Source organism: Enterobacter cloacae (genome assembly GCF_013375935.1).
GTDB lineage: Bacteria > Pseudomonadota > Gammaproteobacteria > Enterobacterales > Enterobacteriaceae > Enterobacter > Enterobacter pasteurii.
On sequence record NZ_CP056117.1, the window covers coordinates 3,385,498 to 3,443,168 of the forward strand.

50 protein-coding genes and 2 pseudogenes (2 of these 52 only partly in view) are annotated in these 57,671 nt (G+C 57.6%); 24 read left to right on the forward strand and 28 right to left on the reverse strand.

Annotated features, from left to right (window positions below):
* The 6 genes and pseudogenes from HWQ14_RS15920 to HWQ14_RS15945 all read left to right on the forward strand — a co-directional run.
* Positions 1-293: the 3' end of an amino acid ABC transporter ATP-binding protein gene (locus tag HWQ14_RS15920; protein ID WP_176610255.1), read on the forward strand. It extends 481 nt beyond the left edge of the window; the window shows 293 of its 774 coding nt (coding positions 482-774); its start codon lies beyond the left edge, outside the window; it ends in the stop codon at positions 291-293.
* A gap of 9 nt (positions 294-302) precedes the next feature.
* Positions 303-1,190, forward strand: a complete 888-nt coding sequence (locus HWQ14_RS15925; protein WP_176610256.1) for a transporter substrate-binding domain-containing protein — start codon at positions 303-305, stop codon at positions 1,188-1,190.
* 166 nt (positions 1,191-1,356) lie between these two features.
* Positions 1,357-1,974, forward strand: a complete 618-nt coding sequence (locus tag HWQ14_RS15930; protein WP_176610257.1) for a glutathione S-transferase family protein — start codon at positions 1,357-1,359, stop codon at positions 1,972-1,974.
* Between the two features lie 38 nt (positions 1,975-2,012).
* Complete coding sequence (gene pptA, locus HWQ14_RS15935; RefSeq protein WP_148419782.1) at positions 2,013-2,243, forward strand: tautomerase PptA; 231 nt, start codon at positions 2,013-2,015, stop codon at positions 2,241-2,243.
* 183 nt (positions 2,244-2,426) lie between these two features.
* Positions 2,427-3,426, forward strand: a pseudogene (locus HWQ14_RS15940) (Kdo(2)-lipid IV(A) acyltransferase).
* A gap of 90 nt (positions 3,427-3,516) precedes the next feature.
* On the forward strand, positions 3,517-4,152 hold the full coding sequence (locus tag HWQ14_RS15945; RefSeq protein ID WP_176610258.1) for a helix-turn-helix domain-containing protein: 636 nt from the start codon (positions 3,517-3,519) through the stop codon (positions 4,150-4,152).
* Positions 4,153-4,288: 136 nt separating this feature from the next.
* Here the strand turns inward: HWQ14_RS15945 and HWQ14_RS15950 are convergent, their stop codons facing one another.
* Positions 4,289-4,765, reverse strand: coding sequence for a GNAT family N-acetyltransferase (locus HWQ14_RS15950; protein ID WP_176610259.1), 477 nt, complete (start codon positions 4,763-4,765; stop codon positions 4,289-4,291).
* 85 nt (positions 4,766-4,850) lie between these two features.
* Between HWQ14_RS15950 and HWQ14_RS15955 the strand changes: the two genes are divergently transcribed.
* A complete protein-coding gene (locus HWQ14_RS15955) occupies positions 4,851-5,783 on the forward strand; it encodes a LysR family transcriptional regulator (RefSeq protein ID WP_176610260.1) in 933 nt (310 codons plus the stop codon).
* Here the strand turns inward: HWQ14_RS15955 and HWQ14_RS15960 are convergent.
* Positions 5,772-6,083 (reverse strand): ArsR/SmtB family transcription factor, encoded by a 312-nt coding sequence (locus HWQ14_RS15960; protein ID WP_148419787.1) that lies wholly within the window; start codon positions 6,081-6,083, stop codon positions 5,772-5,774. The two genes, HWQ14_RS15955 and HWQ14_RS15960, sit on opposite strands and share 12 nt — an antisense overlap.
* A gap of 161 nt (positions 6,084-6,244) precedes the next feature.
* Here HWQ14_RS15960 and fusA point away from each other — a divergent pair, with 161 nt between their 5' ends.
* Positions 6,245-8,344 carry an elongation factor G gene (gene fusA / locus HWQ14_RS15965; protein WP_176610261.1) on the forward strand — a complete coding sequence of 700 codons (2,100 nt, stop codon included), beginning with the start codon at positions 6,245-6,247 and terminating at the stop codon, positions 8,342-8,344.
* A 51-nt stretch (positions 8,345-8,395) separates the two neighbouring features.
* Here the strand turns inward: fusA and HWQ14_RS15970 are convergent, their stop codons facing one another.
* Positions 8,396-8,968, reverse strand: coding sequence for a flavin reductase family protein (locus HWQ14_RS15970; protein WP_176610262.1), 573 nt, complete (start codon positions 8,966-8,968; stop codon positions 8,396-8,398).
* A gap of 108 nt (positions 8,969-9,076) precedes the next feature.
* Here HWQ14_RS15970 and nhoA point away from each other — a divergent pair, with 108 nt between their 5' ends.
* A complete protein-coding gene (gene nhoA, locus HWQ14_RS15975) occupies positions 9,077-9,922 on the forward strand; it encodes an N-hydroxyarylamine O-acetyltransferase (protein ID WP_176610263.1) in 846 nt (281 codons plus the stop codon).
* An 87-nt stretch (positions 9,923-10,009) separates the two neighbouring features.
* On the opposite strand, the gene narI is transcribed toward nhoA, so the two are convergent.
* From narI to HWQ14_RS16005, 6 genes are all read right to left on the reverse strand, one after another.
* The gene (gene narI, locus HWQ14_RS15980) at positions 10,010-10,690 is read right to left on the reverse strand and encodes a respiratory nitrate reductase subunit gamma (RefSeq protein WP_148419791.1); all 681 of its coding nucleotides are present in this window, start codon (positions 10,688-10,690) and stop codon (positions 10,010-10,012) included.
* A complete protein-coding gene (narW, locus tag HWQ14_RS15985; RefSeq protein WP_176610264.1) occupies positions 10,687-11,382 on the reverse strand; it encodes a nitrate reductase molybdenum cofactor assembly chaperone in 696 nt (231 codons plus the stop codon). The genes narI and narW overlap by 4 nt, the downstream gene beginning before the upstream one ends.
* Positions 11,382-12,926 (reverse strand): nitrate reductase subunit beta, encoded by a 1,545-nt coding sequence (narH, locus tag HWQ14_RS15990; protein ID WP_176610265.1) that lies wholly within the window; start codon positions 12,924-12,926, stop codon positions 11,382-11,384. Before narH ends, narW begins: the two co-directional genes overlap by 1 nt.
* Entirely contained in the window at positions 12,923-16,663 is a 3,741-nt protein-coding gene (locus HWQ14_RS15995; RefSeq protein ID WP_176610266.1) for a nitrate reductase subunit alpha, read from the reverse strand. Before HWQ14_RS15995 ends, narH begins: the two co-directional genes overlap by 4 nt.
* A gap of 66 nt (positions 16,664-16,729) precedes the next feature.
* Positions 16,730-18,115, reverse strand: coding sequence for a NarK family nitrate/nitrite MFS transporter (locus HWQ14_RS16000; RefSeq protein WP_148419795.1), 1,386 nt, complete (start codon positions 18,113-18,115; stop codon positions 16,730-16,732).
* A gap of 210 nt (positions 18,116-18,325) precedes the next feature.
* Entirely contained in the window at positions 18,326-18,901 is a 576-nt protein-coding gene (locus HWQ14_RS16005; protein WP_176610267.1) for a TetR family transcriptional regulator, read from the reverse strand.
* A 116-nt stretch (positions 18,902-19,017) separates the two neighbouring features.
* On the opposite strand from HWQ14_RS16005, the gene HWQ14_RS16010 reads away from it, so the two are divergent.
* Positions 19,018-20,505: an MFS transporter gene (locus tag HWQ14_RS16010; RefSeq protein ID WP_176610268.1), complete on the forward strand. Its 1,488-nt coding sequence runs from the start codon at positions 19,018-19,020 to the stop codon at positions 20,503-20,505.
* A 46-nt stretch (positions 20,506-20,551) separates the two neighbouring features.
* Here the strand turns inward: HWQ14_RS16010 and ompC are convergent, their stop codons facing one another.
* Together ompC and yddG are read right to left on the reverse strand one after the other, a co-directional pair.
* Positions 20,552-21,625, reverse strand: a complete 1,074-nt coding sequence (gene ompC / locus HWQ14_RS16015; protein ID WP_176610269.1) for a porin OmpC — start codon at positions 21,623-21,625, stop codon at positions 20,552-20,554.
* A gap of 626 nt (positions 21,626-22,251) precedes the next feature.
* A complete protein-coding gene (gene yddG / locus HWQ14_RS16020; RefSeq protein ID WP_176610270.1) occupies positions 22,252-23,130 on the reverse strand; it encodes an aromatic amino acid DMT transporter YddG in 879 nt (292 codons plus the stop codon).
* A 220-nt stretch (positions 23,131-23,350) separates the two neighbouring features.
* On the opposite strand from yddG, the gene fdnG reads away from it, so the two are divergent.
* From fdnG to araJ, 4 genes are all read left to right on the forward strand, one after another.
* The gene (gene fdnG, locus HWQ14_RS16025) at positions 23,351-26,398 is read left to right on the forward strand and encodes a formate dehydrogenase-N subunit alpha (protein WP_176610271.1); all 3,048 of its coding nucleotides are present in this window, start codon (positions 23,351-23,353) and stop codon (positions 26,396-26,398) included.
* 11 nt (positions 26,399-26,409) lie between these two features.
* A complete protein-coding gene (fdxH, locus tag HWQ14_RS16030; protein ID WP_148419801.1) occupies positions 26,410-27,294 on the forward strand; it encodes a formate dehydrogenase subunit beta in 885 nt (294 codons plus the stop codon).
* Complete coding sequence (fdnI, locus tag HWQ14_RS16035; RefSeq protein ID WP_176610272.1) at positions 27,287-27,943, forward strand: formate dehydrogenase-N subunit gamma; 657 nt, start codon at positions 27,287-27,289, stop codon at positions 27,941-27,943. Before fdxH ends, fdnI begins: the two co-directional genes overlap by 8 nt.
* A gap of 659 nt (positions 27,944-28,602) precedes the next feature.
* Positions 28,603-29,778 (forward strand): MFS transporter AraJ, encoded by a 1,176-nt coding sequence (araJ, locus tag HWQ14_RS16040; protein ID WP_176610273.1) that lies wholly within the window; start codon positions 28,603-28,605, stop codon positions 29,776-29,778.
* 51 nt (positions 29,779-29,829) lie between these two features.
* Here the strand turns inward: araJ and adhP are convergent, their stop codons facing one another.
* The 10 genes from adhP to HWQ14_RS16085 form a co-directional block, all read right to left on the reverse strand.
* On the reverse strand, positions 29,830-30,840 hold the full coding sequence (gene adhP, locus HWQ14_RS16045; RefSeq protein ID WP_176610274.1) for an alcohol dehydrogenase AdhP: 1,011 nt from the start codon (positions 30,838-30,840) through the stop codon (positions 29,830-29,832).
* 216 nt (positions 30,841-31,056) lie between these two features.
* The gene (locus HWQ14_RS16050; RefSeq protein ID WP_176610275.1) at positions 31,057-32,766 is read right to left on the reverse strand and encodes an ABC-F family ATP-binding cassette domain-containing protein; all 1,710 of its coding nucleotides are present in this window, start codon (positions 32,764-32,766) and stop codon (positions 31,057-31,059) included.
* Positions 32,767-33,173: 407 nt separating this feature from the next.
* Positions 33,174-33,653, reverse strand: coding sequence for an Hcp family type VI secretion system effector (locus HWQ14_RS16055; RefSeq protein ID WP_176610276.1), 480 nt, complete (start codon positions 33,651-33,653; stop codon positions 33,174-33,176).
* A gap of 34 nt (positions 33,654-33,687) precedes the next feature.
* A complete protein-coding gene (locus HWQ14_RS23345; protein WP_245166467.1) occupies positions 33,688-33,876 on the reverse strand; it encodes a hypothetical protein in 189 nt (62 codons plus the stop codon).
* Between the two features lie 5 nt (positions 33,877-33,881).
* Positions 33,882-34,571, reverse strand: coding sequence for a hypothetical protein (locus tag HWQ14_RS16060; RefSeq protein ID WP_176610277.1), 690 nt, complete (start codon positions 34,569-34,571; stop codon positions 33,882-33,884).
* A 338-nt stretch (positions 34,572-34,909) separates the two neighbouring features.
* Complete coding sequence (locus HWQ14_RS16065) at positions 34,910-36,607, reverse strand: NAD-dependent malic enzyme (protein ID WP_148419806.1); 1,698 nt, start codon at positions 36,605-36,607, stop codon at positions 34,910-34,912.
* Between the two features lie 176 nt (positions 36,608-36,783).
* Positions 36,784-36,921, reverse strand: a complete 138-nt coding sequence (gene sra, locus HWQ14_RS16070; protein WP_176610278.1) for a stationary-phase-induced ribosome-associated protein — start codon at positions 36,919-36,921, stop codon at positions 36,784-36,786.
* Positions 36,922-37,016: 95 nt separating this feature from the next.
* On the reverse strand, positions 37,017-37,232 hold the full coding sequence (gene bdm / locus HWQ14_RS16075; RefSeq protein ID WP_148419808.1) for a biofilm-dependent modulation protein: 216 nt from the start codon (positions 37,230-37,232) through the stop codon (positions 37,017-37,019).
* A 141-nt stretch (positions 37,233-37,373) separates the two neighbouring features.
* Positions 37,374-37,895 (reverse strand): VOC family protein, encoded by a 522-nt coding sequence (locus HWQ14_RS16080; protein WP_176610279.1) that lies wholly within the window; start codon positions 37,893-37,895, stop codon positions 37,374-37,376.
* A gap of 50 nt (positions 37,896-37,945) precedes the next feature.
* On the reverse strand, positions 37,946-38,797 hold the full coding sequence (locus HWQ14_RS16085) for a Vmh family MBL fold metallo-hydrolase (RefSeq protein ID WP_176610280.1): 852 nt from the start codon (positions 38,795-38,797) through the stop codon (positions 37,946-37,948).
* Positions 38,798-38,908: 111 nt separating this feature from the next.
* Here HWQ14_RS16085 and HWQ14_RS16090 point away from each other — a divergent pair, with 111 nt between their 5' ends.
* Positions 38,909-39,796 (forward strand): LysR family transcriptional regulator, encoded by an 888-nt coding sequence (locus HWQ14_RS16090; RefSeq protein ID WP_245166410.1) that lies wholly within the window; start codon positions 38,909-38,911, stop codon positions 39,794-39,796.
* A 69-nt stretch (positions 39,797-39,865) separates the two neighbouring features.
* The gene (locus tag HWQ14_RS16095) at positions 39,866-40,294 is read left to right on the forward strand and encodes an OsmC family protein (RefSeq protein WP_176610282.1); all 429 of its coding nucleotides are present in this window, start codon (positions 39,866-39,868) and stop codon (positions 40,292-40,294) included.
* A 29-nt stretch (positions 40,295-40,323) separates the two neighbouring features.
* Here HWQ14_RS16095 and HWQ14_RS16100 read toward each other — a convergent pair whose 3' ends face one another.
* The 7 genes from HWQ14_RS16100 to HWQ14_RS16130 are packed head-to-tail and all read right to left on the reverse strand — an operon-like array spanning position 40,324 to position 47,152.
* Positions 40,324-41,250, reverse strand: a complete 927-nt coding sequence (locus tag HWQ14_RS16100; RefSeq protein WP_176610283.1) for an oligopeptide/dipeptide ABC transporter ATP-binding protein — start codon at positions 41,248-41,250, stop codon at positions 40,324-40,326.
* Complete coding sequence (locus HWQ14_RS16105; protein ID WP_176610284.1) at positions 41,243-42,229, reverse strand: ABC transporter ATP-binding protein; 987 nt, start codon at positions 42,227-42,229, stop codon at positions 41,243-41,245. Before HWQ14_RS16105 ends, HWQ14_RS16100 begins: the two co-directional genes overlap by 8 nt.
* Positions 42,226-43,122 carry a D,D-dipeptide ABC transporter permease gene (gene ddpC, locus HWQ14_RS16110; protein WP_176610285.1) on the reverse strand — a complete coding sequence of 299 codons (897 nt, stop codon included), beginning with the start codon at positions 43,120-43,122 and terminating at the stop codon, positions 42,226-42,228. Before ddpC ends, HWQ14_RS16105 begins: the two co-directional genes overlap by 4 nt.
* Positions 43,119-44,141: an ABC transporter permease gene (locus tag HWQ14_RS16115; RefSeq protein WP_176610286.1), complete on the reverse strand. Its 1,023-nt coding sequence runs from the start codon at positions 44,139-44,141 to the stop codon at positions 43,119-43,121. The genes ddpC and HWQ14_RS16115 overlap by 4 nt, the downstream gene beginning before the upstream one ends.
* Before the next feature lie 23 nt (positions 44,142-44,164).
* Positions 44,165-45,697 carry an ABC transporter substrate-binding protein gene (locus HWQ14_RS16120; protein WP_176610287.1) on the reverse strand — a complete coding sequence of 511 codons (1,533 nt, stop codon included), beginning with the start codon at positions 45,695-45,697 and terminating at the stop codon, positions 44,165-44,167.
* A 15-nt stretch (positions 45,698-45,712) separates the two neighbouring features.
* Positions 45,713-46,285 (reverse strand): D-alanyl-D-alanine dipeptidase, encoded by a 573-nt coding sequence (gene ddpX / locus HWQ14_RS16125; protein WP_148419817.1) that lies wholly within the window; start codon positions 46,283-46,285, stop codon positions 45,713-45,715.
* Between the two features lie 12 nt (positions 46,286-46,297).
* Complete coding sequence (locus HWQ14_RS16130) at positions 46,298-47,152, reverse strand: MurR/RpiR family transcriptional regulator (protein WP_176610288.1); 855 nt, start codon at positions 47,150-47,152, stop codon at positions 46,298-46,300.
* Positions 47,153-47,419: 267 nt separating this feature from the next.
* On the opposite strand from HWQ14_RS16130, the pseudogene HWQ14_RS16135 reads away from it, so the two are divergent.
* The 8 genes and pseudogenes from HWQ14_RS16135 to HWQ14_RS16170 all read left to right on the forward strand — a co-directional run.
* Positions 47,420-48,893, forward strand: a pseudogene (locus HWQ14_RS16135) (alpha/beta hydrolase).
* A 90-nt stretch (positions 48,894-48,983) separates the two neighbouring features.
* Positions 48,984-50,195 carry a diguanylate phosphodiesterase gene (locus tag HWQ14_RS16140; RefSeq protein WP_176610290.1) on the forward strand — a complete coding sequence of 404 codons (1,212 nt, stop codon included), beginning with the start codon at positions 48,984-48,986 and terminating at the stop codon, positions 50,193-50,195.
* Positions 50,196-50,283: 88 nt separating this feature from the next.
* Positions 50,284-51,180, forward strand: coding sequence for an aminoimidazole riboside kinase (locus tag HWQ14_RS16145; protein ID WP_176610291.1), 897 nt, complete (start codon positions 50,284-50,286; stop codon positions 51,178-51,180).
* A 169-nt stretch (positions 51,181-51,349) separates the two neighbouring features.
* Positions 51,350-52,867: a carbohydrate porin gene (locus HWQ14_RS16150; protein ID WP_176610292.1), complete on the forward strand. Its 1,518-nt coding sequence runs from the start codon at positions 51,350-51,352 to the stop codon at positions 52,865-52,867.
* A 66-nt stretch (positions 52,868-52,933) separates the two neighbouring features.
* Positions 52,934-54,304, forward strand: coding sequence for a sucrose-specific PTS transporter subunit IIBC (locus HWQ14_RS16155; RefSeq protein WP_176610293.1), 1,371 nt, complete (start codon positions 52,934-52,936; stop codon positions 54,302-54,304).
* Positions 54,304-55,710, forward strand: a complete 1,407-nt coding sequence (locus HWQ14_RS16160; RefSeq protein ID WP_176610294.1) for a sucrose-6-phosphate hydrolase — start codon at positions 54,304-54,306, stop codon at positions 55,708-55,710. Before HWQ14_RS16155 ends, HWQ14_RS16160 begins: the two co-directional genes overlap by 1 nt.
* A gap of 28 nt (positions 55,711-55,738) precedes the next feature.
* Positions 55,739-56,755, forward strand: a complete 1,017-nt coding sequence (locus tag HWQ14_RS16165; protein ID WP_176610295.1) for a LacI family DNA-binding transcriptional regulator — start codon at positions 55,739-55,741, stop codon at positions 56,753-56,755.
* A 90-nt stretch (positions 56,756-56,845) separates the two neighbouring features.
* Positions 56,846-57,671 carry the 5' portion of a methyl-accepting chemotaxis protein gene (locus HWQ14_RS16170; RefSeq protein ID WP_176610296.1) on the forward strand. It continues 725 nt past the right edge of the window, so the window shows 826 of its 1,551 coding nt (coding positions 1-826); the start codon lies at positions 56,846-56,848; the stop codon falls past the right edge of the window.

Consider the following 57,671-nt stretch of genomic DNA (forward strand, 5'->3'; position numbering starts at 1 on the left):
GCATTGCCATTGCCCGCGCGCTGGCGTTACGCCCCCGCGTGATGCTGTTTGATGAGCCCACCTCGGCGCTTGACCCGGAACTGGTTGGCGAAGTGCTGGACGTGATTAAAAAGCTGGCCCGTTCCGGCACTACGCTGGTGGTGGTCACCCATGAGATCGGCTTCGCCCGGGAAGTGGCGGACCAGGTGGTATTTATGGTCGACGGAAAAATTGTGGAGCAGGGCAGCAGCGACGACGTCCTAAACCGACCGTCGCATCCGCGAACGCGCCAGTTTCTCTCAAAAGTGCTGTAAGGAGCGCAGATGAAATATAGACTTCTGGCGGGGCTGATCTTTACGACGGCGAGCCATGCCAGCATTGATGTAAAAGCCAATGAACAACCGCTGCCGGTGGCGGTTGATCCGCAGGCGGTGGCGAAAATTCCGGCGAACTATAAATTTGTTGAGCCAGGTACCCTCACGGTGGCAATTTCCGCCCTGAATTCACCGCCGCTGGCGCTGTTGGCCAGCGATAACCGCACCCGGATTGGCAGCGACCCGGATATCGCCCGGTTGCTGGCGGGCAGCCTGGGGCTGAAACTGAAGCTGGTGCCAACGGCGTGGGAAGACTGGCCGCTGGGGATCGCCTCCGGGCGCTATGACGTGGCGTTGGTGAATATCGCCGTCACCGAACAGCGCAAGGAGAAGTTCGATTTTGCGACCTATCGCGTCGATTCGCTGGCTTTTTCGGTGAAATCCACCAGTAACGTACGGTCGATTTCCAGTGCGAAAGATCTGGCCGGTAAAAAGGTGATTGTCGGATCGGGCACCAATCAGGAACGTATTCTGCTCGGCTGGAACGAGGAGAATAAAAAGGCCGGACGCGAGCCTGCATTACCGGTTTATCTGACCGACGATGCCTCAGGCAATCTCTATATTCAGTCCGGCAGGGCGGACGTGTTCTTTGGACCGCAATCCGTATCGGCCTACAAGGCGGCGTTAACCGGCAAAACCCGCGTCGTGGGATTAGGGCCGAAGAAAGCCTACGTCGCCACCACCACCAAAAAAGGGACCGGGCTGGTGTACGCGCTGCAGGCTGCGCTGGACGGTGCGATTAAGCGCGGGGACTATCAAAACGCGCTGGCGCGCTGGGGGGAGGCGGGCGAAGCGGTGACCAGCTCGGAGGTTAACCCGCACGGGATAACCTACTAATGGTGCTCTATACCCTAAATAATTCGAGTTGCAGGAAGGCGGCAAGGGAACCAATCCCCGGGAGCGTACATAAGTACGTGACTGGGGTGAGTGAATGCAGCCAACGCACCTGCAACTTGAAGTATGACGGGTATACACTTAGGGTTTTCATCCCTGAGGAGGCAACATGATTAAACTCTATGGCGTACCCGGCTGGGGCTCGGCAATCAGTGAAGTGATGCTGACCCTGGCAGACATCCCTTATCAGTTTATCAACGTGGACGGGTTTGACCGGCCAGGCCCGCAGCGCGAGCTGCTGATAAAACTCAACCCGCTGTGCCAGGTGCCGACGCTGGAGCTGGAAAACGGTACGATCGTGACGGAAACCGCGGCGATCGCTCTGATGGTGCTCGATCGATGCCCCGACCTGGCGCCGCCCGTGGGGCAGGCCGAGCGCCAGCAGTTTCAGCGCCTGCTTATCTGGTTTGTTGCCAACGTCTATCCCACGTTTACCTACGCAGATTATCCGGAGCGCTGGGTGCCTGACGCGCCGGAACAGCTGAAGAAAAACTGCATCGAGTACCGCAAATCTCTCTATCTGTGGTTCGACGCTCAGCTCAGCGCCTCGCCCTTTGCCCTTGGCGAACGGTTGACGCTGCTTGACGCGTATATTGCCGTCGCGCGCACCTGGGGGCCGCGTCATGAGTGGTTCGCTGCCAACACGCCCGCTATCACGTCAGTTGCGGATGCGGTCTGTGCGTTACCTCAACTGCACAAGGTGCTAAAAGCTAACGACATTATCTGATAACGTTGAAAGCTCACATCATATAAGGAAGCCTGCACATGCCACACGTTGATATCAAATGTTTTCCACGCGATCTGAATGACGAACAAAAAACGGCGCTGGCGGCGGATATCGCCGAAGCGATCGCCCGTCATCTGAACAGTAAAGATCGCTCAATCTCCGTGGCGCTTCAGGAGGTTCAGGAAGCTGACTGGAAGGCGCAGGTCTGGGATACCGAGATCGGCCCGAAACTGGATCAACTGATTAAGAAGCCCGGCTATTCTATGTAACTTGCTTGCCGGGCGGTGCAATATCACCCGGCGATACCCGCCTTAATTTCCTATCGCAAAAATCGATAATAAAAACCATAACGATTCCGCTACAATCCCCCACCCGAACAATATCCGTTAAATCAGCAGGTAAGCACTGCAACAGCACTACGATAAGTACATTAGTAAAAGGATAATTTTCTCATGACAAAATTACCTGAGTTTTCACTCGCCTTTTTGCATCCTCGTTACTGGCTCAGCTGGGCCGGCATTGCAGCGCTCTGGTGCACGGTACAGCTACCGTATCCGCTACTGTTAAAAACGGGTCACGGACTTGGCCGGCTGGCCATGCGCCTGCTTCCACGCCGCGTGGAGATAGCCAGACGTAATCTGGAGCTTTGCTTTCCGGACATGAACGACGAGGCGCGCGCGTTTACTTGAGCGTAATTTTGAATCGGTCGGGATGGGCGTCATCGAAACGGGTATCGCCTGGTTCTGGCCAGACCGGCGCGTGCGCAAATACTTTAGCGTGACCGGCTACGAGCACATGGAACAGGCGAGGGCGCAAGGCAGGGGCGTGGTGCTTATTGGCATGCATTTTCTGACGCTTGAGCTGGGCGCGCGCATCTTTGGCATGCTTAATGCGGGAATTGGTGTATATCGTCCCAACAATAATGCGCTGCTCGACTGGCTACAGACGCGCGGTCGTCTGCGCTCCAATAAAACCATGCTCGACCGCTACGATCTGAAGGGCATGATCCGCGCGCTTAAGCAAAATGAGATCCTGTGGTATGCCCCGGATCACGACTACGGCAAAACCAACAGCGTGTTCGTGCCGTTTTTTGCCGTCCCGGATGCCGCGACCACCGCCGGTAGCTATATGCTGGTCAAAAGCGCGAGACCGGCCGTGATCCCGTTCGTACCGCGCAGAAAAGCAGACGGCAAAGGGTACGAGCTGATTATTCTGGACGATATCAGCGATGACCTACAGGGAGGCGATAAAGCATCAGTGGCTACGCAGATGAACAGGGCGATTGAGCGTGCGGTAATGATGGCGCCCGAGCAATATATGTGGCTGCACCGTCGCTTCAAAACGCGTCCAGAGGGGCAACCGGACCGGTATGCGCGAAAAAAACAGGTCCAATCCTCAGCCAGAACCTTCTCTGCCAGCGATATGTCGGATCGGTCGAGTATCCAGCAGTAGCAAAGGGGGCGGATGCCGTCGCGCTCCGCCCTTTATAAAACCGGCGGCGCTGGATAGAATTACCGCATCCACCTTGTCGGGATGCAAAATATGACCGGAAGAGTCGACTATCACCTTGAAAAATATCTCCTCACCGAAGCGGCAGAGCCGGAGCGTCTGACCCGCCAGTGGGCGGAAGTGATGCGCGAGTGTCGCGAGCAGAAGTCCGGTGCGGAAGAGCGTTTGCGTCTCGCGCTGCTGAATGTGGATTATGTAACCAGCTTTGAGCTTCCCTTCCGGTTACTCCTCACCCGCGCCCCGCAGCTGATTGACGGGATAAGAAATGAGTTTCAGCTCAGCCAAAAAAATGTCCTGTTCAACGGCAGGCGGTTTGGCTGCGTCTACAGCCTTAAAAAAGACCTTGAAGGCGTTCCTGACGAATTTACCTATCACCTGAAAACGCGGATCCAGCGAAGCGATAGCGCAGGCGGAAGTGAAGTACCTTACCGGCAAATCGCCCAGCAGGTGAAAGCCCCCAGGGAACGACTCAGGCTGGCACTCGAAAATGGGCTATCCGTAACGGCGCTCGACGGGCTTTTCTGGTTTGGCATTCAGCGCATCGCGGCCGACGTGCAGAGGCTAAGGAAAACGGGCGTGAGGATAGTGACGTCGGAGACGGAGGTGTTTGATACGCTGACGATGACAACCCGGCGGATCCCGGTCTATAGTCTGAGTCCTGCGGAATGAGCCTCAGTCTATGACCTGTCGCGGTCCTATGAGAAGGCAAAAATAGCGGCAATCTTTTTCTCAGATATACCGTGCTTCAGTAACGCTTTCAGTGACATTAAGCCCCTAAAAAGAGGGGCGTTTTCATGCGACGACGCTATTCAGCAAATGCCCGCAACGCGTCGCCATCAAGACGATAGCGTACCCATTCGGACTGCGGTACAGCGCCGATGCTCAGATAAAAATCAATGGCAGACTGGTTCCAGTCAAGCACGCTCCACTCCAGGCGGCCGCAGTGACGTTCCACCGCGCATTGCGCGATCTTTTTCAGCAGTGCTTTCCCCGCGCCCCTGCTGCGGTATTCCGGAGAGACGTACAAATCTTCCATATAGATGCCGTTACGGCCAAGCCAGGTGGAATAGCTGGTGAAGAAAACGGCATACCCGACGGCGTGGCCTGCGTATTCGGCGATCAGCGCTTCGGTTTTACCGTCCGCGCCAAACAGCGTTTTGCGGATCTCGTCCGGCGTGGTGACCACTTCTTCCGGCGCTTTTTCATAGACCGCGAGTTCGTAAATCATATCGTAAATTGCCGCTGCATCTTCAGGCCGCGCCTGACGGATCGTGATGCTCATTGGTGTCCCTTTATCTTTGTATGTGGTTGATGAGGCTAAGCATAAAGGGTAATGTCAGAAGAATTAAGTGCAATGAAATCAACGAATGATGAATATTATGCATCCGGCCTTACGTCGCCTTGATTTAAACCTCCTGCCGGTTTTTGACGCAATTTATCGCCACAGCTCCGTTCGTCTGGCGGCAGACGAGCTGGCGATGAGCACCTCGGCGCTCAGCCATGCCCTGTCACGGCTGCGCGTTTCGCTCAACGATCCGCTGTTCTACCGGGAGGGGCATCGGATGTGTCCCAGCGTCTATGCCACGCAGCTTGCGCCCGTTATTGCATCGGCCCTGAAATATCTCGACCAGGAGCTGTCGCCGCAGCCGGAGTTTGATCCTGCCGTGAGTACGGCGTGTTTACAGATCGCGATAACGGACTTTACCGCGTTCTGCATCTTCCCTGCGCTTATGAATACGCTTCAGCATGCGGCGCCTGGCCTGCGTCTGGAATTACGTTATCTGCCGCACAGCCCGGCGTTGACGGAATTACTGGCAGGAGAGGTGGATCTGGCCCTGGGATTCAGCACCACCGGAGATCTCCGGTATCCGGAGCTGGAAGAGATTAGCTGGTTCGCGGATGAGTATGTCGTGATTAGCAACGCGAGCCGGAGCGCGCTGACGCTGGAGGATTATCTCGCCGCACGGCATCTTGTGGTCACGCCGTGGAACGAGAAGCAGGGGGTGCTGGATTTGCAGCTTGAACGCATGGGCTATACCCGACACATTGCGATCAAAACCCCGTCCATGCTCAGCGCCCCGTTTGTGATTGCAGAAAGCGATCTGCTGATGGCATTGCCTCGATTCGCCGCTGAAAAGCTGCTGCCAGCGACAAACATCAAGATTTTTCCTTTGCCGTTCCACATCAGCCCGTTTGAAGTGAAGATTTATTCGCACAAGCGCAGCGGTAAGCGAGGCGTCACGAACTGGCTAAAAGCCACGCTGCGCGCGCTGGGCGAAGGGCTTCGGTCAGCGCGCTGATGATTCCGACTGTAACAGGATTGCCATCAGCCCCGGAAAGCGGGCATCCAGATCTTCTCTTCGCAGTGAAATCATATTTTCGCGCCCCTGCGGGCGCTGCCAGATCACGCCGCTGTCGCGCAGCACGCGCCAGTGGTGGGTCATGGTGGATTTCACCACATCTTCCGGCCGCAGGGCGTTGCAGCTCAGTTCGCGGCCGTCGGCCAGCCGACGGATAATCGCCAGCCGCAGCGGATTGCCGAGGGCAAACAGCACATTTTCCAGCAGTATTTGTTCAGGTTCGGGGTGGTTTGGAATCATCGTTTTCCTGCGTCTCACGTCAGATTGAGCTATATCAACAATAGGTCAACCGTTAAAAAATAGTTCGATAATACTCGTACAATAGGACTATTATAACAAACGAACGAACACGCGACCATCCCGGTCGTCACACATCAGTCATTATGACTTAAGGAAATATCATGCCCCGACCCATCCCCCTCGAACGTTATCGCAACATCGGTATCTCCGCGCATATCGATGCCGGTAAAACAACCACCACCGAGCGCATCCTGTTTTATACCGGGATGAGCCACAAGCTGGGTGAAGTACACGATGGCGCGGCAACTACCGACTGGATGGCGCAGGAGCAGGAGCGCGGGATCACCATTACGTCGGCAGCGGTGAGCTGTTTCTGGCCCGGCATGGACCGGAGCTTTGAGCCGCACCGGATCAACATCATCGACACCCCGGGCCACGTGGATTTCACCATTGAGGTGGAACGTTCCATGCGCGTGCTCGACGGTGCCGTAATGGTGTATGACTCCGTCGGCGGCGTACAGCCGCAGTCGGAAACCGTCTGGCGCCAGGCGAACAAATACCACGTCCCGCGGCTGGCGTTCGTCAATAAAATGGACCGCCCGGGCGCGGATTTCTTCCGCGTGGTGCGGATGATGCAGGAGCGTCTGAAGGCTAACCCGGTCCCGATAGTGATCCCGGTTGGCGCAGAAGAGCATTTCACCGGCGTGGTGGATCTCATCAAGATGCGCACCATCCTCTGGGACGATGCGACGCAGGGGATGGCGTTTAGCTACGCGCCGGTACCTGACGACCTGCTGAGTACCGCTCAGGAGTGGCGTGAAAAGATGGTTTCTGCCGCAGCGGAAGCGAGCGACGCGCTGATGGACAAGTACCTTGAGAAGGGCGATCTGGACGAGGCTGAAATCATCCAGGGGCTGCGTAGCCGTACCATCTCCGGTGAAATTCAGCCGATGCTGTGCGGCAGCGCCTTTAAGAACAAGGGCGTGCAGCGCATGCTCGACGCGGTTATCGAGCTGATGCCGTCCCCGCTGGACGTGCCCGCCATTGATGGCGTTGATGAAAACGGTCAGCACGCTGAGCGTCACCCCAGCGATGATGAACCGTTCTCGGCGCTGGCCTTCAAGTTGATGAGCGATCCGTACGTCGGGCAGCTGACCTTTATCCGCGTCTATTCCGGCATACTGCGCAAAGGCGACGCGGTCTATAACCCGGTGAAGGGCAAGAAAGAGCGTATCGGGCGCATCGTGCTGATGCATGCCAACGATCGCCACGAGGTGGACGAGCTGCGTGCGGGCGATATCGCGGCCTGCGTCGGGCTGAAAGACGTTACCACCGGCGATACGCTCACCGATCCGAATGCGGTAATCACGCTTGAACGCATGGAGTTCCCGGATCCGGTTATTTCGCTGGCGATCGAGCCAAAAACCAAGGCCGACCAGGAGAAAATGGGGATCGCGCTGCAGCGCCTGGCGGCGGAGGATCCGTCGTTCCGCCTGCACACGGACGAGGAGTCCGGCCAGACGATTATCTCCGGCATGGGCGAACTGCACCTGGAAATCATCGTCGACCGCATGAAGCGGGAGTTTGGCGTGGAGGCAAATATTGGTCGTCCACAGGTAACGTACCGTGAAACCCTGCGTAAGGCGGTGAAGGATATCGAAGGCAAATTTGTCCGGCAGTCCGGCGGTAAAGGGCAATACGGCCACGTAGTCCTGAGCCTGGAGCCGCTGGACCCCGGAAGCGGTTTTGTTTTTGAAGATGCCACCAAAGGCGGCGTGGTGCCGCGCGAGTATATTCCCTCCGTGGAAAAAGGGCTGCGCGAGGCCATGAATACCGGGGTGCTGGCGGGTTATCCGGTGGTCGACGTGAAGGCGACCCTGACGTTCGGTTCGTACCATGACGTCGACTCGTCGGAAATGGCCTTCCGCATGGCGGCGATCCTCGGCTTTAAGGAGGGCGCACGGCGCGCGGACCCGGTTATTCTTGAGCCGGTCATGCACGTCGAGGTAGAAACGCCGGAAGAGTATGCCGGTAATATTATGGGCGATCTCTCCTCCCGTCGCGGCATGGTGCAGGGGATGGCAGAGCAGTACGGCAGCCAGATTATCCGTGCTGACGTGCCGCTGGCCGAAATGTTTGGCTACGCCACCACGCTGCGCTCGATGTCCCAGGGGCGCGCGACGTATACGATGGAGTTCCATCATTTCGCAGAAGCACCGCGGAACGTAGCGGATGAGATCATTGCGAAGCGTGTGAGGTAACAAAAAAGCCCTCTTCCTCAGGAAGGGGGCTTTTTCTCTTTCGTGGTTGCGCTACTCCAGCGCCTTAACCATTTTCCCGCTGGCGACAAACGTTCCGGCGCCAAGATGATGCAGCGTATTCAGCCTATCCCCGTCAAACTGCCAGCGTCCGGCAACGAACGCGCGTTCGTCCGCGGCGGCGGAAACGACCTCACCAAACAGGGTGTCATATTTCTCTGCCGCAGAGGTCGCGGGCAATAGCCGGCATTCCATCCACGCCAGACATTTCTCTTCAATTACCGGCAGGCCAAGCTCGGGGCCATGAATAACCGGGATCCCGTAGCAGTTAAACTTATCCTCATCGCGCCCGCTGACGCTGCCGACGGCGTAGGTCCAGTTCGCTGCCGCCACGCCGGGTATCACAATGCCGAATTTTCCGCTGCGCTCGATCAGCTCCCGTGACCACGCGCTTTTGTCCACCACTATCGCGATACGCGGGGGTTCAAACTCTACCGGCATAGACCACGCGGCGGCCATGACGTTGCGACGATCGATGACGTCATCCCGGCTGGTGATGAGCACGGTCGGACCGTGATTCAAAAGGCGGCTGGCATGACGTAGTTCAACAGGGCGAAAGTGGCTCATGGTGGCTCCTTGTTTTTAGTGATGAGTATGGCGAAAAAGCACGGAAATCAAAGTGGGTGCGCGAAATTAGTTTATAAACTCAACATCACTCTCAAAGGAAACTGAAGCATGTCCCCATTTCTGACTGCCTACTTCGCCCGCATCGGCTGGACCCTGCCGACGTCTGTTGATATCGACACCCTGCGCGCGCTGCATTTACACCACAACTGCGCGATCCCTTTCGAGAATATCGACGTCGTTTTGCCGCGGGAGATCCATCTGGACGACGGGTGTCTGGTGGACAAATTGGTTACCGCCCGGCGCGGGGGATACTGCTTCGAGCAAAACGGCCTGTTCGAGCGAGTATTACGTGAAGTCGGATTTACGGTACGCAGCGTGCTGGGCCGGGTCGTGCTGGCAAATCCGTCCCAGATGCCGCCGCGCACGCACCGGCTGCTGCTGGTGGAGCTGAACGGCGAGCGCTGGATCGCCGACGTGGGGTTTGGCGGACAAACGCTGACGGCGCCGATTCGGTTACTCGCCAACGAGGAGCAGGAGACGCCGCACGGGCTGTATCGTCTGCTGAGCGAGGGCAACGACTGGGTGCTGCAGTTCCGCCATCACGAGCACTGGCAGTCGATGTACCACTTTGACCTGACGACCCAGTATTTCAGTGATTACGTGATGGGAAACTTCTGGTCCGCGCACTGGCCGCAGTCCCATTTCCGCCATCATTTGCTCATGTGCCGCCACCTGCCGGACGGGGGCAAGCTCACGCTGACCAACTTTAACTTTACCCACTGGCAGAACGGCCGCGTGGAGGAGCAGATTGCGCTGCCGGAGGCACAAGCGCTGTATCAGCTTATGCAGGAGCGCTTTGGGCTGGGCGTTGACGATCCGAAGCACGGTTTTTCCCTGGCAGAGTTGACGGCGGTGATGGCAGGGTTTGATACGCATCCGCAGGCCGGGAAATAGGGATTAGCGTACCGCGCGCTGAGGGCGAAAGCATAAAAAACGGCAACCAGGGTTGCCGTTCTGCTTTTATCTCGCCAGCCGAAGCACTCAGCGGCGCGATCTCACCACCTGATACCGGCGGGTAAAATACTCAAACGGCGCGCTCCACACGTGTACCAGACGGGTGAACGGGAAGAGCAGGAAGATCGTCATTCCCAGCACCAGGTGAACGCGGAAGATAAAGTCCACCCCGTTCAGCATCTCCGAAGAGCCGCCGCGGAAGGTGACGATACCCTGCGCCCAGCCAACCAGCTTCATCATCTCGCTGCCGTCCGGGTAGCGGGCAGAGAAGGGGATCGTGCTCAGGCCAAGGATGCACTGGAACAGCAGGATGCTCATAATAATGATATCCGGCGTGGTCGAGGTGGCGCGCACCCGCTGGTTAAACAGTCGTCGATAGAGCAGCATCGCGCCGCCTACCAGCGTCAATATTCCGCAAACGCCACCGAGCACCATCGCCAGCTGCTGCTTAACGGCGATCGGTAAAAACCAGGCGTACATCCAGTGCGGGGTTAACATGCCGAACAGGTGCCCGAAAAAGATCCCCAGAATCCCGACGTGAAACAGGTTTGAGGCCCAGTTCATTCCGCGCTTGCTGAGCATCTGGCTCGATGAGGCGCGCCATGTGTATTGCCCGTAGTCGTAGCGCAGCCAACTGCCGAGGAAAAACACGGTGGCGCAGATGTACGGATAAATGTCGTAGAAAAACACGTTCAGGTAATGTGTCATTTTGGGCCTCCGGCGCTGACGTCTACGTACTGCGGCGCAACGTCTTGGCTAAAGCGTCGTTGATATTGCTGCATCGGCGAGCTGTCGCACGATGTCGCGTTGTCTTCGATAAACTTCACCTGTTCCTCTTCCCACACGGCGTCCAGCGCCTGACGGGTATCATCCCGTTTTTCACCGGACACCTGTTTTGCCACGCTGTCGCTGGAAAGTCGCGTTCCCGCCAGCGCCAGCAGGGCGTCAAACAGCTGGTAATGCGCGACGTCGCGCTGCTTGAGGCGCCCACCAATCAGCGCCAGGATCGGCGCGACGTTTTGCAGCCCTTCACGCGCCTCGTCGTCGCTGACCAGGCTGAGATACTCCAGGTAGAGGGGCAGGTAGTCCGGCAGCTCACGGCAGTCCAGCTCCAGCCCGGCTTTCTCATACTGCCCCATGAGATCGACCATTGCCTGACCGCGATCGCGGGATTCGGCGTGAACATGCTCGAACAGCAGCAGCGAGGTCGCGCGGCCGCGTTCAAACACTTCACACCACTCGGCCTGCTTATCCAGCAGCGGGGCGCTCAGGTGCTGCTGCGCAAACGGCAGCAGCATGGGCGCGTCCTGCGCTATCAGGGATAGCGCTTCTTCGCGGTTTTCCCACAGCAGCTCATCGGGATACTCAATCAGCAGCGCGATGATTTTGAGGATCTGCATTACTCTCCCTCCCCATGTTCGCGCACCTCGGTGATGTTGATCGCGTCGATGCGGCTGCTGTTGAAGAGGTTAAATTTGGTGTCGGAGCCGTGGCAGCCGTCGCCAAAGGTGAAGCCGCAGCCGTTTTTCTCCGGGAAGGCGTCGCGCGCCATCTCACGGTGGCTGGTCGGGATCACGAAGCGGTCTTCGTAATTGGCAATGGCCAGATAGCGGTACATCTCCTCGACCTGCGCTTCGGTCAGGCCCACCTCTTCGATGGCGCGGGTATCGGTCACGCCTTCCACGGTCTGGGAGCGCTTGTAGTGGCGCATCGCCATCATGCGCTTCAGGGCGCGCAGCACCGGGCCGGTATCGCCGGCGCTGAGCATGTTCGCCAGGTACTGCACCGGAATGCGCAGGCTTTCAACCGCAGGCAGGACGCCGTCACTCTGCGGCAGGCCGCCCGCGTCCGCGTAAGACTGAATCGCCGACAGCGGCGGCACGTACCAGACCATCGGCAGGGTGCGGTATTCCGGGTGCAGCGGCAGGGCGAGCTTCCAGTCCATCGCCATCTTGTAGACCGGAGATCGCTGGGCGGCGTCGATTACGTTTTGCGGAATGCCCTGCTTCAGCGCTTCTTCAATCACCGCCGGATCGTTCGGGTTGAGGAACACGTCGCACTGGCGCTCGTACAGATCGGTTTCATGCTCGGTGCTGGCCGCTTCTTCTATACGGTCAGCGTCATACAAAAGCACGCCGAGATAGCGGATGCGCCCGACGCAGGTTTCCGAGCAGACGGTCGGCTGGCCGGACTCGATGCGCGGATAGCAGAAGATGCATTTTTCTGACTTGCCGCTTTTCCAGTTGAAGTAGATTTTCTTGTACGGGCAGCCGCTGATGCACAGACGCCAGCCGCGGCATTTGTCCTGGTCAATCAGCACAATGCCGTCCTCTTCGCGCTTGTATATCGCACCGCTCGGGCAGGTGGCGACGCAGCTTGGGTTCAGGCAGTGCTCGCACAGGCGCGGCAGGTACATCATGAAGGTGTTTTCGAACTGGCCGTACATCTCTTTCTGGATCTTCTGGAAGTTGCGGTCGCGGGCGCGTTTTTCGAACTCGCCGCCCAGCAGCTCCTCCCAGTTTGGTCCCCAGACGATCTTGTCCATCCGCTTGCCGTCAATCAGCGAGCGGGGGCGGGCGGTAGGGAGGTGATCCCCCTCCGGCGCGCGGTGCAGATCCTGATAATCAAAGGTAAAAGGTTCATAATAATCATCAATCTGCGGCAGGACCGGGTTAGAAAATATTTTCGACAGCACCCCCATTTTGCCGCCGAGGCGCGGCGTCAGCTTGCCGTGAATGCCGCGGATCCAGCCGCCTTGCCACTCCTCCTGATCTTCCCAGTTTTTGGGATAACCGATGCCCGGTTTGGTCTCCACGTTGTTAAACCACGCATATTCCATCCCTTCGCGCCCGGTCCAGACGTTCTTGCAGGTGACCGAGCAGGTGTGGCAGCCGATGCATTTATCGAGATTCAGTACCATGCCAACCTGTGAGCGTATTTTCATTTTTTCGCCTCCTGTACCTGATCCCGACCTTCGCCGTCCAGCCAGTTAATGTTTTTCATTTTGCGGATCATGATGAACTCGTCGCGGTTCGAGCCGACGGTGCCGTAATAGTTGAAGCCGTACGCCAGCTGCGCGTAGCCGCCAATCATGTGGGTCGGTTTCGGGCAGACGCGGGTTACCGAGTTGTGGATCCCGCCGCGCCGTCCGGTCACTTCCGAGCCCGGAATGTTCAGAATGCGCTCCTGGGCGTGGTACATCATGGTCATACCCGGCGGCACGCGCTGGCTGACCACCGCGCGGGCGGTGAGGGCGCCGTTGGCGTTGAAGGCTTCGATCCAGTCGTTGTCTTCAATGCCCAGCTCGCGGGCATCGGTTTCGCTGATCCAGACGATTGGCCCTCCGCGCGACAGGGTCTGCATCAGCAGGTTTTCGCTGTAGGTGGAGTGAATGCCCCATTTCTGGTGCGGCGTAAGGAAGTTCAGCGCTTTTTCCGGGAAGCCGTTCGGCGGGATCTCGCGCATATGGGTGACGCTGCGGGTGTCAATCGGCGGACGATAGGCCACCAGGCTCTCCCCGAAGGCGCGCATCCAGGCGTGATCCTGATACAGCTGCTGGCGGCCCGAAATCGTGCGCCACGGGATCAGCTCGTGAACGTTGGTATAGCCCGCGTTATACGACACGTGCTCGCTCTCAAGGCCGGACCACGTCGGGCTGGAGATAATTTTACGCGGCTGCGCCTGGATGTCGCGGAAGCGAATTTTCTCGTCTTCCTTGTTCAGCGCAAGATGGGTGTGATCGCGCCCGGTCATTTCGCCCAGCGCTTCCCACGCTTTTACCGCTACCTGACCGTTGGTTTCCGGCGCGAGGGCGAGGATCACCTCAGAAGCGTCAATGGCGGTTTCAATGCGCGGACGGCCTTTCGCCGGGCCGTCGAGCTTGACGTAATTGAGCTTGCCGAGGAAATCGACCTCCTTCTGGGTGTTCCAGGAAATGCCTTTCCCGCCGTTGCCGAGCTTGTCCAGCAGCGGCCCAAGCGCCGTAAAGCGCTCGTAGGTTTCCGGGTAGTTGCGCTCGACGACCGCAATGGTTGGCGCGGTTTTGCCGGGGATCAAATCGCATTCGCCTTTGCGCCAGTCGAGAATATCGAACGGCTGCGACAGTTCCCCCGGCGAGTCGTGCTGTAGCGGCTGTAGCACCACGTCGGTTTCGGTCCCCAGGTGGCCGACGCAGACCTCGGAGAAGACTTTGGCGATGCCCTTGTAGATCTCCCAGTCGCTGCGGGACTCCCACGCCGGATCAACGGCGGCGGAAAGCGGATGAATAAACGGATGCATGTCCGAGGTGTTCATGTCGTCTTTTTCATACCAGGTGGCGGTCGGCAGCACGATGTCGGAGAACAGGCAGGTGCTGGACATGCGGAAATCGAGCGTCACCAGCAGGTCGAGCTTGCCCTCGATGGCGGCGGTCTGCCACTCCACTTCCTCAGGCTTCACGTCGTCCGTTGAGCCTAAATCTTCACCCTGAATACCGCTTTCGGTGCCGAGCAGATATTTCAGCATGTACTCATGGCCTTTACCGGACGAGCCGAGCAGGTTAGAGCGCCAGACGAACAGGTTGCGCGGGTGGTTCTTGCCGTTGTCGGGCTGTTCGCAGGCGAAGCGGATATCGCCCGATTTTAACGCCTGAACGGTGTAATCCTGCGGCGACATCCCGGCGGCGTCGGCGCGCGCCTTCACGTGCAGCGGGTTAAGGTTGAGCTGAGGCGCGGACGGCAGCCAGCCCATGCGCTCGGCGCGAACGTTAAAATCAATCAGGTGGCCGGTAAATTTCGACGCGTCCGCCAGCGGTGAGAGCAGCTCCTGGGCGGTCAGCTTCTCATAGCGCCACTGGCTGGCGTGATTATAAAAGTACGAGGTGCTGTTCATCTGGCGCGGCGGGCGGTTCCAGTCCAGCGCGAAGGCCAGCGGCAGCCAGCCGGTTTGCGGGCGCAGCTTTTCCTGCCCGACATAGTGCGACCAGCCGCCGCCGCTCTGCCCGACGCAGCCGCAGAAGACCAGCATGTTGATCATCCCGCGGTAGTTCATGTCCATGTGGTACCAGTGGTTCACACCGGCACCGAGGATGATCATCGAACGGCCGTGGGTTTTATGCGCGGTGTCGGCAAACTCGCGGGCGATTTTTTCGATGAGGTACGCGGGTACGCCGGTGATTTGCTCGCCCCAGGCTGGAGTGTAGGCTTTAACCTCGGCGTAGCTCGTTGCCGCGTTGCCGTCTTCGAGACCGCGATCGAGGCCGTAGTTCGCCAGCACCAGATCGTAAACGCTGACCACGCGTTTCTCGCTGCCGTCGGCGAGCGTGAGGGTTTTACTCGGCACGCGGCGCGTCAGCACCGGTTCCTGCTTCACGCTGCGGAAATGCGGGTTCTCGTTGCCGCCAAAGTACGGGAAGGCGACGTCGGCCACGCTGTCGTGGGTGATGAGCAGCGAAAGGGTCAGTTCGGTTTCCTGACCCGCGGCAAGCGATTCCAGGTTCCATTTGCCTTTTTCGCCCCAGCGGAAGCCAATGGAGCCGTTCGGCACCACCAGATTCCCGGCGACGTCAAAGGCAACGGTTTTCCACTCCGGATTGTTGGCTTCTCCCAGCCCCTCGGCCAGATCCGACGCGCGCAGCATGCGGCCCGGCACCACGCGACCGTCTGCCTGCTCGTCGAGCAGCACCAGCATTGGCATATCGGTATAGCGGCGGCAGTAGTTGAGAAAGTAGTCGCTTGGGTTATCGAGGTGGAACTCTTTGAGGATCACATGGCCCATCGCCATGGCGAGCGCGCTGTCGGTACCCTGTTTTGGTGCCAGCCACTGGTCGCTCAGCTTTGCCACCTCCGAGAAGTCCGGGGTGATGGCGACGGTCTTGGTGCCTTTGTAACGCACCTCGGTGAAGAAGTGGGCATCCGGGGTACGCGTCTGCGGCACATTTGAGCCCCAGGCGATGATGTAGCTTGAGTTATACCAGTCGGCGGATTCCGGCACGTCGGTCTGTTCGCCCCAGGTCATCGGCGACGCGGGCGGCAGGTCACAGTACCAGTCGTAGAAGCTGAGGCAGGTGCCGCCGATCAGGGAGAGGTAGCGCGTGCCGGCGGCGTAAGAGACCATCGACATCGCCGGGATAGGCGAGAAGCCGGCCACGCGGTCCGGGCCATAGTGCTTGATGGTCCAGACGTTGGCGGCGGCGATCAGCTGGTTCAGCTCTTTCCAGTTCGAGCGGATAAACCCCCCGCGTCCACGCGCCTGCCTGTAGCTCTGCGCCTTTTGCGGATCGTTCTGGATGGCATCCCAGGCCAGCACCGGATCGCTATGCTGTGCCAGCGCCTCGCGCCAGAGTTCAATCAGCCTGCGGCGCACCAGCGGGTATTTAAGACGGTTGGCGCTGTACAGATACCACGAGTAGCTCGCGCCACGCGGGCAGCCGCGCGGCTCATGGTTAGGCAGGTCAGGGCGGGTACGCGGATAGTCGGTCTGCTGGGTTTCCCAGGTCACCAGGCCGTTTTTAACGTAGATTTTCCAGCTACAGGAGCCGGTACAGTTAACGCCGTGGGTGGAGCGCACAATTTTGTCGAACTGCCAGCGCTGACGGTAGCTGTCCTCCCAGTCGCGGTTGGTGTGATACACCTGCCCGTGCCCATCGGCGAAACTGTCGCCTTTTGTTTTGAAGTAACGGAAGCGGTCCAACAGTTTGCTCATGACATTTCTCCTGCTTCGATAGCATTGCCGGAGGGCGTGGCGCACGCTCCGGCGAAGATATAGTTATTATTTTTGTGAGGATTTTCGGCCATACACCAGCCAGGTGACGAACACGCAGACGATGTAAAACACGAGGAATACCTTCATGGCGCCCACCGGCGAGCCGGTCATCGCCAGCGACGTGCCAAAGGCTTTAGGAATAAAGAAGCCGCCGACCGCACCGATGGCAGAGATAAAGCCCAGCGCGGCGGCGGTTTCGGTCACCGCCTCATGCTGCGCCTGCTCGTCGGTGCCGCCCTGCTTTTTCACCCGGTCGATGGTGATTTGGCGGAAAATAATCGCGATCATCTGGAAGGTCGACCCGCTGCCGAGACCGGCGGTAAGGAACAGACCCATAAAGACCAGATAGAACGCGATAAAGCTGCCTGAACCCGAGCCGGGAAGCGTCAGGAAAATCAGGGCGCTAAAGACGGCCATAAAGACAAAGTTGAAAAGCGTCACCCGTACGCCGCCCAGTTTGTCCGAGATCATCCCACCCGCAGAACGCGCCAGGGCACCAATCAGCGGGCCGAAGAAGGCGAGGTGCAGGATATTTACGTCCGGGAACTGGGTCTTCGACAGCATGGCAAAGCCCGCCGAGAAACCGATGAACGAGCCGAAGGTGGCGAGATAAAGCAGGCTCAGCAGCCAGAGGTGAAAACGCTTAAGCACCGGAAGCTGGCTGGCAATAGACGCTTTCGAGCTGGCGATATCGTTCATGCCGAAGAAGGCGGCAAGCGTGGCCAGAATCAGCAGCGGCGCCCAGATCCAGGCCGCGTTAGCCAGCCACATTGTCGAGCCGTCCTCCTGCGGTACGCCGTGCACGCCGAGGAAGGTGAACATCGGCAGGAAAATCACCAGCGGCGCGACCAGCTGCATCACGCTGACGCCCAGATTGCCCAGCCCGCCGTTAATGCCCAGCGCGCTGCCCTGCCTGGCCTTCGGGAAGAAGAAGCTGATATTACCCATGCTGGAAGCGAAGTTAGCACCGGCAAAACCGCACAGCAGCGCAATGATGATAAAGACCCAGTATGGGGTAGCGGTGTTTTGAATGGCGATCCCCAGCCAGACGCAGGGCACGACGAGGATAACGGTACTTAACACGGTCCAGTACCGCCCGCCAAATATCGGCACCATAAAAGAGTAGGGGACACGCAATATTGCGCCGGAGAGAGAAGGTAGCGCCGTTAGCATAAAAAGCTGGTCGGTGCTGAAATTAAATCCGACTTTATTAAGATTTACCGCAATGGCGCTAAATAACATCCACACGCAAAACGCCAGCAGCAAACAAGCCACAGAAATCCAAAGATTTCTTCGAGCGATATGTTTCCCTTTATTCTCCCAAAATTGCGCGTTTTCCGGTTTCCAGTTACTCAACAAATGTTGATTACTCTTCTCACTTTGATGTGACATATCGCCCTCTTGCTTAACCAAATGGAGAGAAAAAACAAGTAAAAACAGAAGGATGCCTGTTGGCTGCTTGTGAAAATTATTGGATGTTATGGGATACATCTGAAAGGATAGATAAAAAAGCGAATCCCTGAGTTTGGAAAGGGAATCAGGGTTCGCATTATGTGTTACTAATTGTAACTTTTGGAGGGGATTAATACCCCAATGGGAGTATTAAAACAATTCGAGGGAGATCAGTTTATCCAGATGCTTATTAAATGCCGCGTCGTCTATCTCGGGCATATTTAAGACGTAAATTCCGTCCAGCCCGCATACCAGGCCGATTAATCGCCATGCAATATTTTCAGGCAGGTCATTAAGGATAAAGGCATTAGCCTGCGCGCCGGCACGAATAATCGCGACCGTCTCCTGATGCCACATTTCCATGGTCAGCACGTAAGCGCCTTTGACGTCATCATCCCGACTGGCAAGAATTTGCGCCTCACGCCACAGGCGAATGTAGGGCTCAAAACCGCCATCATCGCTGCCGAGCATGGCATGCAGCCGCTCCCGCCAGCTGGCATTTTCACCCACCACTTCAGCATCCAGTAAATCGCGGATCAGGCGGACAAACGCCAGCGATTTTAGCTCGCCAGCCGAAGCAAAATGGTGATGAACCTGCCCGGTGGCTACGCCCGCTTCGGTGGCGATGCGGCGAACGGTCATCGCGGCCAGCCCTTCGGTCAGCGCCACGCGCATCGCGGCCTGTAAGATCTCTTCCCGACGCTCGTCCTTGCTCAGATAACGCATAATTTCTCACTCTCAATGGGAACGAAACGAGTGTAACAAAAAGCTGGACAAGTGTTCAACTTTACGTAGGATCGCAATCTGGACATGTGTCCAGTTTTTATCTGATAAGGAAATTTATGTTTCGTCAGTGGTTAGCGTTGGTGATTATCGTGCTGGTGTATATCCCGGTGGCGATTGACGCGACGGTGCTGCACGTGGCCGCACCGACATTGAGCATGACGCTGGGGGCCAGCGGCAATGAATTGCTGTGGATTATTGATATTTATTCGCTGGTCATGGCGGGAATGGTGCTGCCGATGGGCGCGCTGGGGGATCGCATAGGCTTCAAGCGCCTGCTGATGATCGGCAGCACGCTGTTTGGCCTGTCGTCTCTGGCGGCGGCCTTTGCACCGTCTGCAGGCTGGCTGATTGCTGCCCGCGCGTCGCTGGCTATTGGCGCGGCGATGATCATTCCGGCCACGCTTGCCGGGATCCGCACGCTGTTTATCGACGCGCGGCACCGTAATATCGCTCTTGGCGTCTGGGCCGCCGTCGGCTCGGGCGGGGCGGCGTTTGGCCCGCTGATTGGCGGGATACTGCTGGAGCATTTTTACTGGGGATCGGTATTCCTGATCAACGTGCCGATCGTGCTGGTCGTGGTCTCGCTCGCTGCGCGGTTCGTGCCAGCTCAGCAGGGACGGCCTGAACAGCCGCTCAATATCAGCCACGCCATCATGCTGATTGTGGCCATTTTGCTGCTGGTGTATAGCGCCAAAACCGCGCTTAAAGGCGTGCTGTCTCCGTGGCTGGTGCTCGGTACCTTACTCACCGGGGCGGTGATGCTGTTTATCTTCGTCCGCATTCAGCTGCGGGCGCGCGTGCCGATGATCGACATGCGCCTGTTTTGCCACCGCATTATTTTAAGCGGCGTGGTGATGGCGATGACCGCCATGATCGCGCTGGTGGGCTTTGAGCTGCTGATGGCGCAGGAGCTGCAGTTCGTTCATGGGTTTACGCCGTTCGAAGCGGGGATGTTTATGCTGCCGGTGATGGTGGCGAGTGGATTTAGCGGGCCTATCGCCGGGGTGCTGGTCGGTCGCCTGGGGCTGCGCATCGTCGCGGCCGGGGGCATGGGGCTCAGTGCGGTCAGCTTTATCGGCCTGTCGATGCTCGACTTCAGCACGCAGCAGTGGCAGGCGTGGAGCCTGATGGTGCTGCTGGGCTTCAGTGCCGCCAGCGCGCTGCTGGCATCCACCTCTGCGATCATGGCCGCGGCGCCGAAAGAGAAGGCCGCTGCCGCAGGGGCGATCGAAACCATGTCCTATGAGCTGGGCGCGGGGCTGGGAATTGCCATTTTCGGACTGCTGCTGACCCGCAGCTTCTCGGCGTCGATTGCGCTGCCGCAGGGGCTGAACGCGTCCCTTAGCGAGAAAGCGTCGTCGTCGATCGGTGAAGCGATGAGCGTCGCGCAGGAACTGACGCCTGCACTGGCCGAGTCGGTGATGTCGGCGGCGAAATCCGCGTTTATCACCTCGCACAGCGTGGCGTTAGGCAGTGCGGGAGGCATGCTGCTGGTTCTGGCGGTGGGGATCTGGTTTAGCCTGGCGAAAGCGCCGCAGCAGTAATATAAAAGGCCAGCCGCGAGGGCTGGCCTTTCTGCACTAACGCATCTTAGAACTGGTAGGTCAGACCTACAGCCACGACGTTGTCGGTTGCAATTTTTGCATCACTGGTGAACTTGCTGTCGTCGAGCAGGTTGATTTTGTAATCAACGTAGGTAGACATGTTTTTGTTGAAGTAGTAGCTCGCGCCAACGTCAACGTATTCAACCAGGTCCTGGTCGCCGTAGGAGCCGATGTCTTTACCTTTGGATTTCAGGTAAGCGATGGACGGACGCAGGCCGAAGTCGAACTGATACTGAGCAACAACTTCGAAGTTCTGCGCTTTGTTGGCGATGTGGCCGTTACCGAACGCGGTCATGTTGCGGGTTTCAGAGTAGGTGGTTGCCAGGTAGATGTTGTTCGCATCGTACTTCAGGCCGGCAGCCCAGACTTCCGCATTTTCACCGCCTGCGTTCAGGTCGCTTGCAGCATTAACCTGACGGTCGGTACGGTCAGATTTTGCGTAAGTTGCGCCCGCCGCGAAACCGTCGAACTCATAGGTAGAGGACAGACCCCAGCCGTCACCGTTAGATTCGGTGATGTCTTTACGGTCGTTTTTACCCTGGTACTGGGCAGCAACGTTCAGGCCGTCAACCAGACCGAAGAAGTCGGTGTTACGGTAGGTGGCAACGCCGGTAGTACGGCTGGTCATGAAGCCATCGGCCTGAGTCCAGGTATCGCCACCGAATTCTGGCAGAACGTCAGTCCATGCGCCGATGTCGTAAGCAACGCCGTAGTTACGACCGTAGTCGAAAGAACCAAATTCATTGAATTTCAGGCCAGCAAATGCCAGACGGGTTTTGTTGCCGTCGGAACCCTGATCTTCAGAGCGGTTGCCCTTGAACTCATATTCCCACTGGCCGTAACCGGTCATCTGGTCGTTAATCTGCGTTTCACCTTTGAAACCCAGACGAACGTAAGTTTTGTCGCCGTCGTTATCCGTATCATCAGAGAAATAGTGCAGACCCGTAACTTTGCCGTACAGGTCCAGTTTGTTACCGTCTTTGTTAAAAACTTCAGCTGCGTTAACAACGCCTGCTGCCAACATGGAAGTGACTGCCACTGCAACTAATTTAAGTTTCATCTTAAATAATCCTTATAATTTTATTTAGGTGTTTCCTAAGCCAACTGGACGATTTTTAAACGAGGCAGATCGTCAATGGCAGACTATTTTTGAAATTCCGTAGTCTGGTTTCAATAATAAGTTTCAAAATATTAAAGATAATTTCAATTAGTGTGATCATGATCTGAAAAATTGCCGTCGAACCGCCTGATTCGATGAATAAATATACATAAAGCGATTATTAACCAATCAGGATAATATGCACCCAAATAGTTTTTGAGCGTTTATGTTTTTTACGTCAGCGAGTTCAATAGGCGAGCGGAAATAAATATCTCTGAAGCTTTTCTAACGTAGAAACAGATGGTTATGAGGATTTGCTTATGTGGTTGCTTAATTTTTATCAAAAACACCCAGAAATAAACTATTGCACCTTGTGCTATTTAGGGTGCAAATATTAAGGCTGCATTAATTTCTCGCGTTGTCAGTTTATGTCAATTTAGTGCCAGAATACGGTTAAGTTTTAGCACTATAAACAGAATGTCCTGTGCGCTCTAATGTTATGAATAATATTCCGATGTGTGATCACATTTTAAATTATTGTTAATTTTCTGCCGGGCAACGCGCGTACCCGGCAAAAGCGTGCAGGGTTATTTACGTGTGGCGTACCAGCACAGCAGTGAACCGGCGCAAACCAGCAGTGCGCCCTGCCAGAACGCGAATGAAAGGGGAGAGCTGAGCAAAATAGCCGCGAGCGCGGCGGAAAGTACCGGCGTAAAATAAGATACTGCCGCAAGCATCGTCACGTTCCCGTGAAGAATGCCTATATTCCAGGCCGCATAGCCGAAGCCGAGCGCAACGCCGCACATTAACAGCTTCACCACCACCGGTACGCTGAATGCCATGTCAGGCTGATCGCTTAAGGCATATTTGACCCACAGGCTTAAGGCGGTCAGCAGGACGAAAAGGGTGATGCCGTTTTGCCCCTTCGCGTACTTGCTGGTGACGGTGCAGTAGGCGGCCCAGATAAAGGCGCCTGCAAACGCCAGCCCGTAGCTTAGCGGGCTGGAGACGACGTTGCGCATAATGTCATCCACGTGCAGGCCGCTTTCGCCGCCTAAAACCCAGCACACGCCCAACAGCGAGACGAGAAGCCCAGGCACCACCCACAGGCTGGATTTTTGCCCGTTGAACAGAATGGCGAACACGATCGTCAGGCTCGGCCAGAGGTAGTTGACCATGCCCACCTCAATGGCCTGCGAGCGCGTCGCGGCATAGCCCAGCGACAGGGCAAGGCACATCTCATAGCTGACAAACAGGACGCTGCCCGCAATGAGATAGCGCGTGGAAAAACGCCGCAGATCCGGAAAGCCCATCGTCACCAGGCACAGTAATCCGCTGACGGTGTAGATCATCGCCGCGCCGCCCACCGGGCCGAGCCCCTCACTTACGCTGCGGATAAGTCCTACCATCGTGCTCCACAGCAGTATGGCCGCCAGACCAATCAGCGTTGCTCTTTTTCTGTCCATTACCCAGCCAGTCCCATAAAAATCAAAGGGAAAACTTATAGCATCTATCCGCTTCTTCTGGCGAATTTTCTCAGACCCGGTTAACCCATAAGGGTTAAAAAAACGTACCGGCGGTGACTATTAAGGGGGCGAACTTTGACGACCTTGATTTGACGCAAAAAAAACAGGGGCTTTGCTGTTAGTTTGCGGCGCGAAGTCTTATCAGATAACGAGGACAGCAATGGACGTCAGCCGCAGACAATTTTTTAAAATCTGCGCGGGCGGTATGGCCGGAACAACAGCCGCTATGCTGGGATTCGCTCCCAAAATGGCGCTGGCTCAGGCACGCAACTATAAACTGCTGCGTGCGAAAGAGATCCGTAACACCTGCACATACTGCTCCGTGGGTTGTGGGCTATTGATGTATAGCCTGGGTGATGGCGCGAAGAACGCCAAAGAAGCGATTTATCATATTGAAGGGGATCCGGATCATCCGGTGAGCCGCGGGGCGCTTTGCCCGAAAGGGGCGGGGCTGCTGGACTACGTTCACAGTGAAAACCGCCTGCGCTATCCCGAGTATCGTGCGCCGGGTTCCGACAAGTGGCAGCGCATCTCCTGGGACGACGCATTCTCCCGTATCGCAAAACTGATGAAAGCGGACCGGGACGCCAACTTTATTGAAAAGAACGAGCAGGGCGTCACGGTTAACCGCTGGACCTCCACCGGGATGCTGTGCGCGTCTGCGGCGAGTAATGAAACCGGCATGCTGACGCAAAAATTTGTGCGCTCCCTCGGCATGCTGGCGGTTGATAACCAGGCGCGCGTCTGACACGGACCAACGGTAGCAAGTCTTGCTCCAACATTTGGTCGCGGTGCGATGACCAACCACTGGGTTGATATCAAAAACGCAAACGTCGTGGTGGTGATGGGCGGTAACGCCGCAGAAGCCCATCCGGTGGGATTCCGCTGGGCGATGGAAGCGAAAAACAACAACGATGCGACGCTGATCGTCGTCGATCCGCGCTTTACGCGTACGGCATCGGTGGCCGATATTTATGCGCCGATCCGCTCCGGTACGGACATTACGTTCCTCTCCGGCGTGCTGTTGTACCTGATCGAAAACAACAAAATTAACGCGGAATACGTTAAGCATTACACCAACGCCGGCCTGCTGGTGCGGGAAGATTTTGCCTTTGAAGATGGCCTGTTCAGCGGCTATGACGCAGAGAAGCGTCAGTACGATAAATCTTCCTGGAACTATCAGTTCGACGAAAACGGCTACGCGAAACGGGACGATACCCTGACCGATCCGCGCTGCGTGTGGAATCTGCTGAAACAGCACGTTTCCCGCTATACGCCGGACGTGGTAGAGAATATCTGCGGTACGCCAAAAGCGGACTTCCTGAAAGTGTGTGAAGTTCTGGCCTCCACCAGTGCCGCCGACAGAACCACCACGTTCCTGTACGCGCTGGGCTGGACGCAGCACACCGTCGGCGCGCAGAACATCCGCACCATGGCAATGATCCAGCTGCTGCTCGGCAACATGGGGATGGCCGGCGGCGGCGTGAACGCGTTGCGCGGCCACTCCAACATTCAGGGCTTAACCGACCTCGGCCTGCTGTCCACCAGCCTGCCAGGCTACCTGACGCTGCCGTCCGAAAAGCAGAGCGACTGGCAAAGCTGGCTTGACGCCAACACGCCAAAAGCAACGCGACCGGACCAGGTGAACTACTGGAGCAACTATCCGAAGTTTGCCGTGAGCCTGATGAAATCTTTCTACGGCGACGCGGCGCAGAAAGAGAATGACTGGGGCTTCGACTGGTTGCCAAAATGGGACCAGGCATACGACGTCATCAAGTATTTCAACATGATGGATAAGGGCGACGTCACCGGCTATATCTGCCAGGGCTTTAACCCGGTTGCCTCATTCCCGGATAAAAACAAAGTCGTCCGCAGCCTGAGCAAGCTGAAGTACATGGTGGTTATCGATCCGCTGGTCACCGAAACGTCAACCTTCTGGCAGAACCACGGTGAATCAAACGATGTCGATCCGGCAGCGATTCAGACCGAAGTGTTCCGCCTGCCGTCCACCTGCTTTGCGGAAGAAGATGGCTCCATCGCTAACTCTGGCCGCTGGCTTCAGTGGCACTGGAAAGGCCAGGATGCGCCGGGCGAGGCGCGTAATGACGGTGAAATTCTGGCCGGCATTTACCATCGCCTGCGCGAGCTGTACCGCACCGAAGGCGGTAAAGGCGCTGAACCGCTGCTGAAGATGAGCTGGAACTATAAGCAGCCGGATCGTCCCGAGTCCGAAGAGGTGGCCAAAGAGAATAACGGCGTGGCGCTGGCGGATCTGTACGACGCCAGCGGCAACCTGGTGGCGAAGAAAGGCCAACTGCTGAACAGCTTTGCGCTGCTGCGTGACGACGGTACCACCGCCTCTTCCTGCTGGATCTACACCGGCAGCTGGACGGAGCAGGGTAACCAGATGGCGAATCGCGATAACGCCGATCCGTCAGGCCTGGGCAACACGCTGGGCTGGGCATGGGCGTGGCCGCTGAACCGTCGCGTTCTGTACAACCGTGCATCCGCAGACGTGAACGGCAAGCCGTGGGATCCGAAGCGCATGCTGATCGAGTGGAACGGCACGAAGTGGACGGGGAACGATATCCCGGACTTCAACACCGCCGCACCGGGCAGCAACACCGGGCCGTTTATCATGCAGCCGGAAGGGCTGGGACGCCTGTTCGCCATCGACAAGCTGGCGGAAGGGCCGTTCCCGGAACACTACGAGCCGATGGAAACGCCGCTCGGCACCAACCCGCTGCACCCGAACGTGGTGTCGAGTCCGGTGGTGCGCATCTATGAAGACGACGTGCTGCGCCTGGGCAAAAAGGACAAGTTCCCGTATGTCGGAACGACCTACCGCCTGACCGAGCATTTCCACACCTGGACCAAGCACGCGCGGCTCAACGCCATCGCGCAGCCGGAACAGTTCGTGGAGATCAGCGAAACGCTGGCGAAAGCGAAAGGGATCGCCAATGGCGATCGCGTGAAGGTGAGCAGCAAGCGCGGCTTTATTCGTGCCGTCGCGGTGGTTACCCGTCGTTTGCAGTCCCTGAGCGTTCACGGTCAGCAGGTGGAAACGGTCGGTATTCCGCTGCACTGGGGCTTTGAGGGCGTGGCGCAGAAAGGCTATATCGCCAATACCCTGACGCCAAACGTCGGCGATTCCAACTCGCAAACGCCGGAGTACAAAGCGTTTCTGGTCAACATCGAGAAAGCGTAAGGAGCGATTAAATGGCGATGGAAACACAAGACATTATTAAACGCTCCGCGACCAACCCGATAACCCCCGCGCCTCGCGCGCGGGATTACAAGGCTGAAGTCGCCAAGCTTATCGATGTCTCATCCTGCGTGGGCTGTAAGGCCTGTCAGGTGGCCTGCTCGGAGTGGAACGATATTCGCGACGAGGTGGGGCACTGCGTTGGGGTTTACGATAACCCGGCGGATCTGAGCGCCAAATCCTGGACGGTGATGCGCTTTAGCGAAACCGAACAGAACGGCAAGCTGGAGTGGCTCATCCGTAAAGACGGCTGCATGCACTGTGAAGATCCGGGCTGCCTGAAGGCATGTCCGTCGGCGGGTGCAATTATTCAGTATGCTAACGGGATCGTCGACTTCCAGCAGGATAACTGCATCGGCTGCGGGTACTGCATTGCGGGCTGTCCGTTTAATATCCCGCGCCTCAATAAAGAGGATAACCGGGTATACAAATGCACGCTGTGCGTGGACCGCGTTAGCGTGGGTCAGGAGCCTGCCTGTGTCAAGACCTGTCCAACCGGCGCGATCCACTTCGGCACCAAAAAAGAGATGCTCGAGGTGGCGCAGCAGCGGGTGGACAAGCTGAAAGCGCGCGGCTATGACAAGGCGGGTATTTACAACCCGCAGGGCGTGGGCGGAACCCACGTGATGTATGTCCTGCATCACAATGACCAGCCGGAGCTGTATCACAACCTGCCGAAGGACCCGGCCATCGATACCTCCATCAACCTGTGGAAAGGGGCGCTTAAGCCGCTCTCGGCGGCGGGCTTTATCGCCACCTTTGCCGGGCTGATTTATCACTATATCGGTATTGGGCCGAATAAAGAGGTGGATGACGACGAGGAGGAGCATCATGAGTAAGTCGAAAATGATAGTGCGCACCAAATTTGTCGATCGCGCCTGTCACTGGACGGTGGTCATCTGCTTCTTCCTGGTGGCGGTCTCCGGCATCTCGTTCTTCTTCCCGACGCTGCAGTGGCTGACGGAAACCTTCGGGACACCGCAGATGGGGCGTATTCTTCACCCGTTCTTCGGCGTGCTGATTTTCGTGGTGCTGATGTTTATGTTCGTGCGTTTCGTCCATCACAATATCCCGGATAAGCAGGATATTCCGTGGGTGAAAGGCATCGTTGAAGTTCTGAAAGGCAACGAGCATAAAGTCGCGAAGGTAGGCAAATATAACGCCGGGCAGAAAATGATGTTCTGGACCATCATGAGCATGATTTTTGTGCTGCTGGTAACCGGGGTCATCATCTGGCGACCGTATTTCGCCCACTACTTCCCGATTCAGGTAGTGCGCTACGCGCTGCTGATCCACGCAACGTCGGCCATTATTCTGATCCACGCCATCCTGATCCATATGTATATGGCATTCTGGGTGAAAGGGTCGATTAAGGGCATGATTGAAGGGAAGGTGAGCCGCCGCTGGGCGCAGAAACACCATCCTCGCTGGTATCGGGACGTTGAGCGTCTTGAAGCGCAAAAAGAGAGTTCGGAAGGGTTGAAGTAAGCCTTGCGCCGTCGGCTTTGTCCGGCGGCGCTGCGCTTGCGCGGGCCTGAACATTGAATTGTCCCAGCATTAAAGCACCCTGAAAAACTCATCATCAGTTATTGTTCCGCACTTTTCTACAAGCTCATTCATTATTCGAATAAATGCACGATCCGCTTCCGATACCTGGCGTTTTGCCGTCCTGTCTGGCGCCGAATGTCTCAGGGGCTTAGTTGGTGTCATACTTCTTGATGAACCGTACTCTGGTGTTTGTTTCATTTTATTCCCCATTGGTTGGTGCGGCCATTATCGGCCGAAGGCAATAAAAAACAATACCGTTTCCCCTGGTAATATAAATTATGCGAGCCGCCTTCCAGTATAATTAGCCTCGATCTGCAAGATGCCTGAAGGAAGATTTTCGATTTATTTTGTCAGCTCTGCGTTTCGATAATTCAACCTTATCTGCATGCCGTCCTTTATATGTACTCTGTGAAATCGTTCGAGAAAGCGGAGCTACCCTCTGCGGAACGGCCCGTATCCGGTCGCGGAATCGAGGCCGTGGCCTGGGTGTAATCGACCTGAATAAATGGATTAATGTGTCAGAAAGCTGGTTTGAGCTGGCTCACCATACAAGTTTAATCAATAATGCACCCTGCATATTTTTCAAACGTGGCTGTAGTATGAAAAAGACAATTTTTTCGTTGGCGCTTGGCACCTTTGGCCTGGGGATGGCTGAATTTGGCATCATGGGCGTGCTGACAGAGCTTGCGCATGACACGGGAATTTCTATTCCCTCCGCCGGGAATATGATTTCGTTTTACGCCTTTGGCGTAGTCATCGGCGCGCCGATTGTGGCGCTGTTCTCCGGCAAATTCTCCCTTAAAACAACGCTGCTGTTTCTGATGGCGATGTGCGTCGTCGGTAATGCTCTGTTTACTTTCTCAACGTCCTATGTCGGGCTGGCGGCGGGGCGGTTAATCTCTGGCTTCCCTCATGGCGCGATTTTCGGCGTGGGGGCGATCGTCCTGTCGAAGATCGCACCGCCGGGAAAGGTGACGGTTGCCGTCGCCGGGATGATTGCCGGGATGACCGTAGCCAATCTGCTGGGCGTACCGCTGGGAACCTGGCTTGGGCACGAGTTTAGCTGGCGTTACACCTTCTTTTTAATTGCGGTGTTTGACGCGCTGGTGATCCTGTCGGTCCTGCTGTGGGTGCCAGATATACGCGACACATCAGCCACCCGGCTGACGGAACAATTTCGCTTCCTGAAGAAACCGGAGCCGTGGCTCATTTTTGCCGCCACGATGTTCGGCAACGCCGGCGTGTTTGCCTGGTTTAGCTTCGTAAAGCCGTTTATGGTCAACGTGTCAGGCTTCTCTGAGGGGGTAATGACCGCGATCATGATGCTGATGGGGCTGGGCATGGTGCTGGGTAATATGCTCAGCGGAAAATTATCCGCGCGCTTTAGCCCCTTGCGCATTGCGGCCACCACCGACCTGGTGATTGTGGCGTCGCTGCTAGCGCTGTTCGCTTTTGGCGAACTGAAAACCGCTTCGCTGGTGATGGGATTCGTCTGCTGCGCCGGGCTGTTTGCGCTCTCTGCGCCGCTGCAAATTCTGCTGCTGCAAAATGCGAAAGGTGGCGAGATGCTGGGGGCGGCAGGCGGGCAGATGGCGTTTAATCTCGGCAGTGCAATTGGCGCATATTTTGGCGGAATGACGATCGTTCTCGGCTTCAGCTGGAGCTACGTCACGCTTCCGGCCGCGATCTTGTCTTTCTCGGCGATGACCTCGCTGCTATTGTATGGACATTTATGTGCCAAAAAGCGCCAGGCCAACGCCCGGGCGCTGGCCTGATTTTACTCAGTTGAGATCCCCTCACCCTAGGGTGGGGAGACCAACCCTGATTTACGAGCGTAAATCAATTACCATGCGGCCACGGATTTGGCCCTGTTCCATCTCTTTGAAGATGGCGTTGATATCTTCAAGCGGACGCATCGTGACCTTCGGCACGACCTTGCCTTCCGCCGCAAACTGGAAGGCTTCGAGCAGATCCTGACGGGTACCCACCAATGATCCCACCACCTGAATGCCGTCCAGTACCAGACGGGGAATATTCAGGCTCATCGCTTCCGGCGGCAGGCCAACGGCCACCACGCGGCCCCCTGCACGCACCGCCTCAACGGCGGAGTTGAAGGCCGCTTTCGCCACTGCCGTCACCACGGCTGCGTGTGCGCCGCCCGTTTTCTCCTGAATCACTTTTGCCGCATCTTCGCTGCGGGAGTTCACGGTTAAATCTGCGCCCATGCTGGCGGCGAGCTTCAGCTGTTCGTCGTTCACATCGATTGCGATGACTTTTGCATTAAAGACGTTTTTAGCGTACTGCAGCGCGAGGTTGCCCAGGCCACCCAGTCCGTAAATCGCAATCCACTGTCCGGGTTTGATCTCAGAGACCTTCACCGCCTTGTAGGTGGTCACGCCGGCGCAGGTAATGCTGCTCGCCGCCGCGGAGTCCAGCCCGTCCGGGACTTTTACGGCGTAATCAGCGGTAACGATACACTCTTCAGCCATGCCGCCGTCAACGGAATAACCCGCGTTTTTCACGTCGCGGCACAGGGTTTCGTTGCCGGTATTACAATATTCACAGTGACCGCAGCCTTCGAAGAACCACGCCACGCTCGCACGGTCGCCCACTTTTAACGACGTTACGCCCGGGCCGATCTCTTTGACGATACCAATCCCTTCGTGGCCGAGGATCACCCCGGTTTTGTCGCCAAAATCGCCGTTCTTAACATGAAGATCGGTGTGACAAACCCCGCAGCACTCCATTTTCAGCAGCGCTTCACCGTGCCTGAGCGAGCGTAAGGTTTTATCCGTGACGTTAACCTGATGATCCTGAGTGACAACAGCAGCCTTCATGTGTTTCTCCTTTTCATGATGAGTATCTGCATAGCAGGTGTAATACCTCCTAAGGATTAATACGTTGGCGCTGTAATGCAAGGCATCCGCAACATAATGTCATTATTTAGTGCAATTTCAGATTAAGAATACGGCGATCCTCTAATAATCGGTAGGGGAAAACGCCGTCTGGAAAAGGGTAAAAATGACCCGGCGTAACGACCGCCGGGTACTGAGTTACAGCCGGGCTTCTATCTCCTCAATCTCTTTTCGCCACTGCGCCTGCAGCTGCGGCTTCTGATGTTTTGGCTTTCGCGCCAGGTCCTCTTCCAGCAGCGCTTCAAGCGCGACCAGGCGTTCGAGCAGATCGTCAGGCTGAAAAGGTTGCGCCCTGGACGCGGCCGTCGACGCCGCTTGTGCAACCGGCTCAGTGCCTTCACGCAGCCGGTCGAACACCGCCTCCGCGTCGTGCCATTCGCTCAGCCTGCCGTCCTCAATCAGCCAGAAACGGTTACAGCTTCGGCTAATCAGATGACGGTCGTGGCTTACCAGCAGAATGCCGCCTTCAAACCGTTGCAGGGTTTCGGCCAGAGCGTCTTTGCCTTCCATATCCAGATGGTTTGTTGGCTCATCCAGCATCAGCAGGCTATAGCGGGCAAGCGTCAGGCCGACAAACAGCAGGCGCGAACGCTCGCCACCGCTCAGCGTACTGACTTTCTGCCCGTGACGCGCCCACGGGAAACCGGCGCTGATAAGCGCCATTTTGCGGGTCTGCGGATCGGGCGAGAAAGGTTCCAGCGCATCAAGCAGCGCCGCATCGTCCGGCAGCTGGTGCAGCGTCTGGTCGTAGTAGCCGGGCGAGACGCGCGGATGACGCTTAAGCCCGTCATCTGAGATATCGTCACGAAAATGTCGCCAGATAAGCTTCATCAGCGACGATTTACCGCAGCCGTTACGACCCACAACTGCAACGCGGTCGCCGCTTTTTAGCCGCGCGCTGTCAATCGTAAACAGATCCGGCAGGCCCGGCGCAGGGGGCACGCCGAGGTTGGTGATTTCAAGCAGGCGGTCGGCCCGCAGCGCGTCCCCGCGCAGGGTTAAGGTCCACTGGCTGCCCTCCGTCAGTTCCGTCTGATTATCCTTCAGCCGTTCGACCTGTTTTTCCATCTGCTTCGCCTTACGGGCGAGATCTTCGTTGTCGTAGACCTTGCCCCAGGTCGCCAGCCGCTTCGCGCTGGCCGTTACGCGGTCGATCTCCTTTTGCTCCGCCTTATGGCGCTGCGCGTCGCTTTCATCCTTCGCATCCAGCGCCTTGCGTGCCGCCGTGCAGGGAAGGGCAAAGTAGTGCAGCGTCTTATCGCGCAGGATCCAGCTGCCGTTGGTCACCGCGTCCAGCAGCTGCCGGTCGTGTGAGACAAGAACAAAGCTGCCGGACCAGTTCTGTAAAAACTGCTCCAGCCAGAGCAGGGTTGGCAGGTCAAGGTGGTTGCTCGGTTCGTCCAGCAGCAGCAGATCCGGATCGCCAATCAGCGCTCGCGCCAGCAGTAAACGCGTGTGCTGGCCGCCGCTCAGCGTAGCGGATTGCAGCGCCGTTTCCTGCGGCGTGAAGCCCATGCCTGCCAGCAGCGTTTCCGCTTTCCAGCGCAGGCTGTCGCGCTCGCCGGCCGGCAGCTGAGCCAGCACAGCATCCAGCATGGTCAGGGGATAAACAGCCTCCGGCAGGTGCTGTTCCACGCGCGCCATCAGACAATGACCCGCAAGAGAAACCGTTCCGGCCGCAGGAAGTTGCGTTCCGTCGATAACTTTGAGCAGCGTGCTTTTGCCGCAGCCGTTATCGCCCAGCAGACCAAGGCGGTCGCCTTTTTTCAGCGTAAAGGAGAGAGAGTCGAAGAGCGTGCCAAACGCTGTATCAACGCGTAGTGAATGTGCAGTGAGTAAAGTGCTCATTGTTGCTTACCCAAGAGTTACAGGCATGGTTATGCCTCGTCAAACATCGCTGACGATAACTCAGTAAGCCCGAGAGAAGGGATTTAAGGGGGTGGTGGCTTCGCTCAAGCAGAAGTTATCGCAGCACGATACCGATAACGCTTGAGCTGATGCGATCGCCAAGAGTATGTGAAAAATTAAAAATTTCACAATACAGCATAATTGGCCTCCTTATATGTTATGAGTTTGTTGGTAACTTTCACTATACAACTTTTTTAAGTGTATACCAAGCAGAGGGGCAGCATTGCTGCCCAGGATTATCTTTTCCGTATAAGAAAATACAGGGCTAGTGTGGGATCTGACTCAATACAAGGAGTACCACTTTCATTAATGGGCAATCATACATTTTCATTTTCGCCCCTTCGTCATCATGCACAACAACGATCGTTCCATGAGTCACGATAAATAATATTACCTTCCGTATACTTCCAGGTAATCGCTTCATAACGCAGTTCGAGCGTTTCAAGGTGAGTACTGCTTATACCTTTTGGAGACAGGTACGGTGCAACTGTTGTGAACTTGACGTTTTCCAGAATGATATTGAAATACTCTGCCTCAATGCCTGATTCCAGAATACGGTACATTTTAATCGTCGCCTTCTTCATGGTTCGGCCTTCACAGACAGCGCGGTACAAAAGTGGTGTTGTTTGATCAAACTCCTTCACTATTGTGATAGGGCGATGGACACGCGTGCCTGTCAGTTTTCCCCAGCTTGGATCTACTGGGATAGTGACGCCGTGAGAGAACGATTTTAACTCGATAGACCCCAGTCGAAGTGGCATAAGGCAACTGCCAACAATCGGCGAACCATTTTCATCTTCAAGCCATAAGTGTGCGGGTGTAGACATAATATTTCCTTATAAATAAGATAGCCTTTGATGGCTACCATTTGACATATCGATAAAAGACAACGATCACGAAAATGCAGAATATGGGAACAGGCCATATCGGTCCATCTGGGAAAAATTGGAAAAATACAACTGCAAATGCAAGTGTCAATAAGGCAGGGCCGTACATCGATATCAATGACCTGAATATCCGCCTGAAAACCCGTTTAATAAGAATCATCATGTTCATCAAATCAGCCTTCTGATGATATCTGCAATTTCATCTTCCGACCCCCATTGTGCTTTAAACGCCCCAGCTCGTTCAAACAATGGTTCTATCAGGAAGTACATCATTTCCAATTCTTGTGCATATAACGCCGAGTAGTAGTCTGGGTAGGTTATATGAAGGCGACTGGCGCTATCTGCCGCTTTCTGCACAACGCCATTTATGCCAATAATCCCAACAAATCCGCCTGCACTTCGTCCTGTCAGTACACTAAGTTCAAGACTTAAACTCATGCCCGCGGCAACAAATGAAGCTGTTGCTAAAGCAAATCCTGCGTTTGTAAGTGAACTTGCGGCAATATGAATATTTACTGCCATTAGCAAATGTTTGATATGCTCTAGCTGATCGGAAGTTTTGTGCCGGAATACTTCTTCAAAATAGATTTTGAGCATTTCATACACAACATCTGTATGCCATATAATATGATAAACCCCTTTGGTAAATCGGATGTCTTCGGACTTTTGTTTCTGGCATACGTCCTGATATTCATCTGTAAAGCATGACGTATAATAGAGTGCGCGCGTTGCACCGGCGCCGATCGTTTCAATCTGATTTGTTAAGGCTTTTCCTACGCCTGTAAATGCATGGTCGAGTTTTAATGCAAGGATGTTATTCGCCTGCAAATAACGTATTACTTCATTGCTGTAGTACATAACAACTCCTTGCTTCCCTCGCGATTTTGCACATAAAGAGTGCTTTTTATGTCTGCGCTTCCTTCACCTTTCAGCCAACAGTATCCCTTGATTGTCATTTCAAAACGCCTTTTATGCGTATTGCAAAACGTTACTAAACGCTTAAAAAAAACAGTTTATTAGGCAAAAAGTGTTATGCGTAATTTTTATATTTCACTGGGGTATGAATTATTGCTGGAGTATTAATTTTTTAAATAAAGGGGGAGGGGAAATGCCGAAGTAGCGGGAAGAGAATTAAGGGTAGACGGTGTTCGCTTTCCCTCTCCCTTTTGAGGAGAGGGAACGGTCGGAACGCAGAGTTAAATCGAAGTACGACGATAGCTGCGGTATTCCGGCATCCAGAAGTTATCGTCGATGGCCTGCTGCAGCGCGTCGGCCGAGGTTTTCACCGCAACTCCCTGCTGCTGCGCCATTTTGCCCACCGCGAACGCGATGGCGCGGGACACCTTGTGAATGTCCTTAAGCTCAGGCAGCACCAGTCCTTCACCGTTGTTCACCAGCGGAGAGTGGCCAGCCAGCGTTTCGCTTGCTGACATCAGCATTTCGTCGGTGATGCGGGACGCGCCGGAAGCGATAACCCCCAGACCAATTCCCGGGAAGATGTAGGAGTTGTTGCACTGGGCGATAGGGTACAGCTTGTCCTTCCACACTACCGGATCAAACGGACTGCCGGTGGCGACCAGCGCGTTGCCTTCGGTCCAGGCGATGATGTCCTGCGGCGTGGCTTCCACGCGTGACGTCGGGTTCGACAGCGGCATCACGATTGGTCGCTCGCAGTGCTTGTGCATCTCGCGAATGATCTCTTCCGTGAAGAGACCGGTCTGCCCGGATACGCCGATCAAAATATCCGGCTTCACGTTGCGCACCACGTCCAGCAGTGAGAGCACTTCGTTATCGGTATCCCAGTTCTTCAGGTTCTCGCGCTTCTGCACCAGCTTGGTCTGGAACGGCAGCAGGTTCGGCATACCGTCGGTCAGCAGGCCGAAACGGTCAACCATAAAGACGCGGGAGCGGGCCAGCTCTTCACTCAGCCCTTCGCGCTGGGTCTGGGCAATAATTTGTTCGGCGATGCCGCACCCGGCGGAGCCGGCGCCAAGGAAGACAATTTTCTGATAGCTGAGCTGGCTGCCTGCCGCGCGGCTCGCGGCGATCAGCGTACCGACGGTTACCGCCGCAGTGCCCTGAATATCGTCGTTGAACGAGCAAATCTCATCGCGGTAGCGGTTCAACAGCGGCATGGCGTTTTTCTGCGCGAAGTCTTCAAACTGGAGCAGCACGTCCGGCCAGCGGTGCTTCACGGCCTGAATAAAATCATCAACAAACTGATAGTACTCGTCGTCGGTAACGCGCGGATGGCGCCAGCCCATGTACAGCGGATCGTTCAGCAGCTGCTGGTTGTTGGTTCCCACGTCCAGCACCACCGGCAGGGTGTATGCCGGGCTGATGCCGCCGCAGGCGGTGTACAGGGAGAGCTTACCGATAGGAATACCCATCCCGCCAATGCCCTGGTCGCCGAGGCCCAGAATACGTTCGCCGTCGGTCACCACGATCACCTTGATGTTGTGGTTAGGCACGTTTTGCAGGATGTCGTCCATGTTGTGACGGTTCTGGTAAGAGATGAACACGCCGCGGGAGCGGCGGTAGATTTCAGAGAAACGTTCACACGCCGCGCCGACCGTTGGGGTGTAAATGACGGGCATCATCTCTTCGAGATGGTTCTGCACCAGGCGGTAGAAGAGGGTTTCGTTGGTGTCCTGGATATTTCGCAGGTAGATGTGCTTATCAATTTCGGTTTTGAAGCCCTGATACTGGATCCAGGCACGTTCTGCCTGTTCTTCGATGGTTTCAACCACTTCTGGCAGCAGGCCCAGCAGGTTAAAGCTGCTGCGCTCTTCCATGCTGAAGGCGCTGCCTTTGTTCAGAAGCGGAAACTCCAGTAAAACCGGACCGGCGTAAGGAATATAAAGGGAACGATGTTTTTTCAGTTTGTTGTCCATGTCACTCACTCTTTTTAAGAAGAACCGTCCCTGACACTGCTGTTTGTCATCTTTCTGGCGTGCGCTGCGGGCTGCGGTCGGGGGGTATTATAAAGGAGCTAAATGTTAATTACCGCAACACATAAACAAAAACACCACCGGGATTACCGATGGTGTCGTGAATGTCGTGCCGGAACTTACTTGCCGGTCTGGCGTTTCCTGCCGGTGGTGTGGGTCACCTGCGTTTCGCTACCCCCTTCAATAACCACCTTGCGCTGGTTAGAGAGTTTGTAGTTCAGTCCCAGAAGATGGCGTGCCTGACGGTTCGATTTCATGTTAACTCCTCAATCCTGTTGATAGTTTTAAGGACAAGTTTGCTTCCGCAAACGAAATGTAACCCCTTAGGTTGCAGATCCAGCTTAGCAGGTTTTTACAAAGGTGCCCTTTGCCCGCTGACAACGTAGTTAATGGTTTGCTGGTAGATGTCACTGAGGATGTCATTGTCCGTGGCTTCCACCCACCTGGTCAGTTCCATCAAAATGTCATCTTCAGTTACAACACCGTGCTCGGCGTGAAGACCCTGTGCAATCGCGTTAACGAGTTCAGGTTGTGCTGCTGTGGTATGTGCCGGGTAATAAGTAAACATGCTGCCTCCGTGTCGTTCTCTGTTTAATGTTACGGCGTGCAAAATCTTAATTCACATTCAGAGTGACAAATATTTTTGCCGTTGTGGCTCAGATTCGTCCTGGAAATAAAAATATCACATCCCGTAGCACAGAAATAAAATTTAGGGTTTCCAGCGGCGTAAATTAGTTGTTTTTTCATAAGGCATTGGGGAAGGCCATGAGATCAATTCCACAATGCTGCCCCATGGCGTTTGACCATAGCAGAAAGCATTCCCTTCACCCTGTTCATCCGGAAAAGAGAGCGGCTTCGGCTTAGTAAACATCTCACCACCGGCAGCGGTAAATGCCGCTATGGCGTGTTCAAAATCATCAACATAAACAGCAAAATGCTGCAAGCCGAAGTCGCTGGCGCGGGCGGGCATGCCCTGTTCTGGGCCGTGCATTTCAAAGAGTTCTATACCGGGCCCGTGGGGCATGGCGAGCATGCGGATGGCGCGGATTTTTGTGCCGGGGAAGAGCCTTAAGGTGTGTTGCTGGGCAGACTGGTCAATATTATCGGTTTCAGCATCGACAGAGTGATATAAAACCCGCGCGCCGAAAGCTTGTTCAAAAAATAAGGTGGCTTTTTCAATGTCGGGCACCGTAATACCAATATGGTCGATGCCCCTTACTGACGAATGCATATATATCTCCTGCTATAAAAAAGTAAATATAGCAGGAGATAATCAGGTTATTACCACTTCATTTCGCCGGTGTTTACTTTGGCGCTCAGCTCCAGCGAGCTCGCTTCAGCCAGCTCCGGCCACTGTTTTTTCATCGTGCTGATTACGCCAGCTGAATCCTTATGTGAGGTGAGGGCCTGTTCAAACTGCTGAAGATAGCGGCGGGTAAAGTCGATAGCGCCCGTTCCCGCAGGCGGTGTCCCCAGGTAGTGGCCCGGGATCACGCGCTCTGGCTTAAGCGCCGCCATGTTATCCAGCGTCTGCTGCCACTGCTGGCGGCTCGCTTTGGTCTGGGTGTCTGCCGTCCAGACGTGAATGCCCCACGAAACGCCGGTACCGCCAAGGATAGTTTTCGCGGACGGGATCCAGACGTACGCCGCGTAGCTTTCAGGCTCTTCAATGTTGACCCGCTCACCGTCAATCATGAAGGTGGTGGACGCAATCACCTGCGGCACGACAAGCCGGGTCGGCGCGCCGTCTTTCATCTGCGGTCCCCAGAAGGCGAGCTTGGCGTCCTTAGTGGCCCTGATGTGGTCCACCACCTGCTGCGTGGCCACCACTTTGGCGTTCGGGAAGGCTTTCACCAGCGGCTGCAGGCCGAAGTAGAAATCCGGATCGCCGGAAGTGATAACGATTTTGTTCAGCGTTTTTCCGCTGCGGCGAATTTTCTCCACCAGCGCCTCGCCGTCCTTTACGCTGAACTGCGCGTCAAACAGTACCGCCTCTTTCGGGCCGGAAACGAGCGTGGAGGAGACGGCAAAAATGCCCTTTTCCTGCGGGTTATAGGTATCGATGGTTAACGGCGCGGCAAACGCAGCCGGAGCGAAAAGGGTACACAGCATAGCAAGGCGGGCGATCTTCATAGTCTTATCTCTGTTCTTCAGGAAAGTCTCTATTGTACGGATCTCTGCATTTGCCAGAATTCCTGAAACAGGAGATGCTTAGTTTCATAAATCGAGCAAATGGAGGTCAGAATGGATCGCGTCATTGCCGCCCAGGTGTACAACCGCATCTGCGAGCTGGGAAGTTTGAGCGCGGCGGCACGGGCTTTGGGGATCTCCCGCCCGATGGTTAGCCGCTACCTTGAACAGATGGAAAAGTGGGCCGGCGCGCGGCTGGTAAACCGCTCCACCCGCAAGCTGACGCTGACGGCGGCGGGGGAAAAGGTGCTCCAGAAAACGCGCACGCTCTCGCAAATTTCCCAGGAAATTGAAGGTCAGTCGGTGAAGGATTCGCCTTCCGGCACGCTGCGTGTCGCCTGCGCGCACTTCACCGCCATCCAGCTGATCGCCCCGATTCTGCCTGACCTGCTGCAGCGCTATCCGCAGCTGCGCGTTGAGCTGGACGTGAATAATCATCCCGTGAGCCTGGTGGGGGAGCGGATCGACGTGGCGATCCGCATCACCGATAGCCCCGAGCCGGGCATGATTGCCCGCAGGCTGGGGGAGTGTCGGTCCGTGCTGTGCGCCTCGCCGCGCTACCTTGCAGCCCGGGGCGTCCCCGGGCGGCTGGAGGATCTGGCGCAGCACAACTGCCTGCACTACAGCTTTTTTGCCGGGCAGTCGTGGCGTTTTATTTCGCCTGAAGGCGAGACGATTTCGACGGCCGTCAGCGGCAACCTCAGCGCCAGCATCTCGTCCCTGCTGATGGAGGCGGCGATAAACCACTGCGGCATCGCCATGCTGCCCGAACGTGAGGCCGACGCGGCGCTACGGCAGGGTAGCCTGGTGCCGGTGCTTAGCGCCTATACGCCAAAACCGATCGCTATTTTTGGCATTTATCAGTCGCGTGACTACCAGCCTGCGGCGCAGCGGGTGTTTCTTGACGCGCTGGCGAACGGCCTTGCGTCGCGATCGGACTAGTCTGTCTTCCCTGCAAAACGGATTAGGCGTCCTATACTTAACCCTTTGTAAGCCAAAAGGAGAGCAATAATGACGATTCATAAGCACGGTTCAGCACACTGGTCTGGCGACATTAAGCGCGGGAAAGGCACGGTATCGACGGAAAGCGGCGTCCTTAACCAGCAACCTTACGGCTTTAACACCCGTTTTGAGGGCGAAAAAGGGACAAACCCGGAAGAGCTGATTGGCGCGGCGCACGCGGCCTGTTTCTCAATGGCGCTATCGCTGATGCTGGGCGAAGCGGGCTATACCGCAGACTCCATTGATACCACGGCGGATGTCTCCCTGGATAAAACCGACGGCGGTTTTGCCATCAGCAAGGTCGCGCTACAGAGCAAGGTGACGGTACCGGGTATCGATCCGCAGCAGTTTGACGGCATCATCCAGAAAGCGAAGACGGGCTGTCCGGTTTCGCAGCTGCTCAAGGCTGAAATCACCCTGGACTATAAGCTCAACTGACTCGCAGCCGGGCATCCGCCCGGCTCATTTTAACCGTTACGCCAGCAGCGCACGCGCGTGCTCCCCGATGAGGCCAGCAGCGCCTGCGGCTGCTCACATCCCTTCGCCGCCAGCGGGCAGCGGTCCCGGAAATAGCACCCGACGGGCAGATGACGATTGCCGGGCAGATCGGTCTTTCTGAGCGCCAGCGCTTCATCGAGCGGTTCACCGGTGCGGGGAACGGAGTCAAGCAGCAGTTGCGTATAGGGATGACGGGGATGGTTCAGCACCCGATCCGCCGTACCCAGCTCCACGATTTGCCCCAGATACATCACCGCCACGCGGTCGCTCATGTGCCGGACCACCGAAACGTTATGCGAGATCAGCACAAACGTCAGGTTTCGCTGCCGTTGCAGGGTGACCAGCAAGTTGAGGATCTGCGCCTGAACGGAGATATCCAGCGCGCTGGTGGGTTCATCCAGCACGATAATGTCCGGGTTCGAAGAGAGGGCTCGGGCAATGGCGATGCGCTGGCGCTGTCCGCCGGAAAAGGCGTGCGGGAGGCGGTCAAGGTATTCCGGGCGGATCCCCACCTGCTGCGCCAGCTCCGCGGCCAGCTGGCGACGTTCCCGCTCGCTGCGCCGCTGCTGGATCCACACCGGTTCGGTGATGATGCGCCAGACGGGAAGCCGCGGATCGAGAGACGAAAGGGGATCCTGAAATACCATCTGCATGCCGCCCGCCCCGTTCGCGCGCTGGCAGGCCCCGGCGCTCGGTTTGAGCATGCCCATCAGCAGCTGTGCCAGGGTGCTCTTGCCGCAGCCAGATTCCCCCACAATGCCCAGCGTTTCGCCGCGATGGATCTGCAAATCGAGGCCGTTCAGGGCGTGCACACGTTCCGTCACGCGCCCCAGCCAGTTTTTACGCGCCGGAAAGTTCACGTGCACGTCATCCAGTTCAAGCAGTATTTCAGACATGGCGCGACTCCTGTTGTGGATACCAGCAGGCGGCCTGCTGACCCTCCGCGCCCGTCGTCAGCAGGGGCGGCGTTTCGCCACACTTCGCACCGGCCGCAAAGCAGCGCTCGCGGAAGGCACATCCGCGCGGCAGGTGGCTGAGGTTCGGCACCGTGCCGGGAATGGCCGGAAGTATTTCACGCGGCTCGCCGTTTTCCGGGGCGCAGCGCAGCAGGCCAATCGAGTAAGGGTGAACCGGACGCTGAATCAGGGCCCGGGTGCTGCCGCTTTCGATAACGCTGCCCGCGTACATGACGTACATACGATCGCAAAGCTGAGACACCACCGCCATGTCGTGGCTGATAAACAGCACCGACGTCCCGCTGGCGCGGGCCTTATGCTTCAGCAGGCGCAGCACCTGGAGCTGCACGGTCACGTCCAGCGCGGTGGTCGGTTCATCGGCGATGATAAGCTCCGGCTCGCAGGAAAAGGCGAGGGCGATCATCACCCGCTGGCGCATGCCGCCGGATAGCTCAAACGGATAGCGCTCCATCACCTGCGCCGCATCCGGGATTTGCATCTCGCCCAGCAGGGAGATTGCCTTCTGCTGCGCCTCGCGGCGGGAAAGCGGCTGATGCTGGCTGATAACCTCCACCATCTGCTTCCCGATTCGCCGCGTGGGATTGAGCGCCGTCATCGGCTCCTGGAATATCATCGCCACCTTTGCGCCGCGCCACTGGCGGAGCTGTTTTTCCGACGCGTTCAGCACGTCTTCACCGAGAAGCGTGATGCGTCCGTGGTGTACGCGATAGCTGCCTTCCGGCAGCAGACGCATCGCCAGCATCGCGGTGACCGATTTCCCCGAGCCGGATTCGCCCACCACGCCGACAATTTCGCCCCGGCCAATCTCCAGCGAGACGTGGTTAAGCGCGTGAACCTCACCGCGAAAAATGGGGAAGCTCAGGTGCAAATCTTCAATCGATAATACGGCATCACTCATGACTGCCTCCCTCCTGATTTAGGATCCAGCAGGTCGCGCAGACCGTCGCCGAACAGATTAAACCCGACCGCCGTGATCAGGATTGCCGCTCCCGGAAACGCGCAGTACCACCACTGGTCGAGCACGTAGTTGCGGCCCACGGCCACCATCGCCCCCCATTCGGCGGTAGGTTGCTGCGCGCCCAGTCCAATAAAGCCCAGCGTGGCGGCCATCAGGATCGCGCTGCCGATATCCAGCGAGGCCTGCACGATCAGCGGCGGCAGGGCGTTACGCAGGATATGCCAGGCGATCAGGTGCCAGCGCGATGCGCCAAAGGTGCGTGCGGCCTGCACGTAGGTAAACTGGCGCACCACCAGCGTCTGCCCGCGCGCCAGCCGCACGTAAAACGGAATGCGCACGATCGCAATCGCCAGCATGGTGTTAAACAGGCTTGGGCCGAGCGCGGCGGCCAGCGCCATCGTCAGCACCAGCGAGGGGATCGAGAGCATAACGTCCATTATGCGCATAATAACGGCGTCGCCGCGCCCGCCGAGCACGCCGGACAGGCAGCCGAGCAGGGAGCCAATACCGCCCGCTATCGCCACCACCGCCAGACCCGCCGTGATGGACTGCTGGCTGCCCACCAGCACGCGGCTGAACAGATCCCGGCCCACCTCATCGGTGCCAAACCAGTGCTGTGCCGACGGGGCCTGCAGGCGCGCGGTCAGATCCAGCGCGTTCGGATCGTGCGGCACAATCCAGGGCGAGACGACCATCAGCAGCAGCATCAGGATCATAATTACGCCGCCGGCCAGCGTGAGCGGGCTTTTTCGCAATGTCCAGAACAGCTTTGCCCAGCTGACGCGCCGTTTTGCGGTGCTGACGGGCGCGGGCGTTTCCTGAGTTAACATCATTCGGCACCTCCGCGCCCGATTCGCGGGTCGATCCACAGGTACAGCAGATCCACCACCAGATTAACGAAGACATACGCCAGCGATACCACGACCGCGAAGCCCATGACGGCGGGGAAGTCCAGCGCCTGAATGGAGGTCACTACCCAGGCACCCATTCCCGGCCAGGCAAACACGGTTTCGGTAAGCACCGCCCCGTACAGCAGATCGCCCAGCGCCAGGCCAAGCACGGTTATGGAGGGGATCATGGCGTTGGGTAAGGCATAGCGCAGCACGATGTACCAGCCCGGCAGCCCGCTGGCGCGGGCGGTACGAATGTAATCCTCGCTCAGCTGCTCCAGCATCGCGGAGCGCACCTGACGCGCCACAATCCCCAGGTGCACGAAAGCCAGGGTCAGGGAGGGTAAAATCAGGTGCTGAAGGGCGTCGAAAAACACCTCGCCGTTGCCTTCCAGCAGGGCGTCCAGCAGATAAAAGCCGGTAACGTGGGCGGGCGGATCGAGCCAGTCGTCCAGCCTGCCGCCGCCGGGCAGGATCTGCAGCTGACCGTAGAACAGTACGATAACCCCCAGCCCCAGCCAGAAGGCGGGGGTCGAGATGCCGGTCATCGCCATCAGCCGCACCAGATGATCCAGCCAGCGGTTACGGTATACCGCCGATAAAATGCCCAGCGGCACGCCGGCCATCAGCGCCAGCAGGAGGGAGCAGAAGGCCAGCTCCAGCGTGGCGGGAAAGAAGGCCTTCAAATCTTCCGCAACGGGGCGTCCGGTGCGTATGGACGTGCCTAAATCGCCGTGCGCCAGCGCCTCAACATAGCGGCCGAACTGGATATAGAGCGGCCTGTCCAGCCCCAGCTGCTGGCGGATGCCCTGCACGATGTCGTCGCTGGCGCGATCGCCGGCCAGCAGGCGGGCCGGATCGCCGGGGATCAGGTGTGAAATAATAAAGGTAATAATGCAGACACCAGCCACCACCAGGATTAATCCCCAGCAGCGCTGGCGCACGATGCTCCAGAACGTCATACGCTTCCCCCCGGCGTGGGCCGTTACTTACTCATGGTGGCGATGTTAAAGACCTGCTCAAGCATCGGATTAAAGGTGAAGCCTTTGACCTCTTTGTTCATCGCCAGCTGGTAGTTCTTCTGGAACAGATAAACGTAAGCCGCCTCGTCAATGACCACCTTTTGCGCCTGCTGGTAGCTGCGGGCGCGCTCCGCCTGGTCCGTGGTTTTCAGCGCCGCCTGCAGTAGCGCGTCAACTTCCCTGTTCTCATAGAACGAGCGGTTGCCCGGCAGCCCCTTTTTGTCCGACTCGAACCAGTAGTTCATAAACATGTACGGGTCGGCGAAGTCCGGGCTCCAGTTGCCGATGGCAATGTCATAGTCGCCTTTGCCCACGCGGTCGCGCATGGTGGCGTTGGCCAGTTTCTCCAGCCTGACGTTAATGCCCAGCTTGCCGAGGCTCGCCTGGGTGGAGAGGGCGATGGGCTCCCAGTTCGGGTCGTTATCCGAGTAAAGGAACGTCAGGCTGGCCGGTTTGTCTTTCACCTTTTCCAGCGCCGCCCTGGCTTTGGCTTCGTCAAAGCTGTACTGCATGGCGTTCGCATCGAAGCCCCACATGCCGTCCGGGATCGGGCCGCGCATCTGCTTGCCGTTCCCGCTGAGAATGCCTTTCACCATCCCCTGATAATCGGTCGCCCAGGAGACCGCGCGGCGCAATTCCACCTGATTCATCGGGGCCTTACCGTTGTTAAGATAGAGATAGGTCACGCGCAGGGACGGATACTCCGCCACGGCCACTTTGCCTTCCTGCTTCAGGGCGGCAAGCTGATCCACCGGCAGCGCGTCGGCTATGTCCAGATCGCCACGGGAAAGCTGAAGGCGACGCGACGCGCTTTCGCCAATAATTTTCACCGCTACGCGCTTAAAGTGCGGCTTTTCGCCCGGCCAGTGCGGGTTAGGCACCATTACCAGCTGCTGACCCTTGCGCCAGCTTTTCAGCATAAACGGGCCGGAACCGGCGGTGTTTTGCGCCAGGAAACCGCGAGCATCGTCGGCGGCATTGGCCTTCAGCACCGCCGGGTTGACGATCGACGCGCCGTCGTTGGCCAGCGTATACAGGAACGGGGCAAACGGCTGGCTGAGGGTGAACTTCACGGTGTGCTCATCCACCGCTTCCACCTTTAAATCTTTCGGAAACGCCTCGGACGGCCCCTGGCCGATTTTCAGTAGGCGCTCAAACGACAGCTTGACCGCTTCGGCGGTTACCGGCGTGCCGTCGGAAAACCTTGCGTTATCCGCCAGGGTGAACGTCCACGCCTTCCGATCCTCCGAGGCGTTCCAGCCCGTCGCCAGATCGCCTTCCACCTCCGTGGTGCCCGGCTTGTATTTCACCAGCCTCTGGTAGGAGGGATAGGTCACCGTCCAGTCGTTATTGTCGATAGTTACCGCCGGATCGAGCGTTTGCGGGTCGGCGGCCTTGCCAATCACCAGCATATCTTTTGGCACAGCCGCCAGCGCGAGCGGGGCGCTCAGGGCGAGCGTAGCGGCAATCAGGGTCGTAAGCAGCGTTGTTTTCATGGCCGGGCTCCAGAATTAGAGTGAGTGTGTGGTCGTAAAACAGGCGAACTGGTCATCCAGCAGCGGATAGCCTGCGGCGTTCGGCAGTTCGAAATGCCACCACTCGCTGCTGATGCCCACAAAACCGCCGCCGGACATCACGGCGTTAAGAAGCAGCCGGTTGCGCTGCGCCTCGGGCGGTACGGAAGGGTGCCAGGCGTGGGAACGCTCGTGCATGTCGTCAAAGCCGGCCCCCATATCCAGCACGTTGTCGTGTTCGTCCATGAGCGTGACGTCAACGGCGGTGCCCCGGCTGTGGTTAGATCCAACCGCCACGTCCACGACGTATTCCGGATTCGGGCAGGCATCCCAGAGCTGCGCCTGCGCCTGCTGGGGGCGGTAGGCGTCGTAGACCACCAGCTTCAGTCCGGCCAGCGCGGCGATGCTGATGGCCTTTGCCAGCGCGGTGGCGGCATCCGTATGCAGCAGACACGTAGCCTGCTGGTAGATCGGGCGGCCGGTGATGTTGTCGGCGGTCGCGTATTTCAGATCGATATGCAGCGTGGGAAAGGTTTTCGCCACGTCAATCAGCTGATTCTCTTCGGGCATAGCTCCGCTCCTTTAGCGTTCGAATTGACCAAACTCTTGTTGTAACTGTCGGTTGATTGCCAGACGCTCCGGCAGCGCATCCCCCAGCGCCTCCACCACGCCCGACAGCAGCAGGTTGAACAGGCAGCTCACGGGCGCCAGCGAATCCCAGAAATGGCCGGTATCGGTCTTCACCTGGAGTAAATCAATCGGGTAATCCCGCGCCCACGGGCACCAGATATCGGTGATCAGCGCCATCGGCAGCCCTTTTTCACTCGCCACGCGGCAGTACTGACGGGCAATGGCGGAGTAGGCGCGGGTATCCGTCAGCACGATATACGGGTGCGCAAAGCCGGAGTTAAGCGACTCCACCCAGCTGCCGGAGAGCCCTTCGGAATAGCTCACGCGCGGGCGCAGATATTCAAGATGGCTGAAGAACGCGTTGGCGATCCCGCGCGTGGACTGGATCCCCAGCACGAAGACGGCGTCAGCATGGGTAAGCCGCTGAACGACCTGTCTGAACGTCTCGCTTTGCGCCAGCTGATAGACGTGGGCAATAGCATCCACCTCCAGCGAGAGGGAGCGCTGAACGCGATCCGACAGCGGCTGCTGCTGCTTCCAGGAGTCGAGGCGCTCGTTAATGCCCCAGGGCTGGCGGGGATCGCGCAGGCTTTTTTTGGCATCGTCCAGGTTGCGGTAGCCCAGCTTGCGCAGAAAGCGTCCGACGGTGATGCCGCTGGTAGCGGTTGCCAGCGCCACGCTCTCTGCCGTTTCAAACGGGATCTGCTCGACGTGCGCCAGCATCCAGCTCGCCACCCGCTTTTCGCTCGGGGTGAGCTGGCTGAAGGTTCCCTCGATACGGCTCAGCACCTCAGGTTTTGTCGTCATACCGCCTCGCTGTTAACCGGCTGTCAAAGTCCCGATGTTTGTTACCTGATTAACAATGCAGGATGCGTGCCATACTCACACTGCGGCGAAAGCGCGCTGTGCTGCAAAGTTAATGCAATATTTAATTAACGAATGAACAACATTTGTGCAGCGTAGTTCACTTTTGGTGCAGCGCAGGATCTGACGGCTATCTATTTAGTGAATACGTCAGTCTCTTCACATTTTTTGGTAAGATGGCGGCACTATGCACAAGAGAGGGAGCCTCACATGGCGAATTTGCCCTGGCGGGTCAGCGTGCGCCTGATGGCTCTCGCAAAAAAACTGGCGATCGTCGTCGGGATCGTTCTGATCGTGCTGCTTTCGGTGCGCGTATATCTTTCACAGCAGGGGCCGGCGCTGCATTCGTGGCACACCTGGCGGGCAGACGAGATGTCTATGCGCGAGATGGACAACGCGAGCTTTGCGCAGTACCTCACGCGTGAAAATGCCATCTTCAGCGATCTCGATAGCGAGGTGACGGCGAAAGCAACGGCGGAGGAGCGCACGCCGCTTAACCGCTACTACCGCCAGAGCCTGGTGTGGCCCGGCCAGTTTTCCCCGGATGCCAACCGATCCTTTGTCCTGAAGCCTGACGGAAAACCGCGCGGGGCGGTGGTGCTGCTGCACGGGCTGACGGATTCGCCCTACAGCGTCAGGCATCTGGCCCTGCATTATCAAACGCGCGGCTTCGTGGCCGTGGTCCCTCGCTTGCCCGGTCACGGCACCGCGCCCGGCGCGCTGACGGACGTTGACTGGGAGGCGTGGCTGGCGGCAACGCGTCTGGCGGTGCGCGAGGCGACGCGCCTGGCGGGTAACGATGTTCCCCTGCACCTGGTGGGCTACTCCAACGGCGGGGCGCTGGCGATGAAATATGCCCTCGACTCGCTTGATGCGCCTGAACTGCGCAAGCCTCAGCAGATCGTTTTGCTGTCGCCAATGATTGGCGTCACGGCATTTGCCCGCTTTGCCGGGTTCGCCGGGCTGCCGGCCATGCTGCCGGCGTTTGCCAAAGCCGCGTGGCTCAACGTTTCGCCCGAATACAATCCTTACAAATACAACTCGTTCCCGGTGAACGCGGCGCGCCAGTCGTGGCTGTTGACCCAGGCGCTGCATGAGCAGATCGGCCGCGCCGCCCGGGAACACCGGCTGGCGCAGCTGCCACCGGTTCTCGCGTTCCAGTCGATCATGGATTCAACGGTCAGTACCCGCGCGGTGGTCACCGGGCTGTTTGACCAGCTCCCGGCTAACGGCAGCGAGCTGGTGGTTATTGACATCAACCAGGCCGGGAGCTTTCGCCCGCTGTTTAAGCCCGCTTCCTGGGCCGCGCTGGCCGACCTGCTGCCCGAGGCTCAAAGGCGTTACAGTGTCACGATTATTACCAACGCCAGCGCCGACAGTTACCAGACGGTCGCGAAAACGACGCCCGCGGGAAGCACGCGGGAGACGGCAATCCCGCTGCCGGTTACCTATCCGCGCGAGGTCTACTCTCTGTCGCACGTTGCCATTCCGTTCCCTCCCGATGACGATCTTTATGGCCGCCAGCCTGCGATAAAAAATCACTATGGTATTAGCCTCGGGACCATTGCCCTGCGGGGGGGAGACCTCGGTGCTGAGCGTCGGCAAAGATGCGCTGATGCGCGTGACGTCAAACCCGTTCTACGACTATATGCAGGCGCGTATCGACAGCCGTATCGGGGATTAGTAGTACCGGCGCGGAATAGATTAGGTCACGCCGTGGAACTGTGTTAAACAGTACGGTCCAGGCGTATACCTCATATCGGACCCCGTTTCTGTGCTGACAACTCTCATTTATCGAAGCCAGCTGAGCTTAACCTGCACCGTTGCAGAGTTAAGCGCGCTGGTTGAACGGGCCAGGATCCGCAACACGGAGCAGGGCATCTCCGGCATTCTTCTCTCCAGCGGCCGGGACGTTTTGCAAATTCTCGAAGGGACAGAAGAGAACGTGGTCGCGCTTTTTAAGACCATTCGCGAAGACAGCCGCCATCACGGCGTGGTCGAGCTGATGCGCGATTACGGTCCGCGCAGGCGTTTCGACAATGTCGGAATGCTGCTGTTTGACATTCAGGCCCGAACCCGGAAGGCGGTTCTGGAGTCGGTACTGCACTACAGCAAGCTGGAAAGCTATCTCACGTCTGACGATCGGGTGTTTAAATTCATCCAGACGTTTATCGTCGGCAAATCCTCTCCTCAACCGACGGCACAGTATGAACCCGAAAAATGGACGCTCTCGCGGGAAGGTACGCCGTTCGGCAACGGGTTAGGCCTGTTGGCGGGTCAGACCTGCCAGTTTGCGCTGCAGCCGATTATCGAGCCGTCCGAGGGCAAAATTAGCTCTCTTGAGGCCCTCATTCGCGGCAACGACGGCGGCAGCCCGGAGCAGTTCTTTCGTACGCTCGACCCCTCGCGGATCTACGAAACCGACCTGCAAACCAAGGCCTGGACCTTCGCGCTGGCAGAAAAGCTGGGCATTGGCAGCCACAAGCTGGCCGTCAACCTGCTGCCGATGTCGCTGGTTAACGTCCCCGGTGCGGTAGCGTTTCTGGTGGCGCAGATCAAAAAGCACGGCCTTCAGCCCGAGCAGGTGGTCATCGAAGTGACCGAAAGCGAAATGATTTCCGGGTTCAACCAGTTTAACAGCGCCATTAAGCAGCTCCGTGCGGAGGGGGTCGGGCTGGCCATAGATGATTTCGGTTCCGGCTATGCCGGGCTGTCGCTGCTTACCCGGTTCCAGCCGGACAAGCTCAAAATCGACAGGGAGATCGTCAGCGATATCCACCTGAGCGGGCCAAAGCAGGCGATTGTTAAGTCGATAGTCAGCTGCTGTACCGATCTGGAAATTACCCTGGTGGCGGAAGGCATCGAGAAGATTGAAGAGTGGTGCTGGCTTGAATCCGCCGGCATTCGCCGCTTTCAGGGCTTTTTGTTCTCACGTCCGCAGCTGAATGGCGTGGGCGACATTTACTGGCCTCACCTGAAGCGATAAGCAAAATTTCCCCACGCTTATTTCCCGGACCTGTCACCTGTGCTTAAATAGCTAAACCGGTTTAACAAAATTTAGCTAAGAAGGTGATATGGATACAATCTGGGTACTTGGCGATGCGGTAGTGGATCTTCTGCCGGACGGCGAGGGTAAACTGCTGCAGTGTCCGGGCGGGGCACCGGCCAACGTCGCGGTGGGCGTCGCCCGTCTGGGCGGGAGGAGCGCATTTATCGGCCGGGTGGGCGACGATCCCTTCGGACGCTTTATGCAGAAGACGCTGGCGGACGAGAAGGTTAATACGCATTGGATGCGTCTCGATCCGCAGCATCGCACCTCCACGGTGGTGGTTGACCTCGACGACCGCGGCGAGCGCTCCTTTACCTTTATGGTTCGCCCGAGCGCTGATTTATTCCTTGAACCCGCCGATCTCCCGGCCTTTCGCGCCGGGGAGTGGCTACACGTCTGCTCCATCGCGCTCAGCGCGGAACCCAGCCGTTCTGCCGCGTTTCAGGCGATGGCGGCCATCAGACAGGCCGGCGGGTTTGTCAGCTTCGATCCCAATATTCGCGCCGATCTGTGGCACGATGAAGTAGACCTGCGCGCGTGTCTTGAGCGGGCACTGGCCTGTGCCGACGTGGTGAAGCTCTCGGTTGAAGAACTGGCGTTTTTAACCGGAAACGCGCAGGTGGACGAGGGGCTGGCGGCGCTGATGCGCGGCTGTCGGGCCCGGCTGGTGCTGGTGACGCAGGGGAAAGAGGGGGTTACCGCCTGGCAGAAAGGCGCGTTGAGGCACTATCCCGCCACCTCCGTTGAATGCGTTGATGCCACCGGCGCGGGGGATGCCTTCGTGGCCGGGCTGCTGTTCGGGCTGGCGCGCGAGGGAGACGCCGACCTCCCGGCCGTTATCGCGATCGCGCAGCGCTGCGGCGCGCTGGCGACCACCGCAAAGGGGGCAATGACCGCGCTGCCGTACCGTCACGAGCTGTAATTTTCTCACCTGGCCGCCGCCCGGCGGCCTGAACTGTCGCCTCGATCACACTTACTAAATCGGTTTAGCAAAAAACATTGCCGATCCAAAATTGCGCGGTTTAGTATCATCAGCCTAAACCGGTTTAGCAATTTAGCACTTTCACCGACTTTTCCAGGAATGCGACAAAATGTATAAAAAACGCACGCTTGCCGTGATGATAGGCATGCTGGCCGGCAGTACCTCTGTCTTTGCCCAGACGAATATGAACAGTATCGAAGCCCGCCTTGCAGCGCTGGAGCAGCGTTTGCAGGAGGCGGAAACCCGCGCGCAGGTTGCTGAAAAGCGCGCCACGGCGGCGGAACAAAAAACGCAGCAGCTGGTGGCGGCCCAGCAGAAAACGCAAACCACCACCCGGGAGGTGGCGCAACGTACCGCGGCACTGGAGAAAAAAGCCGACCGCAGCAGCGGCTTTGAGTTTCACGGCTACGCCCGCTCCGGTCTGCTGATGAACGACGCGGCCTCCGGCAGCAAAAGCGGACCGTACCTGACTCCCGCCGGAGAAACGGGCGGGGCCATCGGCCGCCTGGGGAACGAAGCGGACACCTACGTTGAGCTGAACGTTGAGCACAACCAGACGCTGGAGAATGGCGCCACGACGCGCTTTAAGGCGATGCTGGCCGACGGTCAGAAAACCTATAATGACTGGTCGGCCGACAGCAGCGACCTGAATATTCGTCAGGCCTTTGCCGAACTGGGCAATTTGCCGGACTTCACCGGCGCGCTGAAGGGCAGCACCTTCTGGGCGGGTAAACGCTTCGATCGCGATAATTTCGACATTCACTGGCTGGATTCCGACGTGGTGTTTCTCGCCGGAACCGGCGGCGGCGTGTACGACGTGAAGTGGAACGACACGCTGCGCAGCAACTTCTCTCTCTATGGCCGCAACTTTGGCAGCGAGGAGGAGATCGACAACAACGTACAGAACTACATCCTCAGCATGAATCACTTCGCCGGGCCGTTGCAGGTGATGGTCAGCGGCCTGCGGGCAAAAGATAATGACGACCGTAAGGACAGCAACGGCGATCCGATTAAAACCGACGCGGCGAATAACGGTGTGCATGCCCTGGTCGGTCTGCATAACGACAGTTTCTACGGCCTTCGCGAAGGTTCCGCCAAAACGGCGCTGCTCTACGGCCACGGTCTGGGTGCAGAGGTGAAGAGCATCGGCGCTGACGGTGCGCTGCTGTCGGAAGCCGATACGTGGCGCTTTGCAAGTTACGGTGTCACGCCGCTGGGCGGTGGCTGGCACGTTGCGCCCGCCGTGCTGGCGCAGAGCAGCAAGGACCGCTACGTGAAGGGCGACAGCTACGAGTGGGTCACGCTTAACGCCCGCCTCATCAAGGAGGTTACCCAGAATTTCGCCCTCGCGTTTGAGGGCAGCTATCAGTACATGGATTTAGCCCCGGAAGGCTACAAGGATCGCAACGCGGTAAACGGCAGCTTCTACAAGCTAACCTTTGCCCCGACGCTCAAGGCGGGCAAGATTGGCGATTTCTTCAGCCGTCCGGAGCTGCGCCTGTTCGCCACGTGGATGGACTGGAGCAGCAGGCTGGATAACTATGCCAGCGATGACGCCTTTGGCAGCAGCGGCTTCAACGCAGGCGGGGAATGGAACTTTGGGGTACAGATGGAAACCTGGTTTTAACCCTGTACGCTCCCGCACCGCGGGGGCGTTTTGAACATCATAAAAAGACGTCAGGAAGAGGTATCTATGGATTTTTATCAAATTGCCCGCGAGCTTATTCCGCTGCTCGGCGGCAAAGAGAACATCGCCAGCGCGGCGCACTGCGCGACGCGTCTTCGTCTGGTCCTGGTCGATGATGCGCTTGCCGACCAGCAGGCCATCGGCAAGGTTGAAGGCGTAAAGGGCTGTTTTCGTAACGCCGGACAGATGCAGGTGATCTTCGGTACGGGGGTGGTGAATAAAGTTTACGCGGCGTTTATTCAGGCGGCAGGGATTAGCGAATCCAGCAAGTCGGAGGCGGCGGATATAGCGGCACGCAAGCTGAATCCGTTCCAGCGCATCGCCCGTTTGCTCTCCAATATCTTCGTGCCGATTATTCCGGCGATTGTGGCCTCCGGCCTGCTGATGGGCCTGCTCGGGATGGTGAAAACCTACGGCTGGGTGGATCCGGACAACGCGCTTTATATCATGCTGGACATGTGCAGCTCGGCGGCGTTTATCATTCTGCCGATCCTGATTGGCTTCACCGCCGCGCGCGAGTTTGGCGGCAACCCGTATCTGGGGGCAACGCTGGGGGGCATTCTGACGCACCCGGCGCTGACCAACGCCTGGGGCGTGGCGTCCGGCTTCCAGACCATGAACTTTTTCGGCCTTGAAATTGCCATGATTGGCTATCAGGGTACCGTGTTCCCGGTGCTGCTGGCGGTGTGGTTTATGAGCATCGTGGAAAAGCAGCTGCGCCGGGCGATCCCGGACGCGTTAGATCTGATCCTGACGCCGTTCCTGACCGTCATTATCTCCGGCTTTATCGCGCTGTTGATTATCGGCCCGGCGGGACGCGCGCTGGGCGACGGCATCTCCTTCATCCTCAGCACCCTGATTGCGCACGCGGGCTGGCTGGCGGGACTGCTGTTTGGCGGCCTGTATTCGGTCATCGTCATCACCGGTATTCACCACAGCTTCCACGCCATCGAGGCCGGGCTGCTGGGTAACCCGTCGATAGGCGTTAACTTCCTGCTGCCGATCTGGGCGATGGCGAACGTGGCGCAGGGCGGGGCGTGTCTGGCGGTGTGGTTCAAAACCCGCGATGCCAAAATCAAAGCCATCACGCTACCGTCGGCGTTCTCGGCGATGCTGGGCATTACCGAGGCGGCGATTTTCGGTATCAACCTGCGCTTCGTGAAGCCGTTTATCGCGGCGCTGATCGGCGGCGCGGCGGGCGGCGCCTGGGTGGTGTCGGTGCACGTTTACATGACCGCCGTCGGGCTCACCGCCATTCCCGGCATGGCGATCGTACAGGGCAGCTCGCTGCTCAACTATATTATCGGCATGGTGATAGCCTTTGGCGTGGCGTTTACCGTCTCCCTGCTGCTGAAGTATAAAACGGACTCTGAATAATGACCTCTGCTTCCCGCTGGCCTGCCGTGCTGCAGGCCGTAATGAAAGGCCAGCCGCGCGCGCTGGCGGACAGCCACTATCCCCAGTGGCATCCTGCGCCGGTGACGGGGCTGATGAACGATCCGAACGGCTTTATCTGGTTTGCCGGACGTTACCACCTGTTCTATCAGTGGAACCCGCTGGAAAGCGATCATCGCTACAAGTGCTGGGGCCACTGGAGTTCAGCGGATATGGTGCACTGGCGGCATGAGCCCATGGCGCTGATGCCCGACGAAGACTATGACCGTAACGGCTGTTACTCCGGCAGCGCCGTGGATGATAACGGCGCGCTGACCCTGTGCTATACCGGCAACGTCAAGTTTGACGATGGCGGCCGCACCGCCTGGCAGTGTCTGGCGGTGCAAAATGACGATGGCACTTTTAGCAAGCTGGGGCCGGTGCTGCCGCTGCCGGAAGGGTATACCGGACACGTCCGGGATCCGAAGGTGTGGCGCCAGAACGGGCTGTGGTACATGGTGCTCGGCGCGCAGGATCTACAGAAGCGGGGCAAGGTGCTGCTGTACAGATCCGGGGATTTACGCTGCTGGCAGCCCTGCGGTGAAATTGCCGGACACGGGGTGAACGGGCTTACGGATGCCGGGTATATGTGGGAGTGCCCGGATCTGTTTGCGCTCGACGGCACGCACGTCCTGATCTGCTGCCCGCAGGGGCTGGCGCGCGAGCCGCACCGCTATCTCAACACCTATCTGGCCGTCTGGATGAGCGGGGCGTTTGATGAGGAAACGGCTGCCTTTGCGCACGGCGAGCTGCACGAGCTTGATGCCGGTTTCGAATTTTACGCGCCGCAAACCGCGGTGGCAGAGGACGGCCGACGTATTCTTATCGGCTGGATGGGCGTGCCGGACGGGGAGGAGATGCTCCAGCCGACCCGCGCGCACGGCTGGATCCATCAGATGAGCTGTCCACGAGAGCTACGCTTTCGCGACGGTAAGCTCCTGCAAACTCCGGTGCGCGAGCTGGAAACGCTGCGCGAGGAGGAAAATTACTGGCAGGGTCGCGCCGACGATGCGCCGGAACTGGACGGAACGCGCCTGGAGTTCGAGCTGAGCGCCTCGCGCGTGAACGTGGATTTTGCCGGGACGTTGCGGCTCGCTGTCGATGACGAGGGTATACGCCTGGAGCGGGCCAGCCTGAAAACCGGAGAAACGTTAACCCGCTACTGGCGGGGAGAGGTGCACCATCTGCGCGTGCTGTGCGACCGTTCCAGCGTTGAAATTTTCATCAATCACGGTGAAGGGGTCATGAGCAGCCGCTATTTTCCCGACCATCCGGCACGGGTGCGCGTCGAAGGTGCGTCCGACATCACATTACGCTACTGGTCGCTGCGCAGCTGCATGATAGAATAGCGGTTTTGGCAGCCGGAACCAGGTCGTTGTGAGAAAAACAAAACGCGTTACCATTAAAGACATTGCGGAGCTGGCGGGGGTGTCAAAAGCCACCGCCAGCCTGGTGCTGAACGGCCGCAGCAAAGAGCTTCGGGTGGCGGAGGAGACGCGCGAGCGCGTGCTGGCGATTGCCAAAGAGCACCATTACCAGCCCAGCATTCACGCCCGTTCGCTGCGGGATAACCGCAGCCACACCATTGGTCTGGTGGTGCCGGAGATCACCAACTACGGTTTTGCCGTCTTTTCTCACGAACTGGAGACCCTGTGCCGCGAGGCGGGCGTTCAGCTGCTGATCTCGTGTAGCGATGAAAATCCGGGCCAGGAGACGGTGGTGGTCAATAACATGGTGGCGCGCCAGGTGGACGGGCTGATCGTCGCCTCCAGCATGCTTAACGACGCGGACTATCAGAAGCTGAGCGAACAGCTGCCGGTGGTGCTCTTTGACCGCCATATGAACGACAGCTCTCTGCCGCCGGTCATCACCGATTCGATTACCCCTACCGCTGAACTGGTGGCCGAAATTGCTCGCCAGCATCCAGATGAGTTCTATTTCCTCGGCGGACAGCCGCGGTTATCCCCGACGCGAGACCGCCTGGAAGGGTTTAAGCAGGGGCTGCGCGACGCCGGCGTTGAGCTACGCCCGGAGTGGATCGTTCATGGCAATTACCACCCAAGCTCCGGCTACGAAATGTTTGCTGAACTGTGCGCGCGCCTTGGCCGCCCGCCTGAAGCCCTCTTTACCGCCGCCTGCGGTCTGCTGGAAGGGGTGTTACGCTACATGGGCCAGCATAACCTGCTGCAAAGCGAAATACGCCTGGCCAGCTTTGACGACCACTATCTGTATGATTCTTTAACCCTTCCCGTTGATACCATCCGTCAGGACAATCGCCAGCTCGCCTGGCACTGCTTCGATCTGATTGGCAAACTGATTGAAGGAGAAACGCCGGAGCCGATCCAGCGGAAGCTGGACGCCACGCTGCGGCGGCGATACAGCGGCACGAAATAAAAACGACTTACGGATACATCAATAACTTTAATTAATTAAAGATCTGATTCAGCCGATAACCAAAGGGAAATTATATCTCTGAGGTGTGTTATGTCGTTGAAAAAATCATCACTGATTGTCCTGTTTTCCCTGCTTTTCTTCTTTGTGGCCAGCACCATTACCAGCGTTGGGCTCATCATAAAAAGTAATAATTCGCTGGATAACGTGAACAAAGAAATTCAGGTCGTGCTGTCCATCATCGACCCCATCAACCACAGCCGGACCCTGCGCGTCAGGGTTATGGAGTATGTGAAAATGGTGGAGGCAGGGGATACCTCGGATCGGTCTGCGAAGCTGGCATCGGTGAAAGAGGCGCTGACCAAAGCCGACGGCGCCTTTTCGGCATTTATGGCCGCGCCGCGTTTGCAGGATGAAGCCTCACTGATTACCGCCTACCGGGACGCGTGGCAAAACTACCGTAACCAGGGGCTGGAGCCGCTGATCGCCGCAGCCGCTTCCCAGGACGTGGCGCGATTCAACGCGCTTATTCCGGTGGTGTCTCAGCTCGATCGCCAGTATGAGATTGTGCTCGACCAGATCCTCTCCGTTCACCAGACGTACGCCAAAAGCCTGAACGAGGATGCGAGCAGCAATTTCGTGTCAGGGCTGGTTATCATCGCCAGCATTGCCCTGCTGTTTGTGGTGGTGATTATCGCCGTCAGCGTCCTGATGAAACGGGTCGTCTTCGCGCCGGTCAACCTGGCGCGCGAGCACTGTAGCCAGATTGCAGCCGGGAAGCTGGACGTTCCGGTACCCGTTAAGCCTCACTCAGGCAATGAAATCGATCGCCTGATGGGATCGATGGAGCAGATGCGCCAGGCGCTGCTCGCGACCATTTCTCAGGTGCGCGATGCCAGCCATACCGTAACGCACGCGG

Bases quoted from the DNA above. Each gene is read 5' to 3' on its own strand.
- HWQ14_RS15925 (WP_176610256.1), top strand. From the start codon at position 303: ATGAAATATAGACTTCTGGCGGGGCTGATCTTTACGACGGCGAGCCAT.
- HWQ14_RS15930 (WP_176610257.1), top strand. From the start codon at position 1,357: ATGATTAAACTCTATGGCGTACCCGGCTGGGGCTCGGCAATCAGTGAA.
- pptA (WP_148419782.1), top strand. From the start codon at position 2,013: ATGCCACACGTTGATATCAAATGTTTTCCACGCGATCTGAATGACGAA.
- HWQ14_RS15945 (WP_176610258.1), top strand. From the start codon at position 3,517: ATGACCGGAAGAGTCGACTATCACCTTGAAAAATATCTCCTCACCGAA.
- HWQ14_RS15950 (WP_176610259.1), bottom strand. From the start codon at position 4,765: ATGAGCATCACGATCCGTCAGGCGCGGCCTGAAGATGCAGCGGCAATT.
- HWQ14_RS15955 (WP_176610260.1), top strand. From the start codon at position 4,851: ATGATGAATATTATGCATCCGGCCTTACGTCGCCTTGATTTAAACCTC.
- HWQ14_RS15960 (WP_148419787.1), bottom strand. From the start codon at position 6,083: ATGATTCCAAACCACCCCGAACCTGAACAAATACTGCTGGAAAATGTG.
- fusA (WP_176610261.1), top strand. From the start codon at position 6,245: ATGCCCCGACCCATCCCCCTCGAACGTTATCGCAACATCGGTATCTCC.
- HWQ14_RS15970 (WP_176610262.1), bottom strand. From the start codon at position 8,968: ATGAGCCACTTTCGCCCTGTTGAACTACGTCATGCCAGCCGCCTTTTG.
- nhoA (WP_176610263.1), top strand. From the start codon at position 9,077: ATGTCCCCATTTCTGACTGCCTACTTCGCCCGCATCGGCTGGACCCTG.
- narI (WP_148419791.1), bottom strand. From the start codon at position 10,690: ATGACACATTACCTGAACGTGTTTTTCTACGACATTTATCCGTACATC.
- narW (WP_176610264.1), bottom strand. From the start codon at position 11,382: ATGCAGATCCTCAAAATCATCGCGCTGCTGATTGAGTATCCCGATGAG.
- narH (WP_176610265.1), bottom strand. From the start codon at position 12,926: ATGAAAATACGCTCACAGGTTGGCATGGTACTGAATCTCGATAAATGC.
- HWQ14_RS15995 (WP_176610266.1), bottom strand. From the start codon at position 16,663: ATGAGCAAACTGTTGGACCGCTTCCGTTACTTCAAAACAAAAGGCGAC.
- HWQ14_RS16000 (WP_148419795.1), bottom strand. From the start codon at position 18,115: ATGTCACATCAAAGTGAGAAGAGTAATCAACATTTGTTGAGTAACTGG.
- HWQ14_RS16005 (WP_176610267.1), bottom strand. From the start codon at position 18,901: ATGCGTTATCTGAGCAAGGACGAGCGTCGGGAAGAGATCTTACAGGCC.
- HWQ14_RS16010 (WP_176610268.1), top strand. From the start codon at position 19,018: ATGTTTCGTCAGTGGTTAGCGTTGGTGATTATCGTGCTGGTGTATATC.
- ompC (WP_176610269.1), bottom strand. From the start codon at position 21,625: ATGAAACTTAAATTAGTTGCAGTGGCAGTCACTTCCATGTTGGCAGCA.
- yddG (WP_176610270.1), bottom strand. From the start codon at position 23,130: ATGGACAGAAAAAGAGCAACGCTGATTGGTCTGGCGGCCATACTGCTG.
- fdxH (WP_148419801.1), top strand. From the start codon at position 26,410: ATGGCGATGGAAACACAAGACATTATTAAACGCTCCGCGACCAACCCG.
- fdnI (WP_176610272.1), top strand. From the start codon at position 27,287: ATGAGTAAGTCGAAAATGATAGTGCGCACCAAATTTGTCGATCGCGCC.
- araJ (WP_176610273.1), top strand. From the start codon at position 28,603: ATGAAAAAGACAATTTTTTCGTTGGCGCTTGGCACCTTTGGCCTGGGG.
- adhP (WP_176610274.1), bottom strand. From the start codon at position 30,840: ATGAAGGCTGCTGTTGTCACTCAGGATCATCAGGTTAACGTCACGGAT.
- HWQ14_RS16050 (WP_176610275.1), bottom strand. From the start codon at position 32,766: ATGAGCACTTTACTCACTGCACATTCACTACGCGTTGATACAGCGTTT.
- HWQ14_RS16055 (WP_176610276.1), bottom strand. From the start codon at position 33,653: ATGTCTACACCCGCACACTTATGGCTTGAAGATGAAAATGGTTCGCCG.
- HWQ14_RS23345 (WP_245166467.1), bottom strand. From the start codon at position 33,876: ATGATGATTCTTATTAAACGGGTTTTCAGGCGGATATTCAGGTCATTG.
- HWQ14_RS16060 (WP_176610277.1), bottom strand. From the start codon at position 34,571: ATGTACTACAGCAATGAAGTAATACGTTATTTGCAGGCGAATAACATC.
- HWQ14_RS16065 (WP_148419806.1), bottom strand. From the start codon at position 36,607: ATGGACAACAAACTGAAAAAACATCGTTCCCTTTATATTCCTTACGCC.
- sra (WP_176610278.1), bottom strand. From the start codon at position 36,921: ATGAAATCGAACCGTCAGGCACGCCATCTTCTGGGACTGAACTACAAA.
- bdm (WP_148419808.1), bottom strand. From the start codon at position 37,232: ATGTTTACTTATTACCCGGCACATACCACAGCAGCACAACCTGAACTC.
- HWQ14_RS16080 (WP_176610279.1), bottom strand. From the start codon at position 37,895: ATGCATTCGTCAGTAAGGGGCATCGACCATATTGGTATTACGGTGCCC.
- HWQ14_RS16085 (WP_176610280.1), bottom strand. From the start codon at position 38,797: ATGAAGATCGCCCGCCTTGCTATGCTGTGTACCCTTTTCGCTCCGGCT.
- HWQ14_RS16090 (WP_245166410.1), top strand. From the start codon at position 38,909: ATGGATCGCGTCATTGCCGCCCAGGTGTACAACCGCATCTGCGAGCTG.
- HWQ14_RS16095 (WP_176610282.1), top strand. From the start codon at position 39,866: ATGACGATTCATAAGCACGGTTCAGCACACTGGTCTGGCGACATTAAG.
- HWQ14_RS16100 (WP_176610283.1), bottom strand. From the start codon at position 41,250: ATGTCTGAAATACTGCTTGAACTGGATGACGTGCACGTGAACTTTCCG.
- HWQ14_RS16105 (WP_176610284.1), bottom strand. From the start codon at position 42,229: ATGAGTGATGCCGTATTATCGATTGAAGATTTGCACCTGAGCTTCCCC.
- ddpC (WP_176610285.1), bottom strand. From the start codon at position 43,122: ATGATGTTAACTCAGGAAACGCCCGCGCCCGTCAGCACCGCAAAACGG.
- HWQ14_RS16115 (WP_176610286.1), bottom strand. From the start codon at position 44,141: ATGACGTTCTGGAGCATCGTGCGCCAGCGCTGCTGGGGATTAATCCTG.
- HWQ14_RS16120 (WP_176610287.1), bottom strand. From the start codon at position 45,697: ATGAAAACAACGCTGCTTACGACCCTGATTGCCGCTACGCTCGCCCTG.
- ddpX (WP_148419817.1), bottom strand. From the start codon at position 46,285: ATGCCCGAAGAGAATCAGCTGATTGACGTGGCGAAAACCTTTCCCACG.
- HWQ14_RS16130 (WP_176610288.1), bottom strand. From the start codon at position 47,152: ATGACGACAAAACCTGAGGTGCTGAGCCGTATCGAGGGAACCTTCAGC.
- HWQ14_RS16145 (WP_176610291.1), top strand. From the start codon at position 50,284: ATGGATACAATCTGGGTACTTGGCGATGCGGTAGTGGATCTTCTGCCG.
- HWQ14_RS16150 (WP_176610292.1), top strand. From the start codon at position 51,350: ATGTATAAAAAACGCACGCTTGCCGTGATGATAGGCATGCTGGCCGGC.
- HWQ14_RS16155 (WP_176610293.1), top strand. From the start codon at position 52,934: ATGGATTTTTATCAAATTGCCCGCGAGCTTATTCCGCTGCTCGGCGGC.
- HWQ14_RS16160 (WP_176610294.1), top strand. From the start codon at position 54,304: ATGACCTCTGCTTCCCGCTGGCCTGCCGTGCTGCAGGCCGTAATGAAA.